The sequence below is a fragment of the Blastococcus sp. KM273128 genome, from assembly GCF_021698975.1.
In the GTDB taxonomy this organism is placed as follows: Bacteria; Actinomycetota; Actinomycetes; order Mycobacteriales; family Geodermatophilaceae; genus Blastococcus.
Genome location: NZ_SSXA01000045.1, coordinates 1 through 52,953 on the forward strand (window position 1 = coordinate 1; position 52,953 = coordinate 52,953).

54 protein-coding genes and 1 tRNA gene are annotated in these 52,953 nt (G+C 76.2%); 37 read left to right on the top strand and 18 right to left on the bottom strand.

Going from position 1 to position 52,953, the window contains the following annotated elements:
- On the bottom strand, positions 1-728 hold a 728-nt coding region (locus tag E9529_RS13560; RefSeq protein ID WP_236831738.1), incomplete at its 3' end, for a hypothetical protein.
- 86 nt (positions 729-814) lie between these two features.
- On the opposite strand from E9529_RS13560, the gene E9529_RS13565 reads away from it, so the two are divergent.
- Entirely contained in the window at positions 815-1,384 is a 570-nt protein-coding gene (locus tag E9529_RS13565; protein ID WP_236831690.1) for a hypothetical protein, read from the top strand.
- A gap of 4 nt (positions 1,385-1,388) precedes the next feature.
- On the opposite strand, the gene E9529_RS13570 is transcribed toward E9529_RS13565, so the two are convergent.
- Positions 1,389-1,646: a helix-turn-helix domain-containing protein gene (locus E9529_RS13570; protein ID WP_236831691.1), complete on the bottom strand. Its 258-nt coding sequence runs from the start codon at positions 1,644-1,646 to the stop codon at positions 1,389-1,391.
- 201 nt (positions 1,647-1,847) lie between these two features.
- Here E9529_RS13570 and E9529_RS13575 point away from each other — a divergent pair, with 201 nt between their 5' ends.
- The 5 genes from E9529_RS13575 to E9529_RS13595 all read left to right on the top strand — a co-directional run bounded on the left by E9529_RS13575 (position 1,848) and on the right by E9529_RS13595 (position 6,460).
- Positions 1,848-2,579: an SAF domain-containing protein gene (locus tag E9529_RS13575; RefSeq protein WP_236831692.1), complete on the top strand. Its 732-nt coding sequence runs from the start codon at positions 1,848-1,850 to the stop codon at positions 2,577-2,579.
- The gene (locus E9529_RS13580) at positions 2,579-3,874 is read left to right on the top strand and encodes a chromosome partitioning protein (protein ID WP_236831693.1); all 1,296 of its coding nucleotides are present in this window, start codon (positions 2,579-2,581) and stop codon (positions 3,872-3,874) included. The genes E9529_RS13575 and E9529_RS13580 overlap by 1 nt, the downstream gene beginning before the upstream one ends.
- A 62-nt stretch (positions 3,875-3,936) precedes the next feature.
- Complete coding sequence (locus tag E9529_RS13585) at positions 3,937-5,313, top strand: wax ester/triacylglycerol synthase family O-acyltransferase (RefSeq protein ID WP_236831694.1); 1,377 nt, start codon at positions 3,937-3,939, stop codon at positions 5,311-5,313.
- A 46-nt stretch (positions 5,314-5,359) separates the two neighbouring features.
- Positions 5,360-5,872 (top strand): hypothetical protein, encoded by a 513-nt coding sequence (locus tag E9529_RS13590; protein WP_236831695.1) that lies wholly within the window; start codon positions 5,360-5,362, stop codon positions 5,870-5,872.
- 78 nt (positions 5,873-5,950) lie between these two features.
- A complete protein-coding gene (locus E9529_RS13595) occupies positions 5,951-6,460 on the top strand; it encodes a MaoC family dehydratase (protein WP_236825825.1) in 510 nt (169 codons plus the stop codon).
- 22 nt (positions 6,461-6,482) lie between these two features.
- Here E9529_RS13595 and E9529_RS13600 read toward each other — a convergent pair whose 3' ends face one another.
- A complete protein-coding gene (locus E9529_RS13600; RefSeq protein ID WP_236831696.1) occupies positions 6,483-6,899 on the bottom strand; it encodes an NUDIX domain-containing protein in 417 nt (138 codons plus the stop codon).
- Between the two features lie 80 nt (positions 6,900-6,979).
- Between E9529_RS13600 and E9529_RS13605 the strand changes: the two genes are divergently transcribed.
- The 5 genes from E9529_RS13605 (at position 6,980) to E9529_RS13625 (ending at position 10,365) form a co-directional block, all read left to right on the top strand.
- Positions 6,980-7,603: a DUF6758 family protein gene (locus tag E9529_RS13605; RefSeq protein WP_236831697.1), complete on the top strand. Its 624-nt coding sequence runs from the start codon at positions 6,980-6,982 to the stop codon at positions 7,601-7,603.
- Between the two features lie 162 nt (positions 7,604-7,765).
- Positions 7,766-7,924 carry a hypothetical protein gene (locus E9529_RS13610; RefSeq protein ID WP_236825822.1) on the top strand — a complete coding sequence of 53 codons (159 nt, stop codon included), beginning with the start codon at positions 7,766-7,768 and terminating at the stop codon, positions 7,922-7,924.
- A 4-nt stretch (positions 7,925-7,928) separates the two neighbouring features.
- Positions 7,929-8,564, top strand: coding sequence for a PH domain-containing protein (locus tag E9529_RS13615; RefSeq protein ID WP_236831698.1), 636 nt, complete (start codon positions 7,929-7,931; stop codon positions 8,562-8,564).
- A gap of 46 nt (positions 8,565-8,610) precedes the next feature.
- Positions 8,611-9,468, top strand: a complete 858-nt coding sequence (locus E9529_RS13620) for a PHP domain-containing protein (protein WP_236831699.1) — start codon at positions 8,611-8,613, stop codon at positions 9,466-9,468.
- A gap of 39 nt (positions 9,469-9,507) precedes the next feature.
- Complete coding sequence (locus E9529_RS13625; RefSeq protein WP_236831700.1) at positions 9,508-10,365, top strand: PD-(D/E)XK nuclease family protein; 858 nt, start codon at positions 9,508-9,510, stop codon at positions 10,363-10,365.
- Here the strand turns inward: E9529_RS13625 and E9529_RS13630 are convergent.
- Genes E9529_RS13630 through E9529_RS13645 form a run of 4 tightly spaced genes read right to left on the bottom strand, consistent with a single transcriptional unit; the run spans position 10,362 to position 15,114 of the window.
- Positions 10,362-11,237 (bottom strand): oxygenase MpaB family protein, encoded by an 876-nt coding sequence (locus E9529_RS13630; protein WP_236831701.1) that lies wholly within the window; start codon positions 11,235-11,237, stop codon positions 10,362-10,364. The two genes, E9529_RS13625 and E9529_RS13630, sit on opposite strands and share 4 nt — an antisense overlap.
- The gene (locus E9529_RS13635; RefSeq protein WP_236831702.1) at positions 11,234-12,148 is read right to left on the bottom strand and encodes an alpha/beta fold hydrolase; all 915 of its coding nucleotides are present in this window, start codon (positions 12,146-12,148) and stop codon (positions 11,234-11,236) included. The genes E9529_RS13630 and E9529_RS13635 overlap by 4 nt, the downstream gene beginning before the upstream one ends.
- Positions 12,149-12,196: 48 nt before the next feature.
- A complete protein-coding gene (locus E9529_RS13640) occupies positions 12,197-13,321 on the bottom strand; it encodes a PQQ-binding-like beta-propeller repeat protein (RefSeq protein WP_236831703.1) in 1,125 nt (374 codons plus the stop codon).
- Positions 13,321-15,114 (bottom strand): DEAD/DEAH box helicase, encoded by a 1,794-nt coding sequence (locus E9529_RS13645; RefSeq protein WP_236831704.1) that lies wholly within the window; start codon positions 15,112-15,114, stop codon positions 13,321-13,323. The genes E9529_RS13640 and E9529_RS13645 overlap by 1 nt, the downstream gene beginning before the upstream one ends.
- A gap of 191 nt (positions 15,115-15,305) precedes the next feature.
- Here E9529_RS13645 and E9529_RS13650 point away from each other — a divergent pair, with 191 nt between their 5' ends.
- Positions 15,306-15,956, top strand: coding sequence for a ferritin-like fold-containing protein (locus E9529_RS13650; protein ID WP_236831705.1), 651 nt, complete (start codon positions 15,306-15,308; stop codon positions 15,954-15,956).
- 356 nt (positions 15,957-16,312) lie between these two features.
- Here E9529_RS13650 and E9529_RS13655 read toward each other — a convergent pair whose 3' ends face one another.
- Together E9529_RS13655 and E9529_RS13660 are read right to left on the bottom strand one after the other, a co-directional pair.
- Positions 16,313-16,549: a DUF3107 domain-containing protein gene (locus E9529_RS13655; protein WP_236831706.1), complete on the bottom strand. Its 237-nt coding sequence runs from the start codon at positions 16,547-16,549 to the stop codon at positions 16,313-16,315.
- A 99-nt stretch (positions 16,550-16,648) separates the two neighbouring features.
- Positions 16,649-17,293 carry a TetR/AcrR family transcriptional regulator gene (locus tag E9529_RS13660; RefSeq protein WP_236831707.1) on the bottom strand — a complete coding sequence of 215 codons (645 nt, stop codon included), beginning with the start codon at positions 17,291-17,293 and terminating at the stop codon, positions 16,649-16,651.
- A 72-nt stretch (positions 17,294-17,365) separates the two neighbouring features.
- Between E9529_RS13660 and E9529_RS13665 the strand changes: the two genes are divergently transcribed.
- The 12 genes from E9529_RS13665 (at position 17,366) to E9529_RS13720 (ending at position 30,125) form a co-directional block, all read left to right on the top strand.
- Positions 17,366-18,412 (top strand): alpha/beta fold hydrolase, encoded by a 1,047-nt coding sequence (locus E9529_RS13665; RefSeq protein ID WP_236831708.1) that lies wholly within the window; start codon positions 17,366-17,368, stop codon positions 18,410-18,412.
- A 40-nt stretch (positions 18,413-18,452) separates the two neighbouring features.
- Entirely contained in the window at positions 18,453-18,791 is a 339-nt protein-coding gene (locus tag E9529_RS13670; protein ID WP_236831709.1) for a hypothetical protein, read from the top strand.
- A complete protein-coding gene (locus E9529_RS13675; protein WP_236831710.1) occupies positions 18,758-19,087 on the top strand; it encodes a DUF3152 domain-containing protein in 330 nt (109 codons plus the stop codon). The genes E9529_RS13670 and E9529_RS13675 overlap by 34 nt, the downstream gene beginning before the upstream one ends.
- A gap of 206 nt (positions 19,088-19,293) precedes the next feature.
- On the top strand, positions 19,294-20,454 hold the full coding sequence (moeZ, locus tag E9529_RS13680) for an adenylyltransferase/sulfurtransferase MoeZ (protein WP_236831711.1): 1,161 nt from the start codon (positions 19,294-19,296) through the stop codon (positions 20,452-20,454).
- A gap of 159 nt (positions 20,455-20,613) precedes the next feature.
- Entirely contained in the window at positions 20,614-21,198 is a 585-nt protein-coding gene (locus E9529_RS13685; RefSeq protein ID WP_236831712.1) for a TIGR03086 family metal-binding protein, read from the top strand.
- An 81-nt stretch (positions 21,199-21,279) separates the two neighbouring features.
- Positions 21,280-21,609: an MGMT family protein gene (locus E9529_RS13690; RefSeq protein WP_236831713.1), complete on the top strand. Its 330-nt coding sequence runs from the start codon at positions 21,280-21,282 to the stop codon at positions 21,607-21,609.
- 72 nt (positions 21,610-21,681) lie between these two features.
- The gene (locus tag E9529_RS13695) at positions 21,682-22,449 is read left to right on the top strand and encodes a biosynthetic peptidoglycan transglycosylase (protein ID WP_236831735.1); all 768 of its coding nucleotides are present in this window, start codon (positions 21,682-21,684) and stop codon (positions 22,447-22,449) included.
- Positions 22,450-22,485: 36 nt separating this feature from the next.
- On the top strand, positions 22,486-22,647 hold the full coding sequence (locus tag E9529_RS13700; RefSeq protein ID WP_170852150.1) for a hypothetical protein: 162 nt from the start codon (positions 22,486-22,488) through the stop codon (positions 22,645-22,647).
- Positions 22,648-22,704: 57 nt separating this feature from the next.
- Positions 22,705-25,887 carry an ATP-dependent DNA helicase gene (locus E9529_RS13705; RefSeq protein ID WP_236831714.1) on the top strand — a complete coding sequence of 1,061 codons (3,183 nt, stop codon included), beginning with the start codon at positions 22,705-22,707 and terminating at the stop codon, positions 25,885-25,887.
- Positions 25,884-29,207 carry an ATP-dependent DNA helicase gene (locus E9529_RS13710; RefSeq protein WP_236831715.1) on the top strand — a complete coding sequence of 1,108 codons (3,324 nt, stop codon included), beginning with the start codon at positions 25,884-25,886 and terminating at the stop codon, positions 29,205-29,207. The genes E9529_RS13705 and E9529_RS13710 overlap by 4 nt, the downstream gene beginning before the upstream one ends.
- 113 nt (positions 29,208-29,320) lie before the next feature.
- Positions 29,321-29,656: a hypothetical protein gene (locus E9529_RS13715; protein ID WP_236831716.1), complete on the top strand. Its 336-nt coding sequence runs from the start codon at positions 29,321-29,323 to the stop codon at positions 29,654-29,656.
- 85 nt (positions 29,657-29,741) lie between these two features.
- Complete coding sequence (locus tag E9529_RS13720; RefSeq protein ID WP_236831717.1) at positions 29,742-30,125, top strand: VOC family protein; 384 nt, start codon at positions 29,742-29,744, stop codon at positions 30,123-30,125.
- A gap of 93 nt (positions 30,126-30,218) precedes the next feature.
- Here the strand turns inward: E9529_RS13720 and E9529_RS13725 are convergent, their stop codons facing one another.
- A complete protein-coding gene (locus E9529_RS13725; protein WP_236831718.1) occupies positions 30,219-31,070 on the bottom strand; it encodes an alpha/beta fold hydrolase in 852 nt (283 codons plus the stop codon).
- A gap of 103 nt (positions 31,071-31,173) precedes the next feature.
- Here E9529_RS13725 and E9529_RS13730 point away from each other — a divergent pair, with 103 nt between their 5' ends.
- Positions 31,174-32,586, top strand: coding sequence for a dipeptidase (locus E9529_RS13730; RefSeq protein WP_236831719.1), 1,413 nt, complete (start codon positions 31,174-31,176; stop codon positions 32,584-32,586).
- Here E9529_RS13730 and E9529_RS13735 read toward each other — a convergent pair.
- Entirely contained in the window at positions 32,583-33,350 is a 768-nt protein-coding gene (locus E9529_RS13735; RefSeq protein ID WP_236831720.1) for a putative protein N(5)-glutamine methyltransferase, read from the bottom strand. The genes E9529_RS13730 and E9529_RS13735 overlap by 4 nt on opposite strands.
- A 63-nt stretch (positions 33,351-33,413) precedes the next feature.
- On the opposite strand from E9529_RS13735, the gene E9529_RS13740 reads away from it, so the two are divergent.
- From E9529_RS13740 to nudC, 4 genes are all read left to right on the top strand, one after another.
- Positions 33,414-34,292, top strand: coding sequence for a DUF2510 domain-containing protein (locus E9529_RS13740; RefSeq protein WP_236831721.1), 879 nt, complete (start codon positions 33,414-33,416; stop codon positions 34,290-34,292).
- 137 nt (positions 34,293-34,429) lie between these two features.
- The gene (locus tag E9529_RS13745; RefSeq protein WP_236831722.1) at positions 34,430-35,740 is read left to right on the top strand and encodes a pitrilysin family protein; all 1,311 of its coding nucleotides are present in this window, start codon (positions 34,430-34,432) and stop codon (positions 35,738-35,740) included.
- Complete coding sequence (locus E9529_RS13750) at positions 35,737-37,089, top strand: pitrilysin family protein (protein ID WP_236831723.1); 1,353 nt, start codon at positions 35,737-35,739, stop codon at positions 37,087-37,089. Before E9529_RS13745 ends, E9529_RS13750 begins: the two co-directional genes overlap by 4 nt.
- A complete protein-coding gene (gene nudC, locus E9529_RS13755; RefSeq protein WP_236831724.1) occupies positions 37,086-37,985 on the top strand; it encodes an NAD(+) diphosphatase in 900 nt (299 codons plus the stop codon). The genes E9529_RS13750 and nudC overlap by 4 nt, the downstream gene beginning before the upstream one ends.
- Here nudC and E9529_RS13760 read toward each other — a convergent pair.
- From E9529_RS13760 to E9529_RS13770, 3 genes are all read right to left on the bottom strand, one after another.
- A complete protein-coding gene (locus E9529_RS13760; RefSeq protein ID WP_236831725.1) occupies positions 37,978-38,529 on the bottom strand; it encodes a uridine kinase in 552 nt (183 codons plus the stop codon). The genes nudC and E9529_RS13760 overlap by 8 nt on opposite strands.
- Before the next feature lie 95 nt (positions 38,530-38,624).
- Positions 38,625-39,152 carry an ANTAR domain-containing protein gene (locus E9529_RS13765; protein WP_236831726.1) on the bottom strand — a complete coding sequence of 176 codons (528 nt, stop codon included), beginning with the start codon at positions 39,150-39,152 and terminating at the stop codon, positions 38,625-38,627.
- Positions 39,153-39,256: 104 nt separating this feature from the next.
- The gene (locus tag E9529_RS13770) at positions 39,257-39,523 is read right to left on the bottom strand and encodes a mycoredoxin (RefSeq protein ID WP_236827845.1); all 267 of its coding nucleotides are present in this window, start codon (positions 39,521-39,523) and stop codon (positions 39,257-39,259) included.
- A gap of 187 nt (positions 39,524-39,710) precedes the next feature.
- On the opposite strand from E9529_RS13770, the gene E9529_RS13775 reads away from it, so the two are divergent.
- The 4 genes from E9529_RS13775 to E9529_RS13790 all read left to right on the top strand — a co-directional run bounded on the left by E9529_RS13775 (position 39,711) and on the right by E9529_RS13790 (position 42,942).
- Positions 39,711-41,705 (top strand): ATP-dependent helicase, encoded by a 1,995-nt coding sequence (locus E9529_RS13775; protein ID WP_236831727.1) that lies wholly within the window; start codon positions 39,711-39,713, stop codon positions 41,703-41,705.
- A 196-nt stretch (positions 41,706-41,901) separates the two neighbouring features.
- Positions 41,902-42,210, top strand: a complete 309-nt coding sequence (locus E9529_RS13780; RefSeq protein ID WP_236831728.1) for a hypothetical protein — start codon at positions 41,902-41,904, stop codon at positions 42,208-42,210.
- A 232-nt stretch (positions 42,211-42,442) separates the two neighbouring features.
- Positions 42,443-42,697 (top strand): WhiB family transcriptional regulator, encoded by a 255-nt coding sequence (locus tag E9529_RS13785; RefSeq protein ID WP_236831736.1) that lies wholly within the window; start codon positions 42,443-42,445, stop codon positions 42,695-42,697.
- 80 nt (positions 42,698-42,777) lie between these two features.
- Positions 42,778-42,942 carry a hypothetical protein gene (locus E9529_RS13790; RefSeq protein ID WP_236831729.1) on the top strand — a complete coding sequence of 55 codons (165 nt, stop codon included), beginning with the start codon at positions 42,778-42,780 and terminating at the stop codon, positions 42,940-42,942.
- A gap of 187 nt (positions 42,943-43,129) precedes the next feature.
- Here E9529_RS13790 and E9529_RS13795 read toward each other — a convergent pair whose 3' ends face one another.
- From E9529_RS13795 to E9529_RS22765, 3 genes are all read right to left on the bottom strand, one after another.
- The gene (locus tag E9529_RS13795; RefSeq protein ID WP_236831730.1) at positions 43,130-44,452 is read right to left on the bottom strand and encodes an AarF/ABC1/UbiB kinase family protein; all 1,323 of its coding nucleotides are present in this window, start codon (positions 44,450-44,452) and stop codon (positions 43,130-43,132) included.
- Complete coding sequence (locus tag E9529_RS13800) at positions 44,449-45,627, bottom strand: thiamine biosynthesis protein ThiF (RefSeq protein ID WP_236831731.1); 1,179 nt, start codon at positions 45,625-45,627, stop codon at positions 44,449-44,451. The genes E9529_RS13795 and E9529_RS13800 overlap by 4 nt, the downstream gene beginning before the upstream one ends.
- Before the next feature lie 174 nt (positions 45,628-45,801).
- Complete coding sequence (locus E9529_RS22765; RefSeq protein ID WP_012950213.1) at positions 45,802-45,954, bottom strand: DUF5679 domain-containing protein; 153 nt, start codon at positions 45,952-45,954, stop codon at positions 45,802-45,804.
- 398 nt (positions 45,955-46,352) lie between these two features.
- On the opposite strand from E9529_RS22765, the gene E9529_RS13810 reads away from it, so the two are divergent.
- Complete coding sequence (locus tag E9529_RS13810; RefSeq protein WP_236831732.1) at positions 46,353-46,943, top strand: M48 family metallopeptidase; 591 nt, start codon at positions 46,353-46,355, stop codon at positions 46,941-46,943.
- 4 nt (positions 46,944-46,947) lie between these two features.
- Here E9529_RS13810 and E9529_RS13815 read toward each other — a convergent pair whose 3' ends face one another.
- A complete protein-coding gene (locus E9529_RS13815; protein WP_236831733.1) occupies positions 46,948-48,339 on the bottom strand; it encodes a zinc-dependent metalloprotease in 1,392 nt (463 codons plus the stop codon).
- Between the two features lie 129 nt (positions 48,340-48,468).
- On the opposite strand from E9529_RS13815, the gene E9529_RS13820 reads away from it, so the two are divergent.
- From E9529_RS13820 to E9529_RS13830, 3 genes are all read left to right on the top strand, one after another.
- Positions 48,469-49,491, top strand: a complete 1,023-nt coding sequence (locus E9529_RS13820) for a PDZ domain-containing protein (protein ID WP_236831734.1) — start codon at positions 48,469-48,471, stop codon at positions 49,489-49,491.
- A 155-nt stretch (positions 49,492-49,646) separates the two neighbouring features.
- Complete coding sequence (locus E9529_RS13825) at positions 49,647-52,625, top strand: UPF0182 family protein (RefSeq protein ID WP_236831737.1); 2,979 nt, start codon at positions 49,647-49,649, stop codon at positions 52,623-52,625.
- A gap of 66 nt (positions 52,626-52,691) precedes the next feature.
- A tRNA-Met gene (locus E9529_RS13830) sits at positions 52,692-52,768 on the top strand.
- Positions 52,769-52,953: the final 185 nt, after the last annotated feature.

The following is a 52,953-nucleotide window of genomic DNA, read 5'->3' on the forward strand; positions in this document are numbered from 1 at the left end:
ACCTGGCCGGGGAGCAGCAGGTCGGGGTCGGGGCCGATCACCTCGGCGTTGGCGTGCCACCAGGCCCGGACGGCGGCCGCCACCTCGGCGTCCGACGGCGTGTCCCCCCGCGTGCGCGCCAGGTGGTCCTCCGCGATGCCCCACAGGCACTCGCCGCGCAGGACGACGTGCTCCCCGGCCGCCGGTGCGGAGGGCCAGTCGGGCACGGCGGCGGTGCGCGCGCCGCCCTCCGGCGCGGCCTCGGTCGCCGGTGTGGCTGCGGTGGCCGGCGCGGGCGCGGTGGCCGGCGCCGGCCAGTCGGGGGCGGAGGACGACGGCGGAGCGGGCACCTCGTCGACCGCGGCAGCGGTCGCGGCCGGCAGCGCCGGCACCGCCGCTCCGGCCAGCGGCGGTGCGATGCCGAGGCCGACGCCCAGCAGGAGGGCCGCGGTCCGCCGGGCGCCGGAGGGGAGGACGCCGCGGAGCGCGCCGGCGGCGAGCGCGCCGGTCATCCCGGGCAGCGCCGAGCCTGCGGTCAGCGCGAGCCCGAGGGCCCCCCATCCCCACACCGCCCACGCGAGCAGCCCCACGAGGTGCACGACCAGCACGTCGGGGCCGGCGGTGTCGGCCGTGCGCTGCGCGGCGGCCAGGGCGGCCAGCGAGGCGGCCGGCGCCGGGGTCAGCAGGGCCAGCACCCCGGCGAGGCCGCTCATGCCGGCCACGGTCCCGAGCAGTCGTCGCACCGACACCGACCCTCCTCCGCGTTGACGTCGCAGCACTAAAGCAAGCAAACGCACGCAAACGCAAGTAAAGGCGTCGATCTAGGCTGTCCGGCATGCGTTGGCAGCAGCTGTTCGCGGACCTGGAGGCGCAGTTCGGGGCCGCGGAGGACGCCCAGGACCGGGCTGAGTGGGCCTCGCGCGCCCGCGCGGAGGTCGGCGCGGTGCGGCTGGCCGACCGGGTCGGGGGATCGCTCGGCGCGGAGCTCGTGGTGACCTGCCGCGGGGCGGGCCGGGTGCGCGGTGTGCTCGCCGCGCAGGGGAGCGACTGGCTGCTGCTCACCGACGACCGGGGGCGCGACCAGCTGGTCGCGGCGCCGGCGGTCCGGGCGGTGGACGGGCTGGGGCGCTGGACGGCGCCGGCCGGCGAGCCGGGGCCGGTGCGGGCGCGGCTCGACCTGCGCCGGGCGCTGCGCGGTCTGGCGCGCGACCGAAGCGCCGTCCAGCTCGTGCTCGACGACGGGACGCAGCTGACCGGGACGATCGACCGGGTCGGGGTGGACTACGTGGAGGTGGCCGAGCACGCGGCGGACGAGCCGCGCCGCGCGGGGGCGGTGCGCCGGGTCTCGGCGGTGGTCGTCGACGCCGTGGCCGTGGTGCGCACGCTGGCGCCCGGGTGGGGGTGAGCCGTCAGCCGCGCTGCTCGACGGCGTCGGCCCCGGCGGTGGACCCGGCGGCCGGCTCGGGCGGCACGGTGCCGGCGCGGGCCTCGGCGTACTTCTGCTGGATGAAGCGCTCGAGCTCGTCCACCTCGACGCGCCACTGGCCGCGCCCGCCGATCTGGATGGCGATCAGCTCCTTGCGGCGCACCAGCGCATAGGCCTGCGACCACGAGACGTTGAGGATCTCCGCGACGTCGTCGAGGGTCAGGAAGCGGGGCGTGGGCATCGGCGTCTCCATCCGTTCGCGGCACAGTCTGTCAGCCGTGCCGGTGGTCCGCGGCGGCCGTCCACACCCGAACGTGTGGACGACGGATGCACGAGTTCGCACGCATACCGCATCATCGGCGGCCCAACGCCGTCGACGGCGCGCACCGGCGGACCGGTGCGCCCGACCGGGCCGGCGACGAGCCGGCAGAGAGAAGGTCGTGTGAGCGCCGTGCGGACCCCGGGCGCCGTCCCCGGCACCACCGAGCTGCCGGCCGGCCCCACCCCGCGGCGGGTGCGCACCCCCGGCTGGCTGGACCTCCGGCTGGTGCTCGGCGTGCTGCTCGTGCTCACGTCGGTGCTCCTCGGCGCGCGGGTGGTCGGCGCCGCGGACGCGACCGTGCCGGTCTGGAGCGCCGCCGAGGACCTCGCGGCCGGGACGGTCCTGACCGCCGACGACCTCGTGGTCGTCGACGTCCGGCTCGACGACGCGGCCGCGGCGTACCTCGCGGGCAGCACCCACCTCGAGGGCAGCGCGCTCTCCCGCGGCGTGCGGGCCGGCGAGCTGCTGCCGCGCTCGGCCCTCGAGGAGCCGGCGGAGCTCGTCCAGCTGGCCCTCCCCGTGCAGGCCGGCTACGTGCCCCCGGGCCTGCGCCGCGGGCAGGTGGTCGACGTGTACGCCGTCGCCGACCCCGCGGTCGGTGCCACCGGCGCGGACCTGGGCAGCGTGGCCCTCGTCGTCGGCGCGGCCCCCGTGCAGGCGGTGTCGGGCGGCGCCGACGGCGTCCTGTCGACGCCGACCACCACGGTGCAGGTCGTGGTCGGCGTGGCGGCCGACGACGCCGCCGACGTCCTGGCCGCCATCGCCGGGCGCCCGCTGGTGGTGGTCGCCCACCCCGCCGGCGCGACGGCGGACGGCAGCCCCGTCGCCGCGGCCGCCGGGCCGACCGGCTGATGGCCCTTCAGGTCTTCACCGCCGTCACCGGTGCCGGCTGGGAGTCCGCGCTCGTCGGTGCGCTCGACCGCGACGACCACGGGGTCACCGTCGTCCGGCGCTGCGTCGACATCTCCGACCTGCTGGCGGCCGCGGCCACCGGCACCGGCCAGGCGGCCCTGCTGTCGGCGGAGCTGCGCCGGCTCGACGGCGACGCGGTCGCCCGGCTGCACGCCGCCGGCGTCGCGGTCGTCGGCCTGGTCGAGCCCGGTGACGACGCCGCGGCGCAGCGGCTGCGCCGGCTGGGTGTGGCCCAGGTGCTGCCGGCCGACGCCGACCCGGAGCTGATCGCGGAGGCGCTGCGGGACGCGGTCGACGGCGCCCCGGCGCCCGGTCACGACGTCGCCGACCTCCGCGCGGCGCTCCCGGCCCCCACGCGCCCCGCCGAGCCGGAGCGCCCGCGGGGGGAGCGGGGCCGCGTGGTGGCGGTGTGGGGCGCGACCGGGGCCCCGGGCCGGACGACGGTCGCGGTGGGGCTGGCCGACGAGGCCGCCCGGCTGGGCGTGCCGACGATGCTGGTCGACGCCGACGTCCACGGCGGGGTGGTCGCGCAGGTGCTCGGGCTGCTCGACGAGTCACCCGGGCTCGCCGGCGCGGCCCGGCAGGCGGGCCTCGGGACGCTGGACGCCACGGCGCTCACCGCGCTGGCGTGGGCGGTCCGGCCCGACCTGCGAGTGCTCACCGGGCTGGCCCGCGCGGACCGGTGGCCCGAGCTCCGGCCGGCCGGGGTGGCCGCGGTGCTCGACGAGGCCCGCCACCTCGCGCGGCTCACCGTCGTGGACTGCGGCTTCGGCGTCGAGGACGACGAGGAGCTCTCCTACGACACCGCCGCCCCGCGCCGCAACGGCGCCACGCTGGCCGCGCTGGAGCACGCCGACACGGTGCTGTGCGTCTCCGGGGCCGACCCGGTCGCCCTCCAGCGCTGCGTGCGGGCCCTCGACCAGCTGCGCGACGTGCTGCCCGACGTCGAGCCGGTGCTCGTGGTGAACCAGCTGCGCCGCGGGCCGGTGCCCGGCGATCCCCGCCGGGAGGTCGGCGAGGCGCTGGAGCGGTTCACCGGCCGGCGCCCCGGGGCCTTCCTCCCGGCCGACCGGCGGGCGACCGACGCCGCCCTCGCGGTCGGCCGCACCCTGGCCGAGGTGGCACCCGGCTCGCCCCTGCGGGCGGAGCTGCGCGCCCTCGCGGCCCGGCTGGCCGGCGTGCCCGTCCCCGCGGCGGGCCGGCGCGCCGCGCTCCGGGCCCGGCGGGCGGGCTGACCGCGGGCTGTCCCGATCGGCGTCCGCGTCGTAGCGTGGGGGACCGCGCGGGGACGAGAACGATGGTCGAGCGGCTGGGCACCCTGGAGGCCTCCTTCCTCTACCTGGAGGAGCCCGGCACCCCCATGCACGTCGGCGGCGTGCTCGTCCTCGAGGCGCCCCCGGGCGGGCTGGACGCGCTGGCGGCCCTGGTCGAGGCGCGGCTGCCCCTGGTGCCCCGGTACCGGCAGCGGGTGGCGGAGGTGCCCGGCCACCTCGCCAACCCGGTGTGGGTGGACGACCCCGAGTTCGACATCAGCTACCACCTGCGCCGGTCGGGCCTGCCGCGCCCGGGCACCGAGCGGCAGCTGCTCGACCTGGTCTCCCGGCTGATGTCCCGCCCCCTGGACCGCCGCCGCCCGCTGTGGGAGGCCTACCTGGTCGAGGGGCTGGAGGGGGACCGCGTCGCGGTGGTGACCAAGACCCACCCCGCGCTGGTGGACGGGCTCGGCGCCGTCGACATCGGCCAGGTGCTGCTCGACGTCTCCCCGGACGCCCCGGTGCCCGAGCCGGCCGAGTGGCAGCCCCGGCGCCCCCCGTCGGGCGCCGAGCTGGTCTGGTCCGCCTTCGAGGACTACCGCCGCCGCCCTTCGCTCGTGGGGCTCGCCCGCTCCGTGGTCACCGACGCGCGCGCCACCGCGGTGCGGATCGGCGGCGTGGCCGCCGGCCTGGTGCGCACGGCGCGCTCGGCGATCCTCCCGGCGCCGCACAGCCCGCTGAACGCGCCGATCGGCCGGCAGCGCCGGGTCGCGGTGGCGCGCGCCGACCTCGACGACCTCAAGCGGGTCCGCAAGGCGCACGGCGGGACGGTCAACGACGTGCTGCTCACCGTCGTCGCCGGCGCGCTGCGGGAGTGGCTGCTCTCGCGGGGCGAGCCGCTGGTCGGCGGCACGTCGGTGCGCGCCCTGGTGCCGGTGTCGGTGCAGGACGAGGACGGCGCCGGCGGCAACCAGGTCACCTCCCACCTGGTCGACCTGCCGGTCGGCGAGCCCAACCCGCGGGTCCGCCTCGCCCGGCTCACCTACGCGATGCGCGGGATGACCCAGCAGGGCCGGTCGGTGGGCGCGGACAGCCTGATCGCGCTGAGCGGCTTCGCCCCCTCGACGCTGCACGCGCTCGGCGCCCGCGCGGCCCGCGGGCTCTCCCGGCGGCTGTTCAACCTCGTCGTCACCAACGTCCCGGGCCCGCAGATGCCCCTGTACGCCGCCGGCGGCCGGGTGCTCGACGTCTTCCCCGTCGTGCCGCTGGCCCGCGGGCAAGGGCTCTCGATCGGGATGACCTCCTACGACGGCACGGTGTTCTTCGGTCTCAACGCCGACCGCGACAGCGTCAGCGACGTCGAGGTGCTCGCCGACCTCATCGAGCAGGAGGTCGCGGGGCTGGTCGAGACCTCGACCTGAGCCGGCGGCTACGGTCGTCCTTCCACCGACGAAGGGGGTCGACCGGGTGCGCGTGTACCTGCCGGCGACGACGAACGTGCTCCGCACCCTGGTCGACGAGGGGCGGCTGTCCGCCCCGCAGACCGTCTTCGCGATCACCCCCGAGCTGCGCCGCTACTACGCGGTGAGCGACGCGGAGGCCGACACCGAGGAGCTCGAGTACGCCGCCCTCCTGGCCGCGGCCCGCGCCAGCCTGCGGCTGCTCGACCTCGACCCGCTGGCGGTCCGCCGCCGCGCGGTGCTCGCCGCCGACGTGCCCGACGCCGCGGTCACCCCGATGGACGACCCGCACGTCGACCCGGGCGCGGCCCGCCTCGAGCACGAGATCCGGGTCGAGGAGGTGGCCAGCGCGCACCTCGACGACGCCGAGGCCGAGGAGGACGTCCGCGCCGCGGTCGCCGTCGTCCTGGAGGCCGACCTGGGCAGCGAGGACGCGCAGTTCGTCGTCGACCAGGCCGAGGGGCACGAGCTCGGCTGGTACGCCACCCAGGAGATCGGCCCGGCCCTCGAGCTGCTCTGAGCAGGCGCCCGCGGGGGTGACCGGGGCCGCCTCCGTAGGATCACGCCGTTCTGGAGCGTCGACGTCGGGAGCGGGCACATGCAGTTCGGTCGGTACTACGAGGAGTTCGAGGTCGGGGCCGTCTACAAGCACTGGCCCGGGAAGACCGTCACCGAGTACGACGACCACCTGTTCTGCCTGCTGACGATGAACCACCACCCGCTGCACATGGACGTCAACTACGCGGAGAAGACCACCGACTTCGGCAAGAACGTCGTCGTCGGCAACTACATCTACTCGCTGCTGCTGGGCATGAGCGTCCCCGACGTCTCGGGCAAGGCGATCGCCAACCTGGAGATCGAGTCGCTGCGGCACGTCGCCCCCACCTTCCACGGCGACACCATCTACGGCGAGACGACGGTGCTCGACAAGACGCCGTCGAAGTCCAAGGACGACCGCGGCGTCGTCCACGTGGAGACCATCGGCTACAAGCAGGACGGCACCGTCGTCTGCATCTTCCGCCGCAAGGTCATGGTGCCCAAGCGCTCCTACGGCGAGGCCCGCGGCGGCGAGCAGCCCGGCCGCCCGGAGCCCGCGCCCCGCGGCTGAGCCCGGTGGGCGTGCTGCCCGGTCAGCCCGGCAGCACGCCCCAGCCGCGCAGCGTCTCCACCAGCCGGGGCGTGCACGGCAGGCCGGCGAGCGTCGCGGCGTCGGCGAAGACGACGTCGACCGCGTCGTCCCCGGCCACCGGTCGCGCGCCGGGGTCCAGCAGCGTGCAGGCGAGGTCGACGACGTCGTAGACGACCGCGCCGCCGTCGATGCGGATGCGGCCCACCTCCGCACCCGCCCGCACGCGCAGCCCGGTCTCCTCGCGCACCTCCCGCTCCACGGCGCCGGCCACGGTCTCGCCCGGCTCGACGCGGCCCCCGGGCAGCGACCACAGACCGCGGCCGGGATCGTTGCGCCGTCGCACCAGCAGCAGGCGCCGGTCCCGGTCGTGCACCACGGCGCCGACGCACGGCACCGCCGGCGGATCAGCGGCGGTCACGCCCCGCAGGCTACGCACGCCGCCTGTGCGGCCGGCCGCTGCGCTTGACGATCCGCGCCGCTCCCGAGACCGTGTCCCGGATGAGTGCGTCGCCGGTCTGCCCGCGCTGCGGTGAACCACTGGTCGTCCGCCACGGCTCCGCGGCGCACGCCTGGTGCCACGTGCACGGCGCGGTCACCCCGCTGCACCACACCGCGCTGGTCGCCCACGACGCCATCGCCGCCGTCACCGCCGACGCCCGCGTGCCGGCCTGGGTGCCCGACCCCATGCCGCCGGGCTGGGCGGTCACCGGCCTGGCGTGGGGCGGCGAACCGGGTGCGCGGGCGATCGTCGTCGACTGCGCCGGGCCGGCCCCCCTCGGCGGTGCCGCCGAGCTGGTGCTGGTGGCCGAGGAGCCCGGCACCGGCGTGGGCTGTGGCTACGCCGGCCTCCCGGGGCTCGACCCCGGTGACGTCATCTCCGGCCCGAGCTCGGTCGGCGTCGAGGCCGCCGGCCAGCACGCCCCGCTGTGGGCGGTGCCGACCCGCGAGGACCGGGCGGCCTTCGTGGGGGAGGCCTTCGGGGTGTGGCTCTGGCTGGTGATGTGGCCGATGAACGCGGCCTGGTTGCTGGTCGAGCCCCTGCGGCTGATCGACCTGCGCGAGCGCATCTACCCCGACCTGCCACTGGGGCCGGTGGGGGAGCACCTGCTGCCCGGCCGCTGACCGATCGGCGCCGGAACCGGACCGGCCGCCGGCGACCGGCGCGTCGGGTGGGTCACCCGTGGGGCCTGTGTTACTCATGGGACGAACGCGTCCGCCGCACCCGGCGGGCCCTCCTGCCGGCCCGGGCGCCCGGGCCGCCTTCCCCTCACCACGGAGGTGGCGGTGAACCTGAAGAAGGTCCTCACCTGGCTGGTCGTCGCCTTCGTCCTCTTCTACGTCATCCAGGCGCCGGAGTCCTCCGCGCAGCTGGTGCGCAACGCCGGTGAGGCGCTGGGTGACGCCGCCTCCTCCCTCGCGCAGTTCGTCGGCTCCCTCGTCTGAGCCCGTGAGCGCCCCCGACGGGCTGCCGACCCGGGCCGCCAAGGACGTCCGGAAGTACCTGCTGGACGACGAGGACGCGGTCGTGGTCACCCGCCGGCACTGGGCGGTGCTCATCGAGCCGACCGCGAAGTTCCTGCCGGTGCTGCTGGCCGGCGGCTGGCTGCTGGTGCTCGACCCCGAGAACCGGGTGACCAGCACGGTGGGGATGCTCGTCGTGCTGGCCGCGCTGCTCACCTACGCCCTGCGCGTCGGCGAGTGGTGGTTCCGGCACTTCATCGTCAGCAAGCGGCGGGTGCTGCTCACCTCAGGGGTCATCGTCCGCACCGTGACCCTGCTGCCGTTGCGCCGGATCACCGACCTGACGTGGAAGGAGACCTTCTTCGGCCAGATACTGGGCTACGGGACCTTCCGCTTCGAGTCCGCGGGGCAGCAGCAGGGCCTGTCGGAGATCACCTTCCTGCCCCGCGCCGGTGACCTGTACCGCGAGGTCAGCGGCCTGCTGTTCGGCAGCGACTGGGGCAGCGCCTCGTCCGGGGACGACGAGGGCAACCCCGAGGCCTCACCGCCGGCCGGGCCGGTCGCCACCGGCGGGCGGCGCGACACCGAACCACTCCCGCAGATCAGGCCGCGCGAGCCGTGAGCCGCCACCGGGTGGCGCGGGCCGGCGTGGGGCAGGCTGGGAGGTGATGCGGATCGACCTGCACACCCACTCCTCGGTCTCCGACGGCACCGACGACCCGGCCGGCCTGCTCGCCGCGGCGCGGGCCGCGGGGCTCGACGTCGTCGCGCTCACCGACCACGACACCACCGCGGGCTGGGCGGCGGCGGAGGCGCACCGCCCCGCCGGGCTCACCGTCGTCCCCGGCATGGAGCTGTCCTGCCGCTGGTTCCCCGCGGACGAGCCGCCGGTGAGCGTGCACCTGCTCGGCTACCTCTTCGACCCGCTGCACCCGGCGTTCGCCGCCGAGCGGGCCCGGCTGCGCGACGAGCGCCTCGGCCGCGGCGAGCGGATCGTCGCGGCGCTGGCCGCCGACGGCTACCCGGTGGTCTGGGAGGAGATCCTGGCGGCGTCGGGCGGCGGCGTCGTCGGCCGGCCGCACGTGGCGCGGGCGCTGGTGCGCGCGGGCGTCGCCGACTCGGTCGACCACGCCTTCGCCACGCTGCTGAACCACCGCAGCCCCTACTACGTCACCAAGGCCGACACCGACGTGCGCGAGGGCATCGCGCTGGTCCGGGCCGCGGGGGGTGTGCCGGTCTTCGCCCACGGCCTGGCCACCAAGCGGGGCCGGGTCGTCGGCGACGACGCCATCGCGGCGATGGCCGCGGCGGGGCTGCTCGGCCTGGAGGTCGACCACCCCGACCACAGCGACGCGGAGCGTGCCCACCTGCGCGGCCTGGCCGCCGACCTCGGGCTGCTCACCACCGGCTCCAGCGACTACCACGGCACCAACAAGACGACGCCGATCGGCGCCTGCACCACCGAGCCGGAGCAGTACGAGGCGCTCCTGGCTGCCGGGACCGGCGCCGCGCCGTACCGCGGCTGACGGCCGGGGGTGTCGGCCCCGCTGGTTACCGTGGCGGGCATGCGGAACCCGACCGACGGCGGCCAGGCCGTCCTGCCGGGCATGCCCCGCCGGCTGCTGCGCGCCTCGCCGAAGTCGCTCGCCGACTTCTCCGACTGCCCGCGCCGCTACCGGTACGCCAACGTCGACCGGCCCAGCCCGCCGCGCGGGCCGCGCTTCGCCCACCACACGGTGGGGACGGCGCTGCACCAGGTGCTCTCCTCGTGGTGGGACCTGCCGGTGGAGCGCCGCACCCCCGGCGCCGCCCGGCAGCTGCTGATCGGCGCGTGGAGCCCGGCCGGCTTCCGCGACGACGAGCAGTCCGACCGCTGGCGGGCGCGGGCGGCCGGCTGGCTCTCCGACTACCTGGCCGACGTCGACCCCACCGAGGAGCCCCGCGCGCGGGAGCGCACGGTGAGCACGATGACCGAGCGGATGACGCTCTCGGGGCGGGTGGACCGCATCGACGAGCGCGGCGAGGAACTCGTGGTCGTCGACTACAAGACCGGCCGCTCGCCGAGCACCGACGACGACGCGCGCGGCTCGCAGGCGCTGGCGCTCTACGTCCTCGCCGTCCGCCGCACGCTGCGCCGCCCCTGCTCCCGGGTGGAGCTGCACCACGTGCCCACCGGCACGGTGGCCGCCTTCGAGCACACCGAGAAGTCGCTGGCCAACCACGTCCGGCGTGCCGAGGACGTCGCCATCGACATCCAGGCGGCGAGCGGGGCGGTGGCCGCCGGCGAGGACCCCGACGTCGCCTTCCCGGCCGTGCCGGGGCGGCAGTGCGGCTGGTGCGACTTCCGGGCGAGCTGCCCGGCCGGGCAGGCCGCGGGCCCCGCCCGCGAGCCGTGGAGCTTCCTCCCGGAGGACGAGAGCTAGGCGGCCCGTGTCGCGGCGGTGCGGGCGTACCCGGCCCGCACGATCGGTGACCGGTGCGCCCGGTCGGGGAGCGCCAGGAACGCCGCCCGGAACGCCTTCACCCCGGCGGTCGCCGCGGCGTCGGTGAGCGCGAGCCCCGGCAGCGAGTACAGCTGCCGCGCCCAGGCGGGCAGCAGCGCGAAGCACAGGCCGGCCAGGCCGCCCCACACCGGCCGGGCCGGCGTGAGCACCTGCAGCCACCCGGGCATCGGCGGGAGGAACAGGTCCCGGACACCCCGCACGGCCGCGGGGGTGGCGGCCAGTGCGGGCCGGATGCCCGCGAAGTAGGCGTCGAGTGCGGCCACCGTCGTCGGCACCGTCTCCAGCGGCACGCCCACGAGCTGCGCGAACACCACCTGCTCGGCGACGTAGCGGTCGGCGTCCTCGTCGGTCAGCGGCACGCCGGCCCGGCGGGCCGTCGTCAGCATCGACTCCACCGCGCAGTTGTGCACCCAGAGCAGCAGGTCCGGGTCGTCGACCCGGTACGCCCGGCCGGTCGTCTCCTCGACGCCCGACAGCTTGCGGTGGTAGCCCCGCACCCGGGCGGCCAGCCGGCGGCCCTCGGCCCGGGTCCCGAAGACGACGGTGTCCATGTACTCGCCGGTGCGGGCTATCCGCATCCACCAGTCGTCCTTGAAGCCCGCGGAGTTGCGCGCCACGCCGTCCATCGCCACCGGGTGCAGCGCCTGGAGCATCAGCGCGCGCATGCCACCCAGGTGGTGGGCGGGATCGCCGTGGATCCGCCAGGTCACGCTGCCGGGGCCGAAGTAGCCGCGCCGGTCCTCCTCCTCGGTCCAGGCCGCCGGCGAGGGCAGCGGCGCCAGCCGGCTCACCGGGTCACCGAGCCCCAGAAGTCGCACAGCACCTCGACGGTGCGCGGCGGATTCTCGACGGCGGGGGAGTGGATGGCGAAGTCGATGACCTCGTGCCGGGCGCCCAGCCGCCGCGCCATGTCGGCCTGCACGTGCGGCAGCCAGGCGTCGTCGGCCTCGCCGTGCGCGACCAGGACCGGCACCCCGGTCGCCTTCAACTCCTCCACCCGGTCCGGCTCGGCCAGCATCGCGTCGGCCATGCCGCGGAGCCCGGCGGCGGAGTTGCGGAGGAAGCGCCGGGAGTAGAACGCCCGGGTGGGCTCCGGCACGGCCTGCGCCTTGGGGTCGGTCATCGCCACCTGCTCGAGGGTCTCGTGCACCAGCGGCACGCCGCCGGCGTCCAGCAGCGGGCCGAGGTGGTCGAGCAGCTCGGCGCGGCGGCCGGTGAGCCGGGAGGGCCCCGAGCCCAGCAGCGTGAACGAGGTGAACAGCGCCGGCTCGGCGAGGACGGCGACCCGGGTCACCAGCCCGCCGAAGCTGTGCCCCAGCAGGTGCAGCGGCCCGGTGGTCTCCGCGCGCAGGACCCGCGCCACCGCGCGCACGTCGTCGCCCAGCACCTCGACCGAGTACTGCGCCGGGTCGTCGGGGCCGGGCGACTCGTACTGCCCGCGCTGGTCCAGCACCACAACGCGGTAGCCGGCGGCGGCCAGCGGGCGCAGCAGCGGGGCGAAGTCCTCCTTGCTGCCCGTGTACCCGGCCACCATCAGCACCGTGCCGAGCTCGGCGCCGCCGCCGGTGTCCAGGGCGGCCAGCGGTCCGGCGCCGCCCTCGAAGGTGCGCGGGACGGCGTCGTGCTGCGCCAGCTGGCGGAGGTCGTCGGGCGCGATGGCGATGGACAGGGCGTGGGCATCGGGGCCGCCGGGCAGGACCATGTGCCCCAGTGAACTACCACGGCGCCGGGCGTGCCGCACCGGTGGTGCTCAGCGGTAGCCGCGGACCTCGCCGGGCAGCGCGAGCACCACCGCGGGGCCGGCGACGCCGGCCAGCGCACCCTCGGGGAGCGCGGGCGTCGCGGTTCGGCCGAGCTCCGCGCCGGTGGCCGGGTCGAGGTGGACGAGCCCGTCGGAGGTGGGGACGGGGAGGGCGGGTGCGCCGTCGGCGGTCGTGGCCGGCTCCGCGGGGAGGCCGGTGGCGGAAGCTGACCACAGCGGTCGCGCCGACCCTGGCTCCACCGCCGTCAGGGTGCCCGCGGCGAGGACCAGCACGGCGGCGTCGGTGCCGGCCTGCCGCACCACCGGCCCGGGCCCCGCGGGCAGGGTGGTGAGCACCGAGCCGTCGGCGGCGGACAGCAGCTGCACCTCGTCGTCCACGCGTACGACGACCGGCAGGTCGGCCCCCACCAGCTCCGGGGTGCCCCCGGCCGCCGGGAGGTCGCGGGCCCAGTGCTCCTCGCCGTCGAAGCCGTCCGCCAGCCGCAGCTGGGCGCCGGCGGAGCCCGCGCAGCGCTGCAGCACCGCCACGCCGGCGTCGCCGGCCGCGGAGTGCAGCAGCTCGCACCCCTCCGGGGGGACGTACCGCCAGCGGGTGCCGCCGCCGGCCGGGTCCAGGGTGACGATCCCGGTCGGGGTGGCGGCGAGCACGATCCCGCCTGTCGAGGTGAGCGCCACCCCGGGCCGGAAGTTCACGTTGCGGGTCCAGGCCCGCACCCCGGTCCCGGCGTCGAGGGCGACCGCCTCGTCGCAGCGGTCCGCCGTCCGGAACACCGCGACCGCCACGCCGTCGGTCACCGTCGCCCCGCACAGCTCCGCGTTCTCGCGGGTGTAGTGCCAGGCCTCCTCGCCGGTCAGCGGGTCCAGGGCCCGCACGCCGTGCGGCGAGCCGACGAGCACCCTGCCCTCGGCGACGACGCCGCCGGGCAGCGGGTCCGCCCCGGTGGACCACGCGTCGGAGACGGCACCGGCCGGCGGCCCTGGAGGGACGTCGGCCGGTGCGGCGGTGGTGCTGGAGGTGGCGGCGGCGTCCGATCCGCGCCACAGCAGGCCGGCGACGACGAGCAGCGCCAGCGTGGCCGCCGCCCAGACCCAGACCCGCAGCGGCGGGCGCATCAGGCGGGGTCGGCGCCCGTGCTCGCGGCGTCCGGGCTGCCCGCGCCCTCGGCGCCCGACCCGCCGCGCCCGGCACCGCCACGACGGCGGCGACGGCGACGCGGCTTGGCGCTCCCGCCCTCGGCAGGGGCGTCGGTCGCGGCGGGGGCGTCGGCCCCGGTGGCCTCCGCCGTGGCGTCGGCGCCACCGCTGCGCCGGGTGCGGCGCCGCGGCCGGCTCTTGCCGCCGCCGGACGGGCGGTCGTCCTCGGCCGGGCGCGAGAGGCCGGCCGGGCGGTTGCGCTTGCCGGTCTCGCCGAGGTCCTCGAGGGTCTCGGCCTCCAGGCCCTCGCGGGTGCGCTGCGAGCGGGGCAGGCGGCCCTTCGCGCCCTCGGGCACGTCGAGGTCCGAGTACACCCACGGCGAGGTGGAGTACGTCTCCGGCGGGTCGTCGAAACCGAGGCCGAGCGCCTTGTTGATCAGCTGCCAGCGGGGGATGTCGTCCCAGTCGACCAGCGTCACCGCGACGCCGGTGCTGCCCGCCCGGCCGGTGCGGCCGATGCGGTGCACGTAGGTCTTCTCGTCCTCGGGGCACTGGTAGTTCACGACGTGGCTCACGCCGGTCACGTCGATGCCGCGGGCGGCGACGTCGGTGGCCACCAGGACGTCGACCTTGCCGCTGCGGAACGCGCGCAGCGCCTGCTCGCGGGCGCCCTGACCGAGGTCGCCGTGCACGGCCGCCGCGGCGAACCCGCGGTCGACCAGCTCGTCGGCGACCTTCTGCGCGGTCCGCTTGGTGCGGCAGAACACCATGGCCAGGCCGCGGTCGCGGGCCTGCAGCACGCGGGACAGCAGCTCCGGCTTGTCCAGGTTGTGCGCCCGGTAGATGAACTGCGTCGTCTGCGGGACCGTCGAGCCCTCGTCGTTGCCGTGCGCCCGGATGTGGGTCGGCTGGGTCATGAACGACCGGGAGAGGGTGACGATCGGGCCGGGCATGGTCGCCGAGAAGAGCATCGTCTGCCGCTTCTCGGGCACCATCGCGAGGACCCGCTCGATGTCGGGCAGGAAGCCCAGGTCGAGCATCTCGTCGGCCTCGTCGAGGACGAGCACGCGGACCTTGCCCAGGATCAGGTCGCCGCGCTGGGCCAGGTCGAGCAGCCGCCCCGGGGTGCCGACGACGACCTCGACGCCGCTGCGCAGCGACTCGATCTGCGGCTCGAAGGCGCGCCCGCCGTAGATGGCCTGCACGCGGATGCCGCGCGTGCTGCCGGCGGTGCCCAGGTCGCGCGCGACCTGCACGCACAGCTCGCGGGTGGGGACGACGACCAGCGCCTGGGGCACGCCGTCGGCACCCTCGCTCGGCGGGGTCACGCGGGTGAGCAGCGGGACGCCGAAGCCCAGGGTCTTGCCGGTACCGGTGCGGGCCTGGCCGATGAGGTCGTTGCCGGCCAGTGCCAGGGGCAGCGTGAGCTCCTGGATGGCGAAGGTGCGGGTGATCCCGGCGTCGGCCAGCGCGGCCACGATGTCGGGGTGCACGTCGAAGTCGCTGAACAGCGGGCTGTCCGCGGCGACGGGGGCGCCGCCGAGCTCCTCGACGGCCTGCTCGAGCTCCTCGGGGGCGGGCGCGCCGGTCTCGGCGTGCTCCAGCTCGGGTGCGGTGGTGGGGTTCTGCTCGGTGGAGGTCAGTGGTCTCGCCTCTGGTCTGCCGGGGGACCGGCTGCGGCAGCGGTGTCGCCGCCTCGCGCCCGTCCCGGGTCTGGTGTCGCGGGATCGGTTCCCTGCGCCGACGCGGCCAGCAGAACCGGACCTCGTCACGGCCCGGGAGACAGCCCGGGAGGGCGTCGTCCAGCGGTCGTCAGCGCACAGATGTACGAGCGTGCCCGGAGGCCCGCCGATTCCCATGCTAGCGCGGGCACCGGTTAGCCTCTCGGCGCCGCGCTCCCCGCTGTCGGCTGCATCACTCGTCCGGGGCACGCGGGACCCCGTCGCCGAGCCCAGGAGATGCCGTGCCACCGGTCGAGAACACGGCGGTCGCCGATCTGCTCGGCGTGCTCGCCTATGCCGAGCTGACCGCCTTCGACCGGCTGGCCGAGGACGCCCGCATGGCGCCGTCGCTCGACGGCCGGGCCGCGCTCGCCCGGATGGCCGCGGCCGAGATCGGGCACCACTTCCGGCTCACCGCCCGGCTGGAGGAGCTGGGGGTGGACCCGTCCGCGGCGATGGCGCCGTTCACCTCCGCGCTCGACACCTTCCACGAGAGCACCCGCCCCAGCACCTGGCTGGAGGGGCTGGTGAAGGCCTACGTCGGCGACGGCCTGGCCGCCGACTTCTACCGCGAGATCGCCGGGTTCCTGCCCGAGCCCGACCGCGGGCTGGTGCTCGACGTGCTCGCCGACACCGGGTACGCGGACTTCGCCGTCCGCGAGGTGCGCGCCGCCATCGCCGCCGACCGGTCGGTCGCCGGCCGGCTGGCGCTGTGGGGGCGGCGGCTGGTGGGCGAGGCGATGACCCGGTCGCAGGCGGTCATCGCCGAGCACGACCCGCTCGCGGAGCTCATCGTCTCGGGCACCGGCGACCTCATGGGCGTCGGCCGGCTGATCGAGCGCATCACGCAGGCCCACACGGTGCGGATGAAGGCGCTCGGGCTCAACCCCTAGCCGGCCCCGCGCGGTCCCGTCCCAGGCGGTGGTCCCGTCCCAGGCAGTGGTCCCGTCCCAGGCAGTGGTCCCGCCCCAGGCATGGGAAGCGGTACCTGCGGTGCGGGCCGCGGAAGCGCAGCAACTGCTTCCTGTGCCCCCGCCCGCGCCGGGGCGCTCGTCGCCTTCGGCGGGGCGCGAGTGCGACGAACTCGTGGTCATCGGCCCTCGATCACCACGAGTTCGTAGCAGTCGGCGCAGCCGGGGTGCACGGGGAGAGGTCGCGCCGGCGCGAGGTGACCGGCGGTCCGGCATGCGGAAAGGGGCCCTCCCGCGCGTCGCGGGAGGGCCCCTCCCGTGGTGCCTGCGGTCCGAGCTCAGGCGCCGGCGATGAACCCGACCCGGCGCTGGTCGGCCTGCGCGATCTCCACGTAGGCGATGCGGTCGACCGGGACGAGGACCTGGCGGCCCCGCTCGTCGACCAGGGTGAGCAGGCCGTCCTTGGTCGAGCCCGACATGGCCTTGGCCACCTCGGCCGCGATCTCGTCGGGGGTCCTGGGGCTCTCGATGACCAGTTCCTTGGGCGAGTGCTGGACGCCGATCTTGACTTCCACGTGGGCGATGCCTCCTCGTTGCGCGACTGGTCCCAACGCTAGTGCAGACCGTGGCGCCGGGACCGGCCGAGCGGGTGCGCCGACAGCGAACGCCGCCGCTCAGGAGCCGGGCTGGTCGCCGTCCACCCGCGGGAAGCCGGAGATGCCGCGCCAGGCCAGCGCGGACATGAGCGAGACCGCCTCGTCGCGGGTGACCGTGCCCTTCTGCGGCAGCCACCAGCGGGCGGCGGTCTCGGAGAGCCCGGTCAGGCCCGAGGCCAGCAGGTGCGCGCGCTCGGTGTCCAGGCCGGTGTCGGCGGCGATCACGCCGGCGATCGCCTCGACGCACACCCGCGTGCCGCGGTCGACGATGGCGCGCACGTCGTCGTCGTTGCGCAGGTCGGACTCGAACACCAACCGGAACGCCTCGCCGTCGGCGTCGATGAAGTCGAAGTAGGCGCCGACGGCGGCGTCGACCCGGGCCCGGTTGTCGGCGGTGCGGCCCATGGCCTCGCCGACCCGGTGGGCCAGCTCGGTGACGTGCTCCTCCAGCAGCGCCAGGTAGAGCTCGCGCTTGCCCGGGAAGTGCTGGTACAGCACCGGCTTGCTGACCCCGGCGCGGACGGCGATGTCGTCCATGGCCGCGGCGTGGAAGCCGTGCGCGACGAAGACGTCCTGCGCCGCGCGCAGCAGCTGGAGCCGGCGCGCACCGCGCGGCAGGCGGGAGGTGCGCCGGTTGACCGCGGCGGGGTGTGGAGGCTGCATGGCAGGGGGGATGCTACCGACGGGTTCGGGCTCCGCTCGACCGATGGGTACGCAGCGTTACCGTCGAGGGTGATGTCCGAGGCAGCACTGTCCCCGACCCCCTTGCCGGTGCTGGGTCCGGTCGTGCCGCCGTGGCCGGGGGGCGGGGTGCCGGTCCGCGGCGGCGAGGTGTTCGTGCGCCGCACGCCGTGGACGGGCCCGGTCGGGGACGGCGCGGCTGCGGACGCGCCACGGGAGCGGGCGCTCTACGTGCACGGCCTCGGCGGCGCCTCCACCAACTGGACCGACCTCGCGGCTCTGCTCGCCGTGCGATTCGACGGCTGGGCGGTGGACCTGCCCGGCTTCGGGCGCTCGGGCCCCCCGGCGCGCGGCGGGTACTCCGTCCGCGGCCACGTCCGCGCCGTCGTCGACGTCCTCGAGCACGTCGTCGCCGAGCCCGGCCCGGGTGAGGGCCGCCCGGTGCACCTGGTCGGCAACTCCCTCGGCGGGCTGGTCAGCCTGCTGGTCGCGGCCCGGCGCCCGGACCTCGTGGCGACGCTGACGCTGGTGTCCCCGGCCATGCCGGTGTACCGGGTGCCGCCGGCGTTCAGCCGGGCGCTGCTGCTCCTGCTGGTCCCCGGCGTCCCGGCGCTCGCCGAGCGCCGGCTGGCCGCCGTGACGCCCGACCAGAACGTCCGGTCGATGGTGCGGATGTGCTTCGGCGACCCGGGTGCGGTGCCCCGGGAGCGGCTGGAGCAGGCGGTCCGGGAGATGCACGAGCGGGCCGAGCAGCCCTGGGCCGACCGCGCGCTCGCCCGCAGCATGCGCGGCCTGATCACCTCCTACCTGCGGCTCGGCCCGGCCAACGCCTGGCGGGCGGCCCGGGGGCTGCGGATGCCCGTCCTGGTCGTCTGGGGCGACCGCGACCGGCTCGTCGACGCGGCGCTCGCCCCGCGGCTGGCCGCGACCGTGCCCGACGGCCGGCTCCTCCTGCTCGAGGGCGTCGGCCACGTCGCGATGCTCGAAGCCGCGGAGCCCACGGCCCGCGCGGTGCTCGGCATGGTCGAGGACCGGTCCGGCGGGCCGGGCGTGGCGGAGCCGCCGGCTGTCGCCGAGAGCCCACGCAGCGTGAGACCCTGAGCGCACCGGGGGACGGAGCGAGCGAGCGGGGAGGCGGCCGGTGGGAGGACGTCTGACCGACGGCCGTCCCGTGGCCCGCCCCGGTCAGCCCCCGCAGCGGCGGCCCGCGCCGCCCCGGCGGATCGACCGCAGCCGCCGCGGCCGGCTGCGCCGGTTCGTGCGGCGCCACGGGTGGCGGGCCTACGCGATCCCGGTGCTCGCGGTGGCCACCGTCGCCGTCCTCGTCGACCTCGTGCTGAACCCGCCGGGCGCGACGCCCACCGCCCCGGCTGCCGGCGGCACCTCCGCCCCCGCGGCTCCCACCACCACCGGTGGGGCAGCGGCGGGCGCCTGTCCTTCCAGCGGGTGGGTGCGGGCGCGGCGTTCGACTTCCGGGTGAGCCTGGTCAGCCCCGGGAGCATGGAGACCTACTGCCCGGGCGTGGGCACCGGCGGGTACACCTCCTGCCGCTACGGGGACCGGGCCGTGATCAACCTCGCCCGGTGGGCGACCGCCGTCCCGCACTACGAGGGCGACGTCGCCACCTACCGGCGCTACGTGGTCAACCACGAGGTCGGCCACGTCCTGGGCAACGGCCACGTGCGGTGCCCCGGGCCCGGGCAGCCCGCCCCGGTCATGCAGCAGCAGACGCTGGACCTGCAGGGGTGCGCGCGGAACGCCTGGCCCTACCCCTGACGACCTCCGCGATGATCAGGTGGCCTGATCATCGAGCGTCCTCCCGCACCGTCCGCGGTGAGGGAGGACGCGCTGCGGCGGGGGAGGACGGCGGGGGAGCCGGCGGCAGCCGGCCCCGGACGGTGGGAATCCCGCTGCGTGTCAGGCTGTTGTCCGCGTGAACGACGGCTCTCGGGCCGCTGTCTGCTGATCAGAGGAGCCAACCCGTGTCCCTGCCACCCCTGGTGGAGCCCGCCGCCGATCTTTCGATCGACGAGGTCCGCCGCTACAGCCGCCACCTGATCATCCCCGACGTCGGCATGGACGGTCAGAAGCGCCTGAAGAACGCCAAGGTGCTGGCCGTCGGCGCCGGTGGCCTCGGCTCGCCGGTGCTGATGTACCTGGCCGCGGCCGGGGTCGGCACCCTCGGCATCGTCGAGTTCGACGTCGTCGACGAGTCCAACCTGCAGCGCCAGATCATCCACGGGCAGTCCGACGTCGGCCGGTCCAAGGCCGAGAGCGCGCGCGACTCCATCAAGGAGATCAACCCGCTGATCGACGTCCGGCTGCACGAGACGCGGCTGGACAGCGACAACGTGCTCGACATCTTCAGCCAGTACGACCTGATCGTCGACGGCACCGACAACTTCGCCACCCGCTACCTGGTCAACGACGCCTGCGTGCTGCTGGGCAAGCCGTACGTGTGGGGCTCGATCTACCGGTTCGACGGCCAGGTCTCGGTCTTCTGGGACGAGCACGGTCCCAACTACCGCGACCTCTACCCGGTGCCCCCGCCGCCCGGCATGGTCCCCAGCTGCGCCGAGGGCGGCGTGCTCGGCGTGCTGTGCGCGACGGTCGGCGCGATCCAGGCCACCGAGGCGGTCAAGCTGATCACCGGTGTCGGTGAGACGCTGCTCGGCCGGCTCATGGTCTACGACGCCCTGGAGATGACCTTCCGCACCATCAAGGTGCGCAAGGACCCCGAGGGCGAGCCGATCACCGGCCTCATCGACTACGAGGCGTTCTGCGGCGTCGTCTCCGAGGAGGCGCAGCTGGCGGCCGCCGGCTCGACGATCACCGTCGACGAGCTCAAGGACATGATGGACGCCGGCAAGGAGTTCGAGCTGATCGACGTCCGCGAGCCCAACGAGTACGAGATCGTGTCGATCCCGGGCGCGAAGCTCGTCCCCAAGGACGAGATCCTCTCCGGCCGGGCGCTGTCCTCGCTGCCGCAGGACAAGCCGATCGTGCTGCACTGCAAGACCGGTGTCCGGTCCGCCGAGGCGCTCGCCGCCATCAAGAACGCGGGCTTCTCCGACGCCGTGCACGTCCAGGGCGGCGTGACGGCGTGGGCCACCCGCATCGACAAGGCGCTGCCGACCTACTGAAAGGACCTCGTCCCTCCCCACGACACGCTCCGCGCGCCGCGGGGCCCTGGGACGAGGCCGTTCCAGGCCCTCACCGAGGGCCGTTCCAGCACGTCACCGGGGCCCGGTCTGTTTCTCCACGGGGAGGCGGGCCGGGCCCTCGGCATGTGTACTGACGCCATGGCCGACTTCTCGCACGTGGAGCTCCTGGAGCTCTTCCAGCGGGCCCAGAACCAGTTCACCGACCGGGTCGACGCGGTCGAGCCGGGGCAGTGGGACGACGAGTCGCTGCCCGGCTGGACCGTGGCCGACCTGGTGGCGCACCTGGTGAACGAGGCGCTCTGGGTACCGCCGCTGCTGGCCGGCGAGCCGGTGGACCTGATCGAGGGTCGTTTCCCGGACAGCACCGAGGACCTGCTGGGCGACGACCCCCTCCTCGGGTGGGAGTCCGCCGCCGACGCCGCCCTGGCGGCCTTCGCCGCGGACGACGCCCTGCGGCACACCGTCCACCTCTCGCGCGGGCCGACACCGGCGGGCGAGTACATCTTCGAGATGGCCACCGACCTCACCGTGCACGCCTGGGACCTCGCCCGCGCCACCCGCGGGGACACCGAGCTCGACGGCGAGCTGGTGACGGCCGCGCTCGTGTACGCCGAGCGGCTCCCCGACGGCGGTGTGCCCGGGCTGTTCGCCCCGCCGCTGGACGTCCCGCCGTCGGCCGCCCCGCAGACCCGGCTGCTGGCCCGGTTCGGCCGGCGCGGCTGAAGCGTGCCGGGCGGTCGTCCGGACCCACGTCCCGCGTCCGCGGACGCCCGGGTCCGGGGCGTCGCTTGCCATGATCGGGGCGTGACCCCGGACCCGAGGGACGTCGACGAGGCGGTGTTCGACGTCGTCGAGCGGATCCCGCCCGGACGGGTCAGCAGCTACGGGGCGATCGGCGAGCTGGTGGGTGTCGGGCCCCGCAGGGTGGCCCGGGCGCTGGCGCAGGGAGGCGCGGCGGTGCCCTGGTACCGCGTCGTCCGCGCCGACGGCTCGGCCGCCGAGCCGGTGCGCGCCCGCCAGCTGGAGCTGCTGGCCGCCGAGGGCGTGCCGGCGCGGAACGGCAAGGTGGACCTGGCGGCCGTCGGCTGGCCCGACCGGGCGGCACCGGCACGGCGCCGTCCACCTGCGGGATGATCACGGCCGGGGTGGGATCGCCCCGCAGGGCGATGCGCGCGGACGGCGGCGCGCGGTGAGCTGGTCAGCGTGATGGCACACCTCGAGGAGCAGCCCCGGACCTCCGCCCCGGCAGCATCCCGGCCCCGGCGGTCGCGCGGCGCCCGCATCCGGCGGGCCGGCCTCCGGTCGCTGGGCGGCCTGCTCGTCCTGCTGCTGGCGGCGTTCGCCGTCGGCTGGGCGGCGACGCCCGGGGTGGCCGACGCCGAGCAGCGGGTGGCGGCCCGGCTGGCGGCGCTCGGCGGCACGCCGACGACGGGGGAGGTGCCGGGGCGGATCGCCGCCGCGCTGCTGGCCACCGAGGACAGCCGGTTCGGCTCCCACCCGGGCATCGACTGGCGCGGGGCGCTCCGGGCGCCGCTCGGCGTCGTCGTCGGCCGGGACCTCGGTGGCTCGACGATCCAGCAGCAGCTGGCGCGTGTCCTCTACGAGGACGGCGCGATCGACACCGGCGCCCGGGCCCGCTCGGTGGTCCTCGCCGTCAAGCTCGACCGGGCGTGGAGCGACGAGCAGCTCCTGCGCATGTACCTGGACGCCGTGTACTTCGGCCACGGCTTCCACGGGGTGCAGGCCGCGGCCGAGGGCTACTTCGGGCTGGCCCCCGCCGAGCTGGACTGGGCGCAGGCGACCGTCCTGGTGGGGCTCGTGCAGGCACCCAGCGCCTACGACCCGCTGGCGCACCCTGAGCTCGCGGCCGCGCGGCAGGGGCACGTGCTCGACCGGCTGGTCGCCGTGGGCACCCTGACCCGGGCCGAGGCCGACGCGATCGCGGCCGAACCGTGGCATCTCACAGCCGGATGACTCCAGTTCCGCGCCCGGGGTGCCGAGCACTAGGGCATGAACACCATGGCGTGCCGGGCAGTGGCCCAGGCCGGGCTGGCGGCAGGGACCGCGTCGCTGGACGAGGAGCGGGCGTGGCCGCTGCTCCTGGTGGCCGGCTGGCTGACCACCGCGGCCGACCTGATGCTCGAGCAGTCCCTGCTGGACTCCCTGGCCTGACCCGCCCGTCCCGCCCGCCGTCCCGAGATCGTCGTACCCCCGTGCTTCCATCGAGAGGTGGCGCAGCGCGGGGGTGAGGGCGGTCCGGTCTACCGGCTGCTGCCGGGGGAGCCGCCCCGCAGCAGCGCGCCGGTGCTCGACCCGACGCAGCAGGCCGTCGTCGACCACCCCGGCGGGCCGCTCCTCGTGCTCGCCGGCCCCGGCACGGGCAAGACGACGACGATCGTCGAGGCCGTCGCCACGCGCATCGACGCCGGCGTCGACCCCGAGCAGATCCTCGTCCTGACCTTCAGCCGCAAGGCCGCCGCCGAGCTTCGCACCCGCATCACCTCCCGGGTCGCCCGCACGATCCGCGAGCCGCTGGCGCGCACCTTCCACTCGTACGCCTACGGGGTGCTCCGCCGGGCCGCCGTCCTGCGGGGTGACCCGCCGCCCCGGCTGCTCACCTCGGCCGAGCAGGACGCCGTCGTCGCCGAGCTGCTGCGCGGTGACGCCGAGGGGGTGGGCACCGTCCGCTGGCCCGAGGAGCTCGCGCCGGCGCTCGGCACGGAGGGCTTCCGGGCGGAGCTCCGCGAGCTGCTGCTGCGGGCGACCGAGCGGGGCGTGGACGCCGAGCGGCTGGCCGCCTGGGGCCGGGAGGCCGGTCTCGAGCACTGGGTGCACGCCGCGGCGTTCCAGCAGCAGTACGAGAACGTCAGCGACTTCTGGGTCGCCTCCCGCGGTGACGCCTCGGGCTACGACCCCGCGGAGCTGGTCCGCCAGGCCATCCTCGAGCTGACCGGAGACGCCGAGCTCCTCCGCCAGGAGCGCGAGCGCGCCCGCTGGCTGTTCGTCGACGAGTACCAGGACACCGATCCCGCGCAGGTCGAGCTGCTGGAGCTGCTGGCCGGCGGCGGGGGCAACCTGGTGGCCGTCGGCGATCCCGACCAGTCCATCTACGCCTTCCGCGGCGCCGAGCCGCGGGGCATCGTCGAGTTCCCCGAGCGCTTCCGGCACACCGGCGGGCGGGCCGCGGGGCGGGTGTCGCTGGGCGTGTGCCGCCGCTCGGGCGCCGAGCTGCTCCGGGTCAGCCGGCAGGTGGCCGAGGGCCTGCCCGGCCCGTGGGAGCACCGCCGGTTGGCCGCGGGGGAGGGCACCCCGCCCGGCGAGGCCGAGGTGCACGTCTTCGGCTCGGCCTCGGTCGAGGCCGCCTACGTCGCCGACGTGCTGCGGCGGGCCCACCTGCTCGACGGCGTGCCCTGGTCGGGCATGGCCGTGGTGGTGCGCACCGCCGCGGTGCTGGGGCCGTTCCGCCGGGCACTGGCCTCGGCGGGGGTGCCGGTCGCCGTCTCCACCGACGAGCTGCCGCTGGCCGCCCAGCCCGCCGTCGCCCCGTTCCTGCACGCGCTCTCCGCGCTGCTGCCGGGCCCCGGTGGGGAACCCGCCGGCCTGGACGAGCCGGGCGCCGAGGCGCTGCTGACCTCGGCGCTGGGCGGGGCCACCGTGCTCGACCTCCGCCGGCTCCGCCGCGCCGTCCGCATCGCGCTCGCCCGGCAGGGGGTCGACGCCGCCGAGCGCGGTGCACCGCTGGCCGCCGCGCTCACCGACGCGGCGCTGCTGGAGGCGCTGCCCGAGCACGTCGCGCGCCCGGCGACCCGGGTGGCCGCGGTGCTGGACGCCGGCCGCTTCGCGCTCGCCGACGACGGCACCGCCGAGGACGTGCTGTGGGCGATGTGGCAGCGCAGCGGCCTGGCCTCCAGGTGGGCGCGGGCCAGCGCCGCCGGGGGTCCTTCCGGCGCCGTCGCCGACCGGGACCTCGACGCCGTGGTCGCGCTGTTCGACGCCGCCGCCGGCTTCGTCGACCGGCTGCCGTCGGCCGACGTCCGGGCATTCGTCGAGCACCTGTCCGCCCAGGAGCTGCCCGGTGACACCGGTGCGGCGCGGGCGGTCGCCGGCGAGACGGTCCGGCTGCTCACCGCGCACGCCGCCAAGGGGCTGGAGTGGGACCTGGTCTGCGTGTCGGGGGTGCAGGAGGGCCTGTGGCCCGACCTGCGCGAGCGCGCCTCGCTGCTCGGCGCGGAGGTGCTCGTCGAGAAGGCGGCGGGCATCGACGGGGCGCGGACCGACCGCCGCACCCTGGCGCTGGCCGAGGAGCGGCGGCTGTTCTACGTGGCGTGCACCCGGGCCCGCCGGCGGCTGGTGGTCACCGCCGTGGAGGGCGCCCTCGACGGGGCCGACGCCGGCGCGACCGCCTCCCGCTTCCTCGACCTCGTGTCACCGCCGCCGCCCGACGGCCGGCCGCTCACCGAGCTGCCCCGCGCGCTCACCCTCCCCGCGCTCGTCGCGGAGCTCCGCCGGGCCGTCACCGACCCGCAGACCCCGCCCGCCCGGCGGTCGGCCGCCGCAGCCCTGCTGCGCCGGCTGGCCGACGAGGGCGTACCCGGTGCGGCGCCCGCCCGCTGGTGGGGGCTGGCGCCGCTGTCGGACGACGCCCCGCTGGTCGACGAGGAGCTGCCGGTGCGGGTGCGCCCGTCGGCGATCGAGACCTTCCAGCGCTGCCCGCTGCGCTGGGTGCTCGGCGCGGTCGGTGCCGAGGCCTCGCCGGATGCCACCCGCACCGTGGGCTCGGCGGTGCACGCGGTCGCCCAGCAGGTGGCCGAGGGGCTGCCCGCGGCCGACGCCCGCCCGGTGCTGGACGCCGAGCTCGACCAGCTCGACCTCGGCCCCGGCTGGGCCGACCAGCGGCAGCGGGTGCAGGCCCACGACATGCTCGACCGGTTCCTGCGCTGGCACGCGGCCAATCCCCGGGAGCTGGTCGGCGCCGAGGTGGACTTCGACGTCGTCGTGGGGCGGGCGCGCATCCGCGGCCAGGTCGACCGGCTCGAGCGGGACGCGGAGGGGCGCCTGGTCGTCGTCGACCTCAAGACGGGGAAGACGGCGGCGAAGAACACCGAGGAGCACGGGCAGCTCGCGGCCTACCAGGTGGCGGTCGCAGCCGGCGCCTTCGAGCAGCACGGCACCGCCCCCGGGGGCGCGGCGCTGCTGCAGGTGGGCACCGGCGCCAAGGCCAAGGAGCAGCACCAGGAACCGCTGCCCGCCGACGTGCCGCTGGAGGGCACGTGGGCCGGGGAGCTCGTCGCGGAGGTGGGCGTCGGCATGGGCGCGGGGACGTTCGAGGTGCGCACCGGCACGCACTGCTCGCGCTGCCCGGCGCGGCGCAGCTGCCCGCTGCAGGAGCCCGGCCGGCAGGTGACCGGATGAGCGACGAGCAACTCTCCTTCGACGACCTGCTGGCCGGGGCCGCGCCGCCGGAGCCCGCGCCCCGGCGGCTGCTCACGCCCGCCGAGGTCGCGGAACGCTGCGGTCTCTCCTACGCGCCCTCCGACGAGCAGGCCGGCGTGGTCTGCGCCCCGGCGGACCGGCCGCTGGTGGTCGTCGCCGGCGCCGGCTCGGGCAAGACCGAGACGATGGCCGCCCGCGTCTCCTACCTGGTGGCCAACCGGATCGTCGAGCCCGAGGCCATCCTCGGCCTGACCTTCACCCGCAAGGCCGCCAGCGAGCTGAACGAGCGGATCCGGCTGCGGCTGGGCGCGCTGGCCCGCCACCCGGAGACCGAGGACGACCTGCGCGAGCGGCTCGCGATCGCCCAGCCCACCGTCTCCACCTACCACGGCTACGCCGCCGCGCTGGTCGCCGAGCACGGGCTGCGCATCGGCGTGGAGCCCGGCGCCGGGGTGCTGGGCCCCGCCATGTGCTGGGGGCAGGCCGCGACGGTGGTCGCCGCCTGGACCGGCGACATGGCCGACGTGCCGCTCACCCTGCTGACCACCGTCGAGGACGTGCTGGCGCTCGCCGCCGAGATGGGCGAGCACGACGTGAGCGCCGCGGCCCTGCGCACCTGGACGGCGCGGCTGGAGGCGCAGATCGCCGGCTACGCGGACGCGCCCAGGAAGAAGGGCCCCTACGCCGCCGTCACCGAGATGCTGGCCCGGCAGAAGGCGCGCGTGGCGCTGCTGCCGCTGGTCGAGGCGTTCGAGGCGCGCAAGCGGGCCCTGGGCTCGATCGACTACGCCGACCAGGTGGCGCACGCCGCCCGCATCGCCGTCGCCGCTCCCGAGGTCGGGCGCCGCGAGCGGGCGCGCTGGAAGGTGGTGCTGCTCGACGAGTACCAGGACACCAGCGTCGGGCAGCTGCGCATGCTGGAGGCCCTCTTCGGCGGGGCGAGCGGCCACCCGGTGCTCGCCGTCGGCGACCCGCGCCAGTCCATCTACGGGTGGCGCGGTGCCTCGGCGGGCACGATCGAGCGCTTCGACCGCACCTTCCCGGGGCGCCCCGGCCGCACGGCGCAGCGGCTGACGCTGGCCACCAGCTGGCGCAACGACGAGGCGGTGCTGGCGGTGGCCAACGCCGTCTCGGCGATGCTGCCCGCGCCTGCCCAGCCGCTTCCCGACCTCGCCCCGGCGCCCACCGCCGGCCGCGGCTCGGTGACCGTCGGGCTGTACGAGACCGTCGCCGAGGAGACCGCCGCCCTGGCCGACCGCCTGGCGGCCTGCTGGAACGGCACCGACCCCGCCGTCCGGCCCAGGCCCGACGGCCGGCCGCCGTCGATGGCGGTCCTGGTGCGCACCCGCAAGCAGCTGCCCGGCATCGCCGCGGCCCTGCGCGAGCGCGGGCTGCCCGTGGAGGTCGTGGGGCTGGGCGGCCTGCTGGAGGTGCCCGAGGTCTCCGACGTCGTCGCCACCCTCACCGTGCTGGTCGACCCGACCGCCGGGGACGCGATGGGCCGGCTGCTCACCGGCGCCCGCTGGCGGATCGGCCCGCGCGACCTCGCCGCGCTCGAGGCCCGCGCCCGCGCCCTGGTGCACTCCCGTCGGCCGGCCCGCCCGGACGGGCCCGACGGCGAGCACGCCGGCGTGGTGGAGGCGCCGCAGGAGCGCGGCAGCATCGTGGAGGCGCTCGACGACCTCGGCGACGCCTCGCAGTACTCGCCCGCCGGCTACCGGCGGCTGCGCCGGTTCGGCGCCGAGCTCGCGCACCTCCGCGGCCGGATCGGGGAGTCGCTGCCCGACCTGGTCGACGAGGTGGCCCGCACGCTGGGGCTGGAGACCGAGCTGGCCAGCGCTCCCGGGGTCAGCCCGGCCGGCGCGCGCGCCCACCTCGACGCGCTGCACGGCGTCGCCGCCGAGTTCACCGAGCTGGCCGAGCTGCCGTCGCTGCCGGCGTTCCTGGGCTACCTGCGCGACGCCGAGGAGCGTGAGCGCGGCCTGGAGCCCGGCGAGGTGGCGGTCAACCCCGAGGCGGTGCAGCTGCTCACCGGGCACTCGGCCAAGGGGCTGGAGTGGGAGGTCGTCGCGGTGCCCGGGATGACCGCCGACCAGTTCCCGGCCCGCACCAACGCCAGTGACTCCTGGATCAAGGACCCGGGCGCGGTCCCGGTCGACCTGCGGCTCACCGACCGGGAGGAGCTGCCCCGGCTGCGGCTGCCGGTGCCCGGCTCGGGTGACCAGGCGGCGGTGCGCGACGCGCTGGAGGACTACGTCCAGGACTGGAAGGACTTCGGTCGGGACGAGGAGATCCGGCTGGGCTACGTCGCCGTCACCCGCGCCAAGCGGCTGCTGCTGTGCTCGGGCAGCTGGTGGCGCGACGGCGTGAAGCCGTGCGGCCCCTCGTCGCTGCTGACCACCGCGAAGGAGGCGTGCGAGGCCGGCGCCGGTGCGATCGTGCACTGGGCGCCCGCGCCCGAGGACGGCGCGACCAACCCGGCGCTGGAGGAGTGGCCGGTCGGCGTGTGGCCGGCCGACCCGCTGTCGGAGCCGCGGCGTCGGGCGCTCACCGCGGCCGCGCAGCTGGTGGAAGGGGCGGCGCCGCACCCGCTGGACCCGGAGCGCGCGCTCGGCGGGGGAGACGAGCTGGTGGAGCAGTGGGTGCGCGACGCCGACCTGCTGCTGCGCGAGCGGGCGCGCCACGAGAGCCCGACCGTCGACGTCCCCCTGCCCTCGCACCTCTCGGTGTCCGCGCTGGTCACCCTACGCCGCGACCCGGCCGAGCTCGCCCGGCGGCTCCGCCGGCCGATGCCGGCCGCACCCGCGCCGCAGGCCCGCCGGGGCACGGCGTTCCACGCGTGGCTGGAGGAGCGGTTCGGCGCCGCCCGGCTGGTCGACCTCGACGAGCTGCCCGGCTCCGGTGACGAGCTGGCCGCTCCCGACGACGCGCTGGAGGAGCTGCGTGCGGCGTTCCTGGCCAGCGAGTGGGCCGACCGGCAGCCCGTCGAGGTCGAGGTGCCGTTCGAGACACCCCTGGGTCCGATCACCCTGCGCGGCCGGATCGACGCGGTCTTCCAGCGCGAGGACGGCGGCTACGAGGTCATCGACTGGAAGACCGGCCCGCCGCCGACCGGGGCGGAGCTCGCCGCCGTGGGTGTGCAGCTGGCCGCCTACCGGCTGGGCTGGTCGCGGCTGACCGGGGTACCGGTCGAGCGGGTCAGCGCCGGGTTCCACCACGTCGCCGCGAAGGAGACCCTGCGCCCGGTCGACCTGCTCGACGAGGCGGGCCTGCTCGCCCTGATCACCGGGACGGGCTGAGCGACTCCCCGAGCGTTCCAGGAGGAGCGATGGACCGGTCCCGGCGTCGTACCGCACGAGCCATCGTCGCCTCGAGCGCGGTGCCGCTTCTCGCTGCGTGCGGAGGTGGCGAGGTGATCGCGGCAGGCGGCGTGACCGTCCTGGTCTCCGAGCGGACAGGCTCCGGCATGGACGCGCTGGGTGGCGGCCGGCTGGAGGTCGTGGGGGGATGCCTCGGTGCCGGCGGCTCCGTGGTCGTCTGGCCCCACGGCACCGAGGTGGTCGACGAGGAACCGATGACGATCGATGTCCCTGGCCACGGCATCTACGGCCTGGGCGACGAGGTCGAGGTCGGAGGTGGCTTCGTCCTCGAGCACTCCTCGCAGGACGTGCGACCCGGGCCCTTCGACATCGCGGGCGTGACCGTCCCGGCCGGGTGCGCGGAGCACGACGTCTTCCTCGCCCGCTGACGACGCGCCGCTCGCGACCGACCGGTCGGGGCTCGGTGCCCGCGCACGGACGGCGCACCCCGTGCGGAGGCGCGAGGATGGCGCCATGGACGTCCTGAGCAGCCGCATCCTGCTCCGACCGTCGGACGCACGCCGGTCGCAGTCGTTCTACCGGGACGTGATCGGCTTGGCGGTGCACCGCGAGTTCGGTCCTCCGGAGCACCCCGGGGTGGTCTTCTTCCTCGGCAACGGGCTGCTGGAGGTCTCCGGCCGGTCGGAGGAGCGCCCGGCCGGTCTGGCCCTGTGGCTGCAGGTCCGGGACGTCGCCGCCGAGCACCACCGGCTGGCGGCGGCCGGCGTCACGGTCACCCGGCCGCCCGCGCTGGAGCCCTGGGGTCTGGTCGAGATGTGGATCGAGGACCCCGACGGCGTGCGGATCGTCCTGGTGGAGGTCCCCGACGAGCACCCCCTGCGCCGCGACCAGCGCTGAGTCCACGCCGCGGGACGTTTCCGCGGGAACGCCCCGGCCCGCCGTTCACGGGTCCCCGCGGACGGCCGCCGGGGCGAGGGAGCCGGCCGGGCGTCAGGTCGAGGCGACCCGGTCCAGGATCGCGCGGGCCAGCTCCTCGGGAGCCTGCTCCGGGATCCAGTGCGTGACGCCGGGCAGCTCCACGAAGCGGTAGTCGCCGGTCACGAACTCCGCGCACGCCTCCGCCGCCGTCCGGCCGATGGCGACGTCGCCGTCGCTCCACACGTACGTCGTCGGCACCTCGACCTTGTCGACGCGGATGTCCGAGCTCATCGCCCGGTACCAGTTCAGCGCCGCGGTGAGCGCCCCCGGCGCCGAGAGCACGGCCACGTACTCGTCGACCGCCTCGGGGGAGACCCCGGTGTCGCCGTCGGCACCGAGCAGCATCCGGCGCAGCCGGCGCGCGTCGTCGGCGAGCAGCACCTCCTCGGCCTTGCCGGGCTGCCAGAACAGCCGGATGTAGGACGAGCGCTCCTTCTGCTCCGGGTCGATGCGGAAGGCCGCGGTGTAGGCGGCCGGGTGCGGCACGGAGACGGCGGTGAGCGAGCGGACCCGGTCGGGGTGCCAGGCACCGAGGGTCCAGGCGACGTTGGCGCCCCAGTCGTGGCCCACGACGTCGGCCACCGGGATCTCCAGCGCGGTCATCAGGTCGGCGGTGACCTGGGCGAGGCTCTGCATCGCGTACGCCTCGACCTCGGACGGGCGGGCCCCGGGGGAGTAGCCGAGCTGGTCGGGCGCGTAGGTGCGCAACCCGGCCTGGGTGAGCAGCGGCGTCACCGCCGCCCACGACGCCGAGGTCTCGGGGAACCCGTGCAGCAGGAGCACGGGCCGGCCGTCCTCGGGTCCGTCGACGCGCACGTCGAAGGTCAGGTCGCCGACATCGGTCCGCAGCAGCTCTCCGGGCATGCCCCGGACGCTAACGGTCCCGCGCGGGCGCCGCGCCCCCCGGGAAACCCCGAGCGGCGGGCGCAGGCCGGGCGGCCGGGCGGCGCGGCTACCGTCGGGGACCGTGACCAGCGCCGAACGGAACTTCGTCCTCGACCACCTCGACGACCTGCACACCGATCTCGACGCCTGGCTGCGCATCCCGTCGATCTCGGCCGACCCCGCGCACGCCCGCGACGTCGCGGCCAGCGCCACATGGCTGGCCGACGCGCTGCGCCGCGTCGGCTTCCCGACCGTGGAGATCTGGCAGACCGCCGGCGCCCCGGCCGTCTTCGCCGAGTGGCCCAGCGCCGACGCCGGCGCCCCGGTCGCCCTCGTCTACGGCCACCACGACGTGCAGCCGGTCGACCCGCTCAAGCTGTGGGAGCACCCACCGTTCGAGCCGACCCGGGTCGAGGGACCGGACGGCCCGGAGCTGCACGCCCGCGGAGCCATCGACGACAAGGGCAACGTCGCCTTCCACCTGCTCGGCATCCGCGCGCACCTGGCCGCCACCGGCCGCGACACCCCGGCCGTCACGGTCAAGCTGCTCATCGAGGGTGAGGAGGAGTCGGGGTCGCCGCACTTCGAGGGCCTGCTCCGCGACAACGCCGACCGGCTGGCCTGCGACGTCGTCGTCGTCAGCGACACCGGGATGGCCGCACCCGACGTCCCCAGCGCCGTGACGGCGATGCGCGGCCTGGCCGACGCCGAGATCACCCTGCGCGGCCCGGCCGTCGACCTGCACTCCGGCTCCTTCGGCGGCGCCGTCCCGAACCCGCTGCACGCGATGGCCGAGCTGCTCGCGAAGCTGCACGACGAGCAGGGCCGGGTGACCATCCCGGGCTTCTACGACCGGGTCCGCCCGCTGTCGGACCGCGAGCGCGAGCTGATGGGCCGGGTGCCGTTCGACGAGCAGGCCTGGCTCGCCGGCCCGGCCGCCTCCCGGGCCACCTACGGCGAGGCCGGCTACAGCACCCTGGAGCGCACCGGCGCCCGGCCGACCGCCGAGGTCAACGGCATGTGGGGCGGCTACACCGGCCCCGGCCACAAGACGATCATCCCGGCCGAGGCGCACGCCAAGGTCACCTTCCGCCTGGTCTCCGACCAGCGCCCGGAGGACGTCGGCCCGATGCTGCGCGCCTGGGTCGAGGCGACCGTGCCGGAGGGCATCCAGGCCGAGGTGCACACCCCGCCCGGCGGGGTCGCGCCGTGCGCCAGCGACCTGGACTCCCCGCACATGGACGCGCTGCTCGCCGCCATCGGCCAGGCGTTCGACACCGACCCCGGCGACGTGCTGTTCACCCGCGAGGGCGGCAGTGGCCCCGAGGCGGCGATCGTCGAGGCCCTCGGCGCCCCGCTGCTCTTCCTCGGCGCCGGGCTGCCGACCGACCGGATCCACTCCCCGAACGAGCGGGTGCTGCTGCCGATGCTCTACCGCGGCGCGGAGGCGGCGGCCCACCTCTGGCGGGAGCTCGCCGCCCGCCGCGCCGGCTAGGGGCGCGTGCCGACGACGACCACGGCCCCGCGGTCGTCGTCGGTGACCTGCCGGGCCGCCAGCCCGGCGGCGGCAACCAGGGCGAGCGCGGCGGGCACCTGGCCCTCGCCGCACTCGAACAGCAGCGCACCGCCCGGCGCGAGCCACTCCGGCGCGCCGGCGGCGACCCGGCGGGCCAGCGCGAGCCCGTCCGCACCGCCGTCGAGCGCCGTCCGCGGCTCGTGCTGCCGCGCCTCCGGGGGCAGCAGGGCGACCGCCGCCGTCGGCACGTAGGGGACGTTGGCGGTGAGGACGTCGACGCGACCGCGCAGGCCCGGGGGCAGCGCGGTGAACAGGTCCCCCTCGTGCACGGGCGTGACCGGCAGGTTGAGCCGGGCGCAGGCCACGGCCGCGGGGTCCAGGTCGGCGGCGTGCAGGTCGAGGTCCGGGACGGCGGCGGCCAGCGCCGCGGCGACCGCGCCGGTCCCGCAGCACAGGTCGACGACGACGGCGCCCGGGCGCGCGAGCACCACGGCCTCGGCCACCAGCAGCTCGGTGCGGCGGCGCGGCACGAAGACGCCGGGCGCGACGGTGATGCGCAGCCCGGCGAACGCGGCCCAGCCGAGCACCTGCTCCAACGGCGCGCCGGCCACCCGCCGCGCGACCAGCCGGGCCAGGTCGCCGGCGTCGCGAGCCTCCGCCGCGAGAAGGGCCGCCTCCTCCTCGGCGAAGACGCACCCGGCGTCGCGCAGCCGGCGCACGAGGTCGCCGTCGGGGGAGTGCACGGCGGCCTCCTTCGGCGGGCGCGGGTCCCCGGGCCGCTACGGGTCACGCCCTAGGCTGAGGCCGTGACCGGAGCGGGCCAGGACGCGGCACCGGGGTGGTACCCCGACCCGGCCGGCACCCCCGGCATGGTGCGCTGGTGGAGCGGTACCGCGTGGTCCGACGTCATGATGCCCGCGGGTCCGGGCGTCCAGGTGCACCGGGGGGCCGCCCGCACCGCCGTGCAGGAGCCGGCCGCGCCGGAGGCGCCGGCGCAGCCCGCCGGCCGCCGCTCGCGCGCCCGGCTGTGGGTGGCCGCGGGCGCGGTGCTGGTGCTCCTCGTCGCCGCGGTCATCGCGGTGCTGGGCCGGTCGCCGGGTGGCGACGCCACGGCCGAGGAGCCGGTCGTCGCGCCGGCCCCGGCCCCCGGTGACCCCTTCCCGCCCGGCACCGTCCGGATCATCGACGAGGTCGCCGGCATCTCCTACCCGTACCTGGGCGAGGGGTGGTCGGAGTTCGACCTGGGCCGGCAGCTGGAGACGTCCGCGACCGCCGGCCAGTACTTCACCACCCAGGAGGCCACCCCCGACGGCGGCATCTTCATCTCCCAGTGCACCTCCGGCCCGGTGGCCGAGGGGTACGGGTGGGCGGGGCCGTCGACGCTGCAGAGCACGGTGACGACGCTGGCCGCGAGCGTCCGCGCCAACTACTACCCGGGGCCGAACACCATCGAGATCCGCCGGGACGAGCCCCGGACCGTCGACGGGCGGCCCGCCCACCTGCTGGAGTTCCAGCTCTCGTGGGACGTCGAGGGCTACGACGCCTCCGGCGAGCGGGCGGCGCTGCTGCTCATCGACGTCGGCCGGCCCGCCCCGGCGCTGCTCTACGTCTCCATCCCCAACACCCACGCCGAGCTCTACGGCGTCATCGACCGGGTCGTCACCGACGTCGACGTGTTGGAGTGACGAACCGCGCGGGCGACCGACGAGCGGGGCCCGGAGGGTTCCCGAGGAGGGACGCGGCCGCAGGGGCTCACCAGGGATGGGGACGGCAACTGGCCGCGGTGTCACCCGGAGGGTGACGTCGTCGTACTGTCGGGCGCGTGACTGCAGCTGGTACCGAACTGACCCTGCGGCACCCGATCGAACGGTTCACGCTGGACAACGGCCTGCGGGTGGTCCTCGCCCCCGACCGCAGCGTGCCGGTGGTGGCGGTGAGCGTCTACTACGACGTCGGGATGCGCAACGAACCCGAGGGGCGCACCGGCTTCGCGCACCTCTTCGAGCACATGATGTTCCAGGGGTCGGCGAACGTCGCGAAGATGGAGCACGCCCGGCTGGTGCAGGCCGCGGGCGGCACGTTCAACGGCTCCACGCACCAGGACTACACGAACTACTTCCAGGCGCTGCCCGCCGAGGCGCTGGAGCGCGCCCTCTTCCTCGAGGCCGACCGCATGGCCGCGCCGGCGATCACCGAGGAGAACCTCCGCAACCAGATCGACGTGGTCAAGGAGGAGATCCGGGTCAACGTGCTCAACCGGCCCTACGGCGCCTTCCCCTGGCTGCAGCTGCCGCAGGTCGCCTTCGACACGTTCGCCAACACCCACGACGGCTACGGGTCCTTCGTCGACCTGGAGTCCTCGACGGTGGCCGACGCGACCGACTTCTTCGACAAGTACTACGCGCCGGGCAACGCCGTGCTGTGCATCGGCGGCGACCTCGACGTCGGGGCCACCGAGGAGCTGGTCCGCCGCTGGTTCGGCCCGATCCCCGGCCGGCACGTCCCGCCGCTCCCGTACACCGGCGAGCCCTCGCCGACCACCGTCCGCTCCGCCGTCGTCGAGGACCGGCTGGCCCCGGCGCCGGCGCTCGCCCTCGGCTGGCGGGTGCCCGATCCGGTCGGCGACCTCGACACCTACCTGGGCAGCGTGCTGCTGGCCGAGCTGCTGAGCGAGGGCGACGCCTCCCGCCTGGAGAGCCGGCTGGTCCACGGCGACCGGATCGCGATCGCCCAGAGCAGCTACGTGGGCCTGTTCGGGGACCCCTTCGACGTCCGCGACGCCACCCTGCTCACCACCCAGGTGCACCACCCGGCCGCGGTGCCGGCCGAGCGCGTCATGGCCGCCGTCCACGAGGAGGTGGGCCGCATCGCCACCGAGGGCGTCGGCGCCGAGGAGCTGCGCCGGGTGCAGGCGCGCATCGAGGCGCAGCTGCTGCAGCAGGCCGACTCGGTGCTCGGCCGCACGCTGGCCTTCGCCGCAGCCGAGCTGGTCCACGGCCGCGCCGAGCTCGCCGGTGAGCTGGCAGCCCGGCTGGCCGCCGTGACCCCGGAGGCGGTGCAGGCCGCCGCCCGGGGGCTGGACCCGGGCACCGCCGCGGTGCTGGAGCTGCGACCGGCAGGAGGTGCCCGATGACCGCCGCCCTGATCCCCCCGCTGGGCGAGCCCCGGCCCCAGCCGGCCCCGGAGGCCGTCGAGACGACGCTGCCCAACGGGCTGCGCGTGGTCGTGGTGCCCCGGCCCGGTGTGCCCCTGGTCGAACTGCGCCTGCGGGTGCCGTTCGCGGCGGCCAGCGCCCGCAACGCCGGCGTGCACGCCGCGCGCGGCGCCGTCCTCTCCGGTGCGGTGCTGCTGGGCACGCAGCGGCACGACCAGGCCGAGGTCGCCCAGCTGCTGCAGGGCCACGGCGCCGAGCTGTCGGTGAGCACCGACGCCGACCGGCTGGTCTTCGGCACCACCCTGCTCCCCGGCGGGCTCGCCCCGGTGCTGGAGCTCCTCGCCGAGCTGCTGACCGACGCCGCCTACCCGGCCGGCCGCGTCGACGGCGAGCGCGACCGGCTCGCCGAGCGCATCGCGATCGCCCGCACGCAGCCCGGCACGATCGCCCGCTCCGCGCTGGCCGCCCGCCGGTACGGCGCCCACCCGTACGCCATCCAGCTGCCCGACGCCGACCTCGTGGCCGCCGTGCGCGCCCCTGCGCTGCGCCGGCTGCACCGGGAGCGGGTGCTCCCCGCGGGCAGCATCCTCGTGCTCGTCGGCGACCTGGACCCGGCGGCGGCCACCGCGACGGCCGCCGCCGCGCTCGAGGTCTGGAGCGGCAGCGGCACGGCGGTGCAGGCCCCGCCGGTCACCGAGCAGCCGGCGCAGGGCATCGAGCTGGTGCACCGGCCCGGCGCGGTGCAGTCCAACCTGCGCCTCGGTGGCCCGGCACCCGCACGCACCGACCCCGACCTCCCGGCGGCGCGGCTCGCCGCCATGGTCTACGGCGGGTACTTCTCCTCGCGGCTGGTCGAGAACATCCGGGAGCGGCGCGGCTACAGCTACAGCCCGCGCAGCGCGATCGACCACCAGCGCGCGGCGTCGTCCTTCCTCGTCGAGGCCGACGTCGCCACCGAGGTCACCGGCCCGGCGCTGCTGGAGACGCTCTACGAGCTGGGCCGCATGGCGCTGACCCCGGTCACCGAGGCCGAGCTGGACGCCGCCCGCCGGTACATCCTCGGCAGCATGGCGCTGAGCACCTCCACCCACGCCGGCCTGGCCAGCACGCTGTCGGCGCTGCTCGGCGTGGGGTTGCCGGCCGACTGGCTGAGCAGCCACCAGCGCGACCTCACCCAGGTCACCGTGGAGCAGGTGCAGGCCGCGGCCGCCCGCTACCTGGCGCCCGAGGCACTCACCGCCGTGGTCGTGGGCGACGCCGACCGGGTGGCCGCCGAGCTCGGCACCCTGGCGCCGGTCACCGTCACCGGGGGCGGCGGGCAGGAGTGACCACCGGCCCCGGCCCCGGCGACGACGGTCCGCTGCTGTCGCGCTCGGGGCACGATCGGGCGCACCTCGCCCGGACGCTGACCGATCCCGCCGGCGGCCGGCCGGTGCGGGTGCTCACGGTCGACGCCGCCCGCGCCGTGCCGGTCGAGGAGGGGCCCGCGGGACCCCGCCTGGTCTGGGACGAGCGGCCGGCCCTCCCCGCGGGCGCGGTGTTCCTCGGGGAGGCCGGGGGGGTGCCGTACGCGGCGGTGCGCGGGGAACGGGCGCTCACCGTCAACGGCCGGCCGGTCGACCGGTGGGCCGGGCTGCGCGAGGTCGGCGCGGACCTGGACGACCTGGACGCCGGTCTGCTGGCCCAGGCCGTCGGCATCCTCGAGTGGCACGAGCGCAACCGGTTCAGCCCGCTCACCGGCGTGGCGACGACGGTCGAGCGGGCCGGCTGGTCGCAGCGCGACCCCAGCACCGGCACCGAGTTCTTCCCGCGGGTCGACCCCGCGGTGATCATGCTGGTCCACGACGGCGGCGACCGCGTGGTGCTCGGCCGCCAGGCGACGTGGCCCCCGGGGCGGTTCTCCATCCTGGCCGGCTTCGTCGAGCCGGGGGAGTCCGCCGAGGCGGCGGTGGCCCGGGAGGTCGAGGAGGAGGTCGGGCTGCGCGTCACCGACATCCGCTACGTCGCCAGCCAGCCCTGGCCCTTCCCGCAGTCGCTCATGCTCGGGTTCGTCGCCCGGGCCGACGGCGACCAGCCGCTGCGCCTCGACCCGCACGAGATCGAGGAGGCGCGCTGGTTCACCCGCGAGGAACTGCGCAGCCGCGACGGTCAGCTGGCGGTGCCGCCGTCCATCTCGATCGCGAGGCACATCCTCGACCGCTGGTTGAACGACGAGCTCAGCTGAACCTCCCCTGCAGCACCAGCGCGGGGCGGTCGGGGTGGTCGGCCAGCACGACCGCGTCGGCGAGCGACACCGGGTCGACCTCCTCGTCGTACCGGTCGAACGCCGGCAGCTCCCAGGCCTGCTCCGGCGGCGTGCGGCGGGCCCGCGCGGCCGGCGCCATCCGCAGGTGCACGACGACGTCGAACGCCAGCCCGACCCCCTGCAGCAGCGATCCGGGCACGAGGAGCACGCCGTCGGCCGGTGCGGCCCGGCGGGGCAGCCGGGCCGAGCGGTCCCGCGCCAGGTCCCACAGCGCCGGGAGGTACTCCCCGGACCCGTCCGGTCCGACCGCGCCCAGCACCTCGCGGGTGAGCGCACCGGCGTCCAGCCAGTCGGTGTAGCGGGCGTCGGGATCGGTGCGGCCGTGCTCCAGCCGCAGCGACGCCGGCCGGTAGAACCCCACGGCGGGGACGACGACGGCGGCGCGCCCCAGCATCGGCAGCCGGCCGGCGACCGCGTCCGCCAGCGCACCGGGGTCCGCCGCGTCGGGTCCGTCGACGGCCACCCGCAGGGCGGTGGCGCCGGGCTCCGGGGAGACGTCGGCCAGCAGCGCGGCCAGGCGGTCGGCGAGGGCGCCGGGGGAGAGCGGCTCCGGACGGGTCAGGAGCGGCCGTCCGCGGTGGCGACGACGCCGCTGCGCACCGGCTCGGCCCGCGGCGCGGGCGGTGCCGTGGCCGCCGGGCCGGGAGCGGAGGCGGGTGGCGCGACGTCGGGCGCCAGGCTCCCGAGCACCTCGCGGGCCAGCTCCACCACGGGCCGGCCCTGCGTGCGGGCATCGCGGCGCAGCCCCTCGAACGCCGTCCGCGGGCTCGTGCCCTGCCGCTCGGCGAGCACCCCGATGGCCCGCTCGGTGGAGACCCGGGCGGCCAGCGCGTGCTCCAGCTGGGCCACGGTGCGCTCCAGCGCGGCGATGCGCGCGTCCACCGGGTCGGTGTCGTCCGGGGTGGCCCCGGGGCCGCGCGCGGAGCGCCGCGCGGACCGGTCCGGCTCCGGCAGCCCGCCCAGCTCGTCGGCCACGAGGTCGGCCAGGGTCATGCCCTCGACGACGTCCTCGACGGGCTCGCCGCCGGCCGGGCCGCCGGGCAGGGGGACGACCACCCAGCCGCGCACGGTCCGGGTCAGCGCCACCCGCGGCCGCTCCCCGGTCCCCGGGCAGGCCGCGAGCTCGGATCGGGTCGGCGCGTCGAGGGACACGCGCCCCTCGGGCGGCCTCGGACCGGGGACCACGGCGATCACGCCTCCGGGATGTGTGCCAGCTGGGCCTTCACCGCGTCGATGCTGGGGTTGGTCAGCGCGGTGCCGTCGGGGAAGACCAGCGTGGGGACGGTGCGGTTGCCCCCGTTGGCCTGCATGACCAGGTCCGCCGCCTGCGCGTCGGTCTCGATGTCGACCTCGGCGAACGCGATGCCCTCGCGCTGCATCAGCTTCTTGAGCCGCACGCAGTACCCGCACCACGTGGTGGTGTACATGGTGACGGCGGCGCCGGGGGTCGTGGTCATCGCGGGGAGTCTCCCTGTTCGTGCCTGGTCGGTCCAGCCCCGGGACGGGGTGGCGTGCTGCGTGGATGCCAACGTGGCGCCCCTGGGGATGCTTCCCGCCGTCCGTCGGTGCCGGCTGGGAGGATCGTCCGGGGAGCCGACGGCTCCCCGGAAGGTCCGGGACGACGAACGGGGAGGGACGCCGGCGATGGCGCACGCGGACGCGGAGGCCGTGCTCGACGGGCTGGACGACGAGCAGCGCGCGGCCGCCCAGGCGGTGTCGGGGCCGGTCTGCATCCTGGCCGGTGCCGGCACCGGCAAGACCCGCACGATCACCCACCGCATCGCCTACGGCGTGCACACCGGCACCTACGTCCCCGAGCAGGTGCTGGCGGTGACGTTCACCGCCCGGGCGGCCGGCGAGCTGCGCGCCCGCCTGGCCGCGCTCGACGTCGGCGGGGTGCAGGCGCGCACCTTCCACGCCGCCGCCATGCGCCAGCTGCGCTACTTCGCCCCCCGGGTGCTCGGCGGCCCGATGCCGGGGCTCATCGAGAACAAGCTGCGGGTGGTCGCCTCCGCGGCCACGCGGAACCGGCTGACCACCGACCGCACCACCCTCCGCGACCTCGCCAGCGAGATCGAGTGGGCCAAGACCACGCTGGCCACGCCCGAGGACTACCCGGCCCGCGCGAAGGCCGCCGGCCGCGAGGCCCCCTTCGAGCCGGCCGCGGTCGCCGCCGTCTACGCCAGCTACGAGCAGGCCAAGCAGCGCGACGGCGCCCTGGACTTCGAGGACCTCCTGCTGGTCACCGCCTTCGCGCTCGAGGAGCACCCGGACGTCGCCCGGCAGGTGCGCGCCCAGTACCGGCACTTCGTCGTCGACGAGTACCAGGACGTCAACCCGCTGCAGCAGCGGCTGCTCGACGCCTGGCTGGGCGGGCGCGCGGAGGTCTGCGTCGTCGGCGACCCGAACCAGACCATCTACTCCTTCACCGGCGCCGACCCGGACTACCTGCTCGGGTTCGCCGACCGCTACGCCGACGCGGCCGTGGTCAAGCTGGAGCGCGACTACCGCTCCACGCCGCAGGTGGTGGGGCTGGCCAACCGGCTGATCGGTCAGGCGCCGCCGCGCAAGGGGCTGCCGGGCCTGCGCCTGCTCGGCCAGCGCCCGCAGGGCCCCGAGCCCCGGTTCGCGGAGCACCCCGACGAGCCGGCGGAGGCTGCGGCGGTCGCGGCCCGCTGCAAGGCGCTCATCGACGACGGCACGCCCGCCGCCGAGATCGCGGTGCTGTTCCGCATCAACGCGCAGTCGCAGGTGTACGAGTCGGCGCTGGCCGACGCCGGGGTGCCCTACGTGCTCAAGGGCGGGGAGCGCTTCTTCGAGCGGCCCGAGGTGCGCGAGGCGGTGCTGCTGCTGCGCGGTGCGGCCGCCGGCGGCAACGAGCCCGGCATGCTCGTGCCCGCGGTCCGCGACGTGCTGGCCTCCACCGGGTGGGTCGAGCACCGCCCGCCGGCCGGGGGCGCGGCGCGGGACCGCTGGCAGTCCCTCGCCGCGCTGGTCGACCTCGCCGTCGACCTGGTCGCGGAGAACCCCTCCCTGGACCTCGCCGGCTTCGTCACCCACCTCGCCGAGCGGGCCGACGCGCAGCACGCACCCACCGTCCAGGGCGTGACCCTGGCGTCGATGCACGCGGCCAAGGGCCTGGAGTGGGACGTCGTGTTCGTCGTCGGGCTCGTCGACGGCGTGCTGCCGATCGCCCAGTCCCTCAGCCGCCCCGACGCGGTCGAGGAGGAGCGCCGGCTGCTGTACGTGGCGGTCACCCGCGCCCGCGAGCAGCTGACCCTCTCGTGGTCGCTGGCGCGCAACCCGGGTGGCCGGCGGGCCCGCCCGCGCAGCCGCTTCCTCGACGGGCTCGCGCCGGGCTCCGGGCCGACGGCGCCACCACCGCGCCGCCCGGCCAAGCGGGCCAAGGTGGTCCTGGAGGGCGAGGCGGGGGAGCTGTTCGAGCGGCTCCGGGCCTGGCGCAGCCAGACGGCGCAGGACGCCTCGGTGCCCGCCTACGTCGTCTTCTCCGACGCCACGCTGCAGGCCATCGCCGAGAGCCGGCCGGCCAGCCTCCGGGAGCTGTCCGGGCTGCCCGGTATCGGGGCCCGCAAGCTCGAGCTCTACGGCGCCGACGTGCTGGCGACCGTCAGCGGCTGAGCCGGTGAGGAGACCGTCGCCCACGGCGACGGCAGGCGGTTCCGAGACCGACCCGGGCACCCCCGCGGAGGAACCGCGGTTAATTCGATTGACCGTCCCGAGGGGCGGCCCTAGTGTCCCGTTCCACACGCGCTGCACCCCCGCGGCGAGCCTGGCCGAGCGGCCGGGACGCGAGAGAGGAAGGAGGGGGTCCCCGATGACGATCACCACGACGATCACGGCTGCCTCCGCCGACCTCCTCGGCCTGGGCGGCGTCGACGCGCGCACGGGTGGCCTGATCATGACCGGTCCCGCCGCCCAGCACGAGGGCACCGGTCTGTCCTCCGCCTGCCGCGGTGAGTGGACCTCCGTCCTCGGTGGGGACGCCGGCACCGACCGCGCCGCCGCCTTCGACCGGCGCCCCAAGTCGCTCCGCACCGTCGAGCGCCCCTTCGTGCCCACCTACCTGCCCCAGCACGACGGCACCACCCTCGGGATCCGTTCCCCCGGGAGACCGCTGAGCTAGCCGCTCGCCGGTCCTCCTCGAGGCCGCGGAACCCGAACCCCGGGATCCGCGGCCATTTCTCTGCCCTCTCCGCGGCACCCGGCCCGACTTCGGTCGGCGGGCCACCGCCGGCCGTACACGACCAGTACGAGGAGGAGCGGCAGTGCAGCAGACGATCGACCGCCCGACGTCCTACCGCCGGCCCGGGCTCCCGCGGACCGGCGGGCCGACCACCCGGCGGCCGCGCCCGGCTCTGCCCCCGGGACCGGTGCGGCGCCCCCTGCCGTGCCGGGTCGAGGACCCCGAGCTGTGGTTCGCCGAGAGCCCGTCGCAGCTGGAGCTCGCCAAGAGCTTCTGCGGCGACTGCCCGGTGCGGGAGGCGTGCCTGGCCGGCGCGCTCTCCCGGGCCGAGCCATGGGGCGTCTGGGGCGGCGAGATCTTCGACCGGGGGGTCGTGATCGCCCGCAAGCGGCCACGTGGCCGTCCCCGGAAGGTCGTCGCGGCGTGAGCCGGCGGCCATCCCCAGCCCGTAAGCACATGACCAGCAGTCCCGAGCTCCCGACCGGGAGCCGACCGAAGGATCCCGCGATGTACATGTTCGAGCCCGACATGGCCCGCAGCCGCATGAGCGAACTGCAGGCCGAGGCGATGGCCGCGTCCCGCGCCCGTCGTCTGTACCTGGCGCGGCGTGCCTCCCGGCGCGCCGAGCGTGCGGTCCGCCGGGCCGCGCGCGCCAGCGCCGCCGTCTTCTGAGCACACCGCGGTCCTCCGGACCGCACCGCCGCCACGTGCCGTCCCCGGTGACGTGGAGCCGGTCAGTCGTGCCTGCGCGGAGCCCTCCGGGCCCCACTCGGCACGACCGCACCGCCGCCACGTGCCGTCCCCCGGTGACGTGGAGCGACGAGCCGCACCGGGCGGGGCCTTCGGGCCCCGCCCGGTGCTACTTCTCGAAGCCGGGGAGCCACTCCTCGAGCACCGCGCGCCAGTCGGCCTCGGCGTCGAGCTGGCACAGCACGCCGATCGAGCCGATCGTCACCCGGTGGATCAGCAGGTAGGCCGGCGGCAGATTCAGCTGCCGGCCCAGCCGGTTGGCCTCCGTCCGCGGGTCACCGATCCGCATCGCCTGCTCCTGCATCCAGGCACGGGTGAAGCGGAAGCGGTCGGTGGCGATCGGCTCCAGCAGCGGGAGCAGGTAGTCCAGCACCGCCTCCGGGTCGACCTGCACCCCCGGCCGCACGAAGCCCTCTGCGCGCAGGTCGGCCAGCACCTCCGCCGCGCGTCCCTCCAGGGCCCACCGCACCAGCCGGCCGATCGGCTCCGGGTGGCCGTCCGGCAGCCGGGCGGTCGCGCCGAAGTCGATGACGCCGAGGCGCCCGTCGGGCAGCAGCCGGAAGTTGCCCGGGTGCGGGTCGGCGTGCAGCAGGCCGGCGCGCTGCGGCCCGGAGAAGTGCAGCGTCGCCAGCAGCCGGCCGGCGCGGTCGCGCTGCTCCCGGCTCCCCGTGGCGATGATCCGGGACAGCGGCGTCCCCTCGATCCACTCGGAGACGACGACCTTGGGCGCACTGGCCACGATGCGGGGCACGGCGATCTCCGGATCACCGGCGTAGGCGGCCGCGAACGCCCGCTGGGCATCGGCCTCGAGGCCGTAGTCGAGCTCCTCCACCACCCGGGCCTTGAGCTCGGCGATCAGCGGCTTGACGTCCAGCCCGGGAAAAACCGACGCGAACAGGCGGGCGAAGCGGGCCAGCTGGTTGAGGTCGCTCATCAGCGCCGTCGCGGCCCCGGGGTACTGGATCTTGACCGCGACGTCGCGGCCGTCCCGCCAGGTCGCGCGGTGCACCTGGCCGATGCTGGCCGCCGCGGCGGGGGCGTCGTCGAACTCGGCGAAGCGCTGGCGCCAGGTGCCGCCCAGCTGCTGGGCGAGGACCGCGTGCACGGTCCGCACCGGCATCGGGGGCGCCTCCTCCTGCAGCTTGGTGAGCGCCTCGCGGTACGGCGCCGCCATCTCCTCGGGAACGGCCGCCTCGAACACCGACAGCGTCTGGCCGAGCTTCATGGCGCCGCCCTTGAGCTGGCCCAGCACGGCGAACAGCTGCTCGGCGGTGCGCTGCTGCAGCTCGGCGTTCACCGCCTCGGCCGGGCGGCCGGACATCCGCTTGCCGATCCCCAGGGTGGCGCGCCCCGCGGCACCCAGGGGCAGGGAGGCCAGGCGCGCGGTGCGCGCGACCGACCCCCGTGGCATCGCCGGTCGCTCGTCGCTCACACGTCCTCCTCGCCGGCGGCCGGCCGGAGCGGCGCCGTGTCGTGCCCGGTGAGCCCGAGAGCTCGGTCTCCGGACATTGTCGCCCTCCCGGCGGGGCTCCCGCCGGGAGGGCGTGCCCCACCCTCCCCGGACGGGTCGTCCCCGGCGACCGCGGCCCCGCAGCCGCACGACGGGTGCGGGGGCCATCGGCGCAGGTGGGGCAGGAGGTCGGGCGGGCGCAGCTCCACGGTGGCGTCGAGGGTGACCGGTGCTCCGCGCCCGTCGATGCAGGCCAGCACCTGGCCGGCCGCGAGCACCGCGGTGAGCAGGCAGGTGAGGGTGGCGCCGCTGGGCGGTGGCTCGGCGGCGGTCAGCTGGGCCGCGAGCCGGGGCCAGCGCGGATCGGCGTCCCGGCGGTGCAGGTCGGCGCAGCGCAGGCAGCTGCTGGCACCCGGGACGACCAGGGGGCCGACGACGCCGGTCTCCCCGCGCACGGTCGCCACCAGGTGCGGGCCCGGGACCGGGGGCTCCACCGGGTCCGAGGCGGCCCACGGCCGGGTGAGGACGACGAGGTCGGGGCGGAGACCGGCCGGCAGCGGCCCCAGGTCGGTCAGCGGGCTCGCCCGGCGGACCGCGTCGGCCGCGGCCACCGCCCGGGGCCGGCCCTCGTCCGCGGCGGTCAGGCCGCCCACCACGGCATCGGCGGCGGTGGTCACGCCTGCGTCCCGCACCACCACGCGGCCCACGCCGCTGGCGGCCAGCACCGCGGCCAGCGGGGTGCCCACGCGCGTGGCGCCCTCGACCACCACCGTCGCCCGGCGCCGCGCGCGCCACCCCCCGGCGCCGAGGGAGGAACCGGCCGAGGGCAGCTCCACCGCGGCGCGCGCCGCGGCCGCCGGGCCGGGGTCGAGGGCGAGCAGGTCGGCGGGGTCGAGGTCGTGGACCAGGCCGGCGGTGCGGAGGGCGTCGACCGCGGCGTCCACGAGGTCCGGTGGCACGCCCTCCCCGGCGGCCTCGGCCCGGACCGTGCGCCGCGACCGGCGGCCGTCGAGGGCGCGCAGCACGGGCGCCAGCCCCGCGGCGGGCGCCAGGAGCAGCCCGTCGGTGGAGTCCACGCCGCCGACCTGGACGCTCCCGGCGCCCCCGGCGAGCAGCGGGGTGGCGGCGGGGAGGAGGGGATGGGCGTTGTCGCTCACCCGGGCAGGGTGGCAGCCGGGCCGCCGCCCCGGCGTCCGTCGTCCACAGGCCCACGACGACGGCGGCGCCCCCGCAGGGGACGCCGCCGACCGCTACTGCATGGAACGGCCACCCTCCAGGGGCCCGCGCCGAGCCTGCGAGGTGCGGGGAGGAGGGTGGTCCTTTCTCCTTCTTCAGGCCTTGCCGAGGATCCGGTTCATCTTGGTGCCGCAGACGGGGCAGGTGCCCTGCGCCATGCGGCGCCCGGACTCGCTCACCTTGACCTCGCCGTCGAAGTCGCGCTTCTCCTTGCACTTCACGCAGTAGCCGTTGTAGCTCTCCGCCACGGGATCTCCTCGTCTCCGGGGCGCCCCGGCTCGCACGCCGGGCGCCGTTCGCGAGAACGCTACCCGCGGCTCCGTGCCCCGACCCCCGCTGCCGTGCCCGTCCCGGAGCGCCCGAGGCGACGCGTTCCCCACAGCTGTGGACGGAGCTGTGGATGCCATGGGGACGGCGTGGCGTGTCGCTGTGCGGAACCGGGGGACGGGCCGGGGACGCGTTGCCCGGTGTGACCGGGGACGGCCCGCCGACCTGCGCAGACGCCCCCGGAAGGGTGTGGAACCCCGCCCCCGGGCGGTCTCGTCACCGGGTGGAGCGGCGGTCGTGTCCACCGTCCGTGCGACCTGCACCCGAGCGGGTGTCCCCGCGCAGGCGCCGCGCCCGGCCGTTGCCCTACGGTCTCCTCGTGCCCGGAACGACTCCTCCTGCGAGCGCCCTGCCTGAGCCGGCGGACGGCGACGTCGTGGAGGTCCGGCGCAGCAGCCGCCGCCGGCGCACGGTGACCGCCTACCGCGAGCTGGGGCGCACCGTGGTGCTCATCCCGGCGGCGTTCAGCCCGGCCGAGGAGCAGCGCTGGGTCGAGCAGATGGTCGCCAAGCTGCGCACCCGTGAGGAGCGGCGCAAGCGCTCGCTCGGGGGCGACGCCGAGCTCTTGGCGCGGGCCCGGGCGCTGTCGGCCGCCCACCTCGACGGCCTGGCCGAGCCGGCCAGCGTGCGGTGGGTGGACAACCAGCACCGCCGCTGGGGCTCCTGCACGCCGGCGGACCGGACGATCCGGCTCTCCAGCCGGCTGCGCTCGATGCCGGAGTACGTCGTCGACTACGTGCTGGTGCACGAGCTGGTGCACCTGCTCGAGCCCGGGCACGACGAGCGGTTCTGGGCGCTGGTGGCGCAGTACCCGCGGGCGGAGCGGGCGCGCGGCTTCCTGGAGGGCGTCGAGCTGGCGTCCACCGCGGGGGCGGCGGGCGCCGACCCGCTCCCCGACGTGGACGCCTGAGCCGCTACCCCTCGGCGCCCGGCTCCCGCCGGTCCTCGTCCTCGTCGCCGGGCTGCTGCTGCGGTGCCTGCTGCGCGTCGTCGGCGGTCAGCGCGGCCAGTTCGTCGTCCATCCCCTGGCGGGCGACGAAGTCCAAGGGCTCGTCGAGGTCCTCCGACGTCGGCAGCAGGTCGGGGTGGGACCACAGCCGGTCCCGCTCCGCGCTGCCGTGCTGCTGGGCCATCGCCCCCCACACCGTCGCCGCGTCGCGCAGCCGGCGCGGCCGCAGCTGGAGGCCGACCAGCGTGGCGAAGGTCTGCTCGGCGGGGCCGCCGGACGCCCGGCGCCGGCGCATCGTCTCGGCGAGCGCGGCGTGCCCGGGCAGCCGGTCACCCGCGGCGGCGGCGACGACGGCGTCCACCCAGCCCTCGACGAGGGCCAGCAGGGTCTCCAGCCGCCGCAGCGCCATCTGCTGCTCGGGGGTCTCCTCGGGCTCGAGGACGCCGCTGCCGAGCAGGCGCTGGATGCTCTCCGGGTCGCTGGGGTCCAGCCCGCCGCCCATGCCGCCGGCCATCGCCTCGTTGATGCCCCGCTCGATCGCCTCGCGGTCGATGGTGATGCCTCGGGCGTAGGCGTGCACGGCGTCCTGGAGCTGCTGGCGCAGCCACGGGACGTGGGCGAACAGCCGCTGGGACGAGGCCTCCCGCAGCGCCACGAAGAGCCGGACCTCGTCGGCGGGGCGGTCGAGGCCCTCGGCGAAGGCAGCCAGGTTCTGCGGCACGAGCACGCCGGTGCCGGCGGGCGCCAGGGGGAGGCCGACGTCGGTGCTGGTGAGCACCTCACCGGCCAGCGAGCCGAGCGCCTGGCCGACCTGGGCGCCGAACATCATCCCGCCCATCCGGCCCATGATCCCGGCGATCGGGCCGAAGGACATCGCCGCCTCCTCGGGCAGGGCGCTCGTCATCGCCGCCACCACGCGTTCGGCCAGCGGGTCGATCAGGGCCGCCCAGGCGGCCTGGGTCTGCTCCACCCACTCCACCCGCGACCACGCCGCGGTGCGCTCGATGCCCGAGGGGAGCTCGGTGACCTGGTCCAGCCAGAGGTCGGCCAGCCGCAGCGACTCGGCGGCCGCGGCGCGCTCCTGCTCCGACGTGGGCTGGTGCCCGGCGGCGAGCTGGCTGATCGCGCCCTGCCGGGCGAGGTCCCAGTTGACCGGGCCGCCCGACCAGTTCATGAGCTTCTGCAGCTCGGCGAACAGCGGCATCTTCCCGAGCACGTCCTCGGGCGAGCCGCCGCCGGCCATGCCGCCGAAGAGGGCGCCGAGGCCGAACGGGTCACCCCCCTGGTCCCCGCGGCCGGGCTCGCGGCGCTCGGGGTCGCGGTCGGGCGGGCCGAAGCCGAACGGGATGTCGCTCATGCACCCACGGTAGACGTGCGATCTTGCGCCGGCGAAGGCGTTCGCTGGGAGCGGATGGCCCCCTGCGGGGCCCATCGGAAGCCGGCGAGCGGTGGGGGGCGGGGGGTCCTTCACCTAGGCTCGCGCCTCGTGACCCGTCGCAACGCCGTGCTCAGCGTGGGCGCCGTGCTCCTGCTGCTGTTCGGCGTGCTCGGCACGACCGTGCCCGTGCCCTACGTCGCCCAGGTGCCCGGCCCCACCTTCGACACGCTCGGGGAGGTCGACGGCGAGCCGATCATCGTGGTCGAGGGGCGGGAGCGCAACGACGTGGAGGGTGACCTCAACCTGACCACCGTCGGCGTCAGCCGCGGCGGGCTCAGCCTCGTGCAGGCGGTCCGCGGCTGGTTCGACGACGAGGTCAGCGTCGTCCCCGAGGAGACGGTCTACCCGCCCGACCGCACCGAGGAGGAGACCCGGGAGGTCAACCGCCAGGCCTTCGTCACCTCGGAGCAGGCGGCGGAGAGCGTCGCCCTCGGCGAGCTCGGCTACCCGGAGAAGGTGGTCGTGCGGGGCGTCGCCGAGGGGTCGCCGTCGGAGGGGCAGCTCGAGGAGGGGGACGCCCTGGAGACGGTCGACGGCCGCCCGGTGCCCGACTCCGCGGTGCTCGCCGACGTCCTGACCGGTATCCCGCCCGGCACGGAGGTCACCGTCGGCTACACGCGGCTGGGCGAGCCGGGCACCGCCACGATCACGACGCAGGCGGCCGAGGAGCGGGCCGGCTCGCTGCTGGGCGTCAGCGTCCTCGACCAGCCCTCGGCCCCGTTCGACGTCGACATCCAGGTGGCCGACGTCGGCGGCCCGTCGGCGGGGCTGATGCTCACCCTCGGGATCCTCGACCTGGTGGGGGAGGAGGACCTGACCGGCGGCGCCGCGATCGCCGGCACCGGGACCATCGACCTCGCCGGCAACGTCGGCCCCATCGGCGGGATCGCGCTGAAGATGGTGGCCGCCCGCGACATCGGGGCAGACGTCTTCCTCGTCCCCGCCGCCAACTGCGCCGAGGCGCTGGCTGCGCCCGACACCGGTGTGCCGATGGCGCGCGTCGCCACGCTGGACGACGCCCTGACGGCCCTCGCCGACGTCCGCGCCGGCCGGGCACCGGAGGGCTGCTGACCCCCGGCGCCCCGACCTGCCCCGGGAACCCCGCGCCGTCCGGTGCGTTGTCCATGAGGCCGGGCTCGCCCGGCGTCGCACCACCCGACCCCCTGCGGTCGATCGTCGCGCGGCCGAGAGGCCGCTCCTGCAACTGAAGGAGACCGCTCGTGGCCATGCGGCCCCCCGTGCCGGTACCGACGCTGTCGCGGCGCGCGAAGCTGGTCATCGGCGCCATCGCCGTGCTGCTGGTGCTGTTCACCGCCGTCGGCACCCTCACCAACGTCTACGTCGACTACCTGTGGTTCGACGAGACCGGCTTCACCGAGGTGTTCTGGACCGAGCTCCAGGCCCGCGCGCTGCTGTTCGCCGTGGCGGGCGTGGCGACCGGCGGGCTCACCGCGCTGGCCATGTACCTGGCCTACCGCTTCCGCCCCACGTTCCGCCCCATGTCGCTCGAGCAGCAGAACCTCGAGCGCTACCGGCAGTCCCTGGAGCCGCGGCGCGGCCTGGTGCTCACCGGCATCGCCGTCGTCCTCGGCCTGTTCGCCGGTTTCACCGCGCAGAGCAGCTGGGAGACCTGGCTGTCGTTCCGCAACAGCACCGACTTCGGCCGCACCGACCCGCAGTTCGGCGTCGACCTGTCGTTCTTCGTCTTCGACTACCCCTTCTACCGGCTGCTGCTGGGCTTCGGGTTCGCGGTCGTCATCCTGGCCCTCATCGGCTCGCTGCTGACCCACTACGTGTTCGGCGGGCTGCGGCTGCAGACCCCGGGCCAGAAGCTGACCGGCGCCGCCCGGGTGCAGCTGTCGGTCCTGCTGGGTGTCTTCCTCGCCCTCAAGGCCGTCGCCTACTGGCTGGACCGGTACGGGCTGGTCTACTCCAACCGCGGTGACGTGTTCACCGGTGCCAGCTACACCGACGTCAACGCGCTGCTGACGCCCAAGACGATCCTGGTCTTCGTCGCCGCGGTCTGCGCCCTGGCGTTCTTCGCCAACATCGTCGTCCGCAACTTCCTCCTGCCGGCCGCGGCCCTGGTGCTGCTGCTGGTCTCGAGCCTGGCGATCGGCGTGGCCTACCCGGCCGTCGTGCAGCAGTTCGTCGTCGGCCCGAGCGCCAACGAGAAGGAGGCGCCCTACATCGACCGGGCGATCGCGGCGACGCGGGACGCCTACGACCTGGCGGACATCGACTACGTCGACTACGCGCAGGACGCGACCGGTGACGAGGTCGACCCCGAGGCGGCCCTGGGGGACCTCCGGCAGGACTCCGAGACCATCCCGAACGCACGGCTGCTGGACCCGAACGTCCTCTCCGACACGTTCACCGCACGCCAGCAGATCCGCAACGTGTACGGCTTCCCCGAGAAGCTGGACATCGACCGCTACACGATCGACGGCGAGACCCGCGACTACGTCGTGGCGGTGCGGGAGCTCAACAGCTCGGGGCTGTCCGAGAACCAGGACACCTGGATCAACCGGCACACCGTCTACACGCACGGCAACGGGTTCGTGGCCGCGCCGGCCAACGAGGTCGTCGCCGGCCAGGAGGGCGGCGAACCGCGGTTCACCACCCGGGACCTGCCCACCCGCGGGAACATCGACGTCGACGAGCCGCGCATCTACTACGGGGAGCTGATCGAGCGCAACGGGCAGGACGTGTACTCCGTGGTCGGGGCCCCCGAGGGTGCCGCGCCGCGCGAGTTCGACCAGCCCGAGGGTGGCTCGGACGAGCGGCAGCTGAACAACACGTACGCCGGCGAGGGCGGCGTCGAGATCGGCAGCTTCTTCCGGCAGCTGACCTTCGCGATCCACTACCGCGAGCGCAACTTCCTGCTGTCCAGCGCCGTCAACGAGGAGTCCAAGGTCCTCTTCGTCCGCAACCCGCGGGACCGGGTGGAGAAGGTCGCGCCGTTCCTCGAGGTCGACGGCGACCCGTACCCCGCGGTCATCGACGGCGAGATCAAGTGGATCCTCGACGGCTACACGACGTCGGACTCCTACCCCTACGCCGAGCAGACGCAGCTGGGAGAGGTCGCCGCGGACGCGCTGACCGGCACGGGCACGACGGCGCTGCCGAACGAGACGGTCAACTACATCCGGAACTCGGTGAAGGCGACGGTCGACGCCTACGACGGCACCGTGACGCTGTACGAGTGGGACACCGAGGACCCGGTCCTCCAGACCTTCCGCAAGGCGTTCCCCGGCGTCGTCGAGCCCCGCGAGGCGATGCCCGAGGAGCTCGTCGACCACGTGCGGTACCCGGAGGACCTGTTCAAGGTGCAGCGGGACATCCTGACCCGCTACCACGTCGACGACCCGCAGGCCTTCTACAGCGGCAACAACCGCTGGCAGGTACCCGACGACCCGACGCAGAACACCGACCAGCCGCAGCCGGCGTACTTCATCCTCGCCGAGCGGCCCGGTGAGGAGGGTGCGTCCTTCCAGCTGACCAGCGCGCTGAACGCCTTCAACCGGCAGAACCTGTCGGCGTTCGTCTCGGCGTCCAGCGACCCGGAGACCTACGGGCAGCTGCAGGTGCTGAGGCTCCCGGGCAACACGCCGTTCCGCGGGCCGCAGCAGGTGCAGCAGTCGTTCAACACCAACGACGAGGTCGCCCGTGACCTGAACCTCTTCCGGGGCGCGGACTCCACGCCGGTGTTCGGCAACCTGCTCACCCTGCCGATCGGCGACGGCGGGCTGCTCTACGTGCAGCCGCTCTACGTCGAGGGCACCGGGGAGAACTCCTTCCCGCTGCTGCGCAAGGTGCTGGTGAACTACGGCGACCGGGTCGGCTACGCCGACACGCTGGCCGAGGCGCTGGACCAGGTCTTCGGGCCGGGGGCCGGGGAGTCGGCCGTCGACAGCGACGACACCGGTGCCGACGGCGACGCCTCCGGCGACCTGCCGGAGACGCCGGAGACCCCGGCCCCGGACACGCCGACGCCGGTCGATCCGCCGGCCGACGGTGGCGGGGACGCCCCGAGCACCCCGGAGATGGCGGACGCGGTGGCCGACATCAACGCGGCGCTCGAGGCGCTGGCCACCGCCCAGCGCGACGGCGACTTCGCCGGCCAGGGTCAGGCGCTCGAGGACCTGCAGGCGGCCGTCACCGCCTACCAGGAGGCGCAGCGGGCAGCAGCCGGCACCGACTGACGGCCTCCCGGGCGGTGGGCGCCCCGGCGCCCACCGCCCGGGAGCTGGTAGGCTGTTCCTCACCGACGCGGGGTGGAGCAGCTCGGTAGCTCGCTGGGCTCATAACCCAGAGGTCGCAGGTTCGAATCCTGTCCCCGCTACCACCACGAAGGCCCGGCCCCCCAGGGGGCCGGGCCTTCGTCGTGCTCGGGGTCCGCCGCCGGGCGGCGGCGGGTCAGCGCGCGTGGACGGGATCGGTGCGCTCGCGTGCCCGGTGGTCCTCCTGCCGGGGCGTGCGGCGGTAGGGCGTCGGGCGCGGCCGCCCGGGCGTCGCGGGGGAGGGCACGCG

Bases quoted from the DNA above. Each gene is read 5' to 3' on its own strand.
- E9529_RS13565 (WP_236831690.1), top strand. From the start codon at position 815: ATGCGTTGGCAGCAGCTGTTCGCGGACCTGGAGGCGCAGTTCGGGGCC.
- E9529_RS13570 (WP_236831691.1), bottom strand. From the start codon at position 1,646: ATGCCCACGCCCCGCTTCCTGACCCTCGACGACGTCGCGGAGATCCTC.
- E9529_RS13580 (WP_236831693.1), top strand. From the start codon at position 2,579: ATGGCCCTTCAGGTCTTCACCGCCGTCACCGGTGCCGGCTGGGAGTCC.
- E9529_RS13585 (WP_236831694.1), top strand. From the start codon at position 3,937: ATGGTCGAGCGGCTGGGCACCCTGGAGGCCTCCTTCCTCTACCTGGAG.
- E9529_RS13595 (WP_236825825.1), top strand. From the start codon at position 5,951: ATGCAGTTCGGTCGGTACTACGAGGAGTTCGAGGTCGGGGCCGTCTAC.
- E9529_RS13605 (WP_236831697.1), top strand. From the start codon at position 6,980: ATGAGTGCGTCGCCGGTCTGCCCGCGCTGCGGTGAACCACTGGTCGTC.
- E9529_RS13620 (WP_236831699.1), top strand. From the start codon at position 8,611: ATGCGGATCGACCTGCACACCCACTCCTCGGTCTCCGACGGCACCGAC.
- E9529_RS13625 (WP_236831700.1), top strand. From the start codon at position 9,508: ATGCGGAACCCGACCGACGGCGGCCAGGCCGTCCTGCCGGGCATGCCC.
- E9529_RS13635 (WP_236831702.1), bottom strand. From the start codon at position 12,148: ATGGTCCTGCCCGGCGGCCCCGATGCCCACGCCCTGTCCATCGCCATC.
- E9529_RS13640 (WP_236831703.1), bottom strand. From the start codon at position 13,321: ATGCGCCCGCCGCTGCGGGTCTGGGTCTGGGCGGCGGCCACGCTGGCG.
- E9529_RS13660 (WP_236831707.1), bottom strand. From the start codon at position 17,293: ATGCAGCCTCCACACCCCGCCGCGGTCAACCGGCGCACCTCCCGCCTG.
- E9529_RS13665 (WP_236831708.1), top strand. From the start codon at position 17,366: ATGTCCGAGGCAGCACTGTCCCCGACCCCCTTGCCGGTGCTGGGTCCG.
- E9529_RS13685 (WP_236831712.1), top strand. From the start codon at position 20,614: ATGGCCGACTTCTCGCACGTGGAGCTCCTGGAGCTCTTCCAGCGGGCC.
- E9529_RS13695 (WP_236831735.1), top strand. From the start codon at position 21,682: ATGGCACACCTCGAGGAGCAGCCCCGGACCTCCGCCCCGGCAGCATCC.
- E9529_RS13700 (WP_170852150.1), top strand. From the start codon at position 22,486: ATGAACACCATGGCGTGCCGGGCAGTGGCCCAGGCCGGGCTGGCGGCA.
- E9529_RS13710 (WP_236831715.1), top strand. From the start codon at position 25,884: ATGAGCGACGAGCAACTCTCCTTCGACGACCTGCTGGCCGGGGCCGCG.
- E9529_RS13720 (WP_236831717.1), top strand. From the start codon at position 29,742: ATGGACGTCCTGAGCAGCCGCATCCTGCTCCGACCGTCGGACGCACGC.
- E9529_RS13725 (WP_236831718.1), bottom strand. From the start codon at position 31,070: ATGCCCGGAGAGCTGCTGCGGACCGATGTCGGCGACCTGACCTTCGAC.
- E9529_RS13750 (WP_236831723.1), top strand. From the start codon at position 35,737: ATGACCGCCGCCCTGATCCCCCCGCTGGGCGAGCCCCGGCCCCAGCCG.
- E9529_RS13770 (WP_236827845.1), bottom strand. From the start codon at position 39,523: ATGACCACGACCCCCGGCGCCGCCGTCACCATGTACACCACCACGTGG.
- E9529_RS13775 (WP_236831727.1), top strand. From the start codon at position 39,711: ATGGCGCACGCGGACGCGGAGGCCGTGCTCGACGGGCTGGACGACGAG.
- E9529_RS13780 (WP_236831728.1), top strand. From the start codon at position 41,902: ATGACGATCACCACGACGATCACGGCTGCCTCCGCCGACCTCCTCGGC.
- E9529_RS13790 (WP_236831729.1), top strand. From the start codon at position 42,778: ATGTACATGTTCGAGCCCGACATGGCCCGCAGCCGCATGAGCGAACTG.
- E9529_RS13815 (WP_236831733.1), bottom strand. From the start codon at position 48,339: ATGAGCGACATCCCGTTCGGCTTCGGCCCGCCCGACCGCGACCCCGAG.
- E9529_RS13825 (WP_236831737.1), top strand. From the start codon at position 49,647: ATGCGGCCCCCCGTGCCGGTACCGACGCTGTCGCGGCGCGCGAAGCTG.